41 protein-coding genes are annotated in these 56,498 nt (G+C 39.9%); 30 read left to right on the forward strand and 11 right to left on the reverse strand.

All coding sequences use genetic code 11. The annotated features are described in order from the left end of the window. Nucleotides 1-9: 9 nt before the first annotated feature. Together ADICYQ_RS15570 and galE are read right to left on the reverse strand one after the other, a co-directional pair. Nucleotides 10-2,289 carry a GH92 family glycosyl hydrolase gene (locus tag ADICYQ_RS15570; RefSeq protein WP_040416624.1) on the reverse strand — a complete coding sequence of 760 codons (2,280 nt, stop codon included), beginning with the start codon at nt 2,287-2,289 and terminating at the stop codon, nt 10-12. Between the two features lie 4 nt (nt 2,290-2,293). Further along, entirely contained in the window at nt 2,294-3,316 is a 1,023-nt protein-coding gene (galE, locus tag ADICYQ_RS15575; RefSeq protein WP_040416627.1) for a UDP-glucose 4-epimerase GalE, read from the reverse strand. 365 nt (nt 3,317-3,681) lie between these two features. On the opposite strand from galE, the gene rpsU reads away from it, so the two are divergent. Genes rpsU through ADICYQ_RS15590 form a run of 3 tightly spaced genes read left to right on the forward strand, consistent with a single transcriptional unit; the run spans nt 3,682 to nt 5,153 of the window. Next, nucleotides 3,682-3,876 (forward strand): 30S ribosomal protein S21, encoded by a 195-nt coding sequence (gene rpsU, locus ADICYQ_RS15580; RefSeq protein WP_040416628.1) that lies wholly within the window; start codon nt 3,682-3,684, stop codon nt 3,874-3,876. A 55-nt stretch (nt 3,877-3,931) separates the two neighbouring features. Next, nucleotides 3,932-4,816 (forward strand): tyrosine-type recombinase/integrase, encoded by an 885-nt coding sequence (locus tag ADICYQ_RS15585; RefSeq protein WP_020892963.1) that lies wholly within the window; start codon nt 3,932-3,934, stop codon nt 4,814-4,816. Nucleotides 4,817-4,847: 31 nt separating this feature from the next. Next, nucleotides 4,848-5,153 carry an HPF/RaiA family ribosome-associated protein gene (locus ADICYQ_RS15590; protein ID WP_020892964.1) on the forward strand — a complete coding sequence of 102 codons (306 nt, stop codon included), beginning with the start codon at nt 4,848-4,850 and terminating at the stop codon, nt 5,151-5,153. A 54-nt stretch (nt 5,154-5,207) separates the two neighbouring features. Here ADICYQ_RS15590 and ADICYQ_RS15595 read toward each other — a convergent pair whose 3' ends face one another. Continuing rightward, nucleotides 5,208-6,860: an ArnT family glycosyltransferase gene (locus ADICYQ_RS15595; protein ID WP_020892965.1), complete on the reverse strand. Its 1,653-nt coding sequence runs from the start codon at nt 6,858-6,860 to the stop codon at nt 5,208-5,210. A 171-nt stretch (nt 6,861-7,031) separates the two neighbouring features. Further along, on the reverse strand, nt 7,032-8,126 hold the full coding sequence (locus ADICYQ_RS15600) for a Gfo/Idh/MocA family protein (RefSeq protein ID WP_020892966.1): 1,095 nt from the start codon (nt 8,124-8,126) through the stop codon (nt 7,032-7,034). Between the two features lie 376 nt (nt 8,127-8,502). Between ADICYQ_RS15600 and ADICYQ_RS15605 the strand changes: the two genes are divergently transcribed. The 4 genes from ADICYQ_RS15605 to ADICYQ_RS27785 all read left to right on the forward strand — a co-directional run bounded on the left by ADICYQ_RS15605 (nt 8,503) and on the right by ADICYQ_RS27785 (nt 12,147). Further along, on the forward strand, nt 8,503-9,456 hold the full coding sequence (locus tag ADICYQ_RS15605) for a glycosyltransferase family 2 protein (RefSeq protein ID WP_020892967.1): 954 nt from the start codon (nt 8,503-8,505) through the stop codon (nt 9,454-9,456). Beyond that, a complete protein-coding gene (locus ADICYQ_RS15610) occupies nt 9,437-10,285 on the forward strand; it encodes a lysylphosphatidylglycerol synthase transmembrane domain-containing protein (protein ID WP_020892968.1) in 849 nt (282 codons plus the stop codon). The genes ADICYQ_RS15605 and ADICYQ_RS15610 overlap by 20 nt, the downstream gene beginning before the upstream one ends. Nucleotides 10,286-10,612: 327 nt before the next feature. After that, nucleotides 10,613-11,917 carry a hypothetical protein gene (locus ADICYQ_RS15615; RefSeq protein ID WP_020892969.1) on the forward strand — a complete coding sequence of 435 codons (1,305 nt, stop codon included), beginning with the start codon at nt 10,613-10,615 and terminating at the stop codon, nt 11,915-11,917. Nucleotides 11,918-11,931: 14 nt separating this feature from the next. Continuing rightward, a complete protein-coding gene (locus ADICYQ_RS27785) occupies nt 11,932-12,147 on the forward strand; it encodes a hypothetical protein (RefSeq protein ID WP_020892970.1) in 216 nt (71 codons plus the stop codon). A 117-nt stretch (nt 12,148-12,264) separates the two neighbouring features. Here ADICYQ_RS27785 and tsf read toward each other — a convergent pair whose 3' ends face one another. The 5 genes from tsf to ADICYQ_RS15640 form a co-directional block, all read right to left on the reverse strand. Next, entirely contained in the window at nt 12,265-13,092 is an 828-nt protein-coding gene (gene tsf / locus ADICYQ_RS15620) for a translation elongation factor Ts (RefSeq protein ID WP_020892971.1), read from the reverse strand. A 108-nt stretch (nt 13,093-13,200) separates the two neighbouring features. Beyond that, complete coding sequence (gene rpsB / locus ADICYQ_RS15625; RefSeq protein WP_020892972.1) at nt 13,201-13,962, reverse strand: 30S ribosomal protein S2; 762 nt, start codon at nt 13,960-13,962, stop codon at nt 13,201-13,203. 44 nt (nt 13,963-14,006) lie between these two features. Then, nucleotides 14,007-14,393, reverse strand: a complete 387-nt coding sequence (gene rpsI / locus ADICYQ_RS15630) for a 30S ribosomal protein S9 (protein WP_020892973.1) — start codon at nt 14,391-14,393, stop codon at nt 14,007-14,009. Nucleotides 14,394-14,405: 12 nt separating this feature from the next. Beyond that, nucleotides 14,406-14,849, reverse strand: a complete 444-nt coding sequence (rplM, locus tag ADICYQ_RS15635; protein ID WP_020892974.1) for a 50S ribosomal protein L13 — start codon at nt 14,847-14,849, stop codon at nt 14,406-14,408. A 326-nt stretch (nt 14,850-15,175) separates the two neighbouring features. Then, the gene (locus tag ADICYQ_RS15640; RefSeq protein WP_020892976.1) at nt 15,176-15,574 is read right to left on the reverse strand and encodes a GreA/GreB family elongation factor; all 399 of its coding nucleotides are present in this window, start codon (nt 15,572-15,574) and stop codon (nt 15,176-15,178) included. Between the two features lie 913 nt (nt 15,575-16,487). Here ADICYQ_RS15640 and ADICYQ_RS15645 point away from each other — a divergent pair. The 3 genes from ADICYQ_RS15645 to ADICYQ_RS15655 all read left to right on the forward strand — a co-directional run bounded on the left by ADICYQ_RS15645 (nt 16,488) and on the right by ADICYQ_RS15655 (nt 20,466). Further along, nucleotides 16,488-17,780, forward strand: coding sequence for a dienelactone hydrolase family protein (locus ADICYQ_RS15645; RefSeq protein ID WP_020892978.1), 1,293 nt, complete (start codon nt 16,488-16,490; stop codon nt 17,778-17,780). 69 nt (nt 17,781-17,849) lie between these two features. Further along, nucleotides 17,850-19,091 (forward strand): Nramp family divalent metal transporter, encoded by a 1,242-nt coding sequence (locus ADICYQ_RS15650; RefSeq protein WP_020892979.1) that lies wholly within the window; start codon nt 17,850-17,852, stop codon nt 19,089-19,091. Nucleotides 19,092-19,239: 148 nt separating this feature from the next. Then, nucleotides 19,240-20,466, forward strand: coding sequence for an amidohydrolase family protein (locus tag ADICYQ_RS15655; protein ID WP_020892980.1), 1,227 nt, complete (start codon nt 19,240-19,242; stop codon nt 20,464-20,466). 664 nt (nt 20,467-21,130) lie between these two features. Here the strand turns inward: ADICYQ_RS15655 and ADICYQ_RS15660 are convergent. Further along, on the reverse strand, nt 21,131-21,736 hold the full coding sequence (locus tag ADICYQ_RS15660; protein WP_020892983.1) for a hypothetical protein: 606 nt from the start codon (nt 21,734-21,736) through the stop codon (nt 21,131-21,133). A gap of 627 nt (nt 21,737-22,363) precedes the next feature. Between ADICYQ_RS15660 and ADICYQ_RS15665 the strand changes: the two genes are divergently transcribed. The 7 genes from ADICYQ_RS15665 (at nt 22,364) to ADICYQ_RS15695 (ending at nt 34,727) form a co-directional block, all read left to right on the forward strand. Then, nucleotides 22,364-25,405, forward strand: a complete 3,042-nt coding sequence (locus ADICYQ_RS15665) for a SusC/RagA family TonB-linked outer membrane protein (RefSeq protein WP_020892984.1) — start codon at nt 22,364-22,366, stop codon at nt 25,403-25,405. 30 nt (nt 25,406-25,435) lie between these two features. Continuing rightward, the gene (locus ADICYQ_RS15670; RefSeq protein ID WP_020892985.1) at nt 25,436-27,127 is read left to right on the forward strand and encodes a RagB/SusD family nutrient uptake outer membrane protein; all 1,692 of its coding nucleotides are present in this window, start codon (nt 25,436-25,438) and stop codon (nt 27,125-27,127) included. 91 nt (nt 27,128-27,218) lie between these two features. Next, nucleotides 27,219-28,649: a Gfo/Idh/MocA family oxidoreductase gene (locus ADICYQ_RS15675; RefSeq protein ID WP_020892986.1), complete on the forward strand. Its 1,431-nt coding sequence runs from the start codon at nt 27,219-27,221 to the stop codon at nt 28,647-28,649. Nucleotides 28,650-28,688: 39 nt separating this feature from the next. Continuing rightward, nucleotides 28,689-30,761 carry a dienelactone hydrolase family protein gene (locus ADICYQ_RS15680; RefSeq protein ID WP_020892987.1) on the forward strand — a complete coding sequence of 691 codons (2,073 nt, stop codon included), beginning with the start codon at nt 28,689-28,691 and terminating at the stop codon, nt 30,759-30,761. 42 nt (nt 30,762-30,803) lie between these two features. Continuing rightward, entirely contained in the window at nt 30,804-32,147 is a 1,344-nt protein-coding gene (locus tag ADICYQ_RS15685) for a Gfo/Idh/MocA family protein (RefSeq protein ID WP_020892988.1), read from the forward strand. 72 nt (nt 32,148-32,219) lie between these two features. Further along, nucleotides 32,220-33,560, forward strand: coding sequence for a dipeptidase (locus tag ADICYQ_RS15690; protein ID WP_020892989.1), 1,341 nt, complete (start codon nt 32,220-32,222; stop codon nt 33,558-33,560). 420 nt (nt 33,561-33,980) lie between these two features. After that, nucleotides 33,981-34,727, forward strand: coding sequence for a glucosamine-6-phosphate deaminase (locus ADICYQ_RS15695; protein WP_020892991.1), 747 nt, complete (start codon nt 33,981-33,983; stop codon nt 34,725-34,727). A gap of 143 nt (nt 34,728-34,870) precedes the next feature. Here ADICYQ_RS15695 and ADICYQ_RS15700 read toward each other — a convergent pair whose 3' ends face one another. Next, entirely contained in the window at nt 34,871-35,893 is a 1,023-nt protein-coding gene (locus tag ADICYQ_RS15700; RefSeq protein ID WP_020892992.1) for a LacI family DNA-binding transcriptional regulator, read from the reverse strand. A 937-nt stretch (nt 35,894-36,830) separates the two neighbouring features. Here ADICYQ_RS15700 and ADICYQ_RS15705 point away from each other — a divergent pair. From ADICYQ_RS15705 to ADICYQ_RS15760, 13 genes are all read left to right on the forward strand, one after another. Then, nucleotides 36,831-37,520 carry an RNA polymerase sigma factor gene (locus tag ADICYQ_RS15705; RefSeq protein WP_020892993.1) on the forward strand — a complete coding sequence of 230 codons (690 nt, stop codon included), beginning with the start codon at nt 36,831-36,833 and terminating at the stop codon, nt 37,518-37,520. A gap of 147 nt (nt 37,521-37,667) precedes the next feature. Then, on the forward strand, nt 37,668-38,702 hold the full coding sequence (locus ADICYQ_RS15710; protein WP_020892994.1) for a FecR family protein: 1,035 nt from the start codon (nt 37,668-37,670) through the stop codon (nt 38,700-38,702). 268 nt (nt 38,703-38,970) lie between these two features. Then, nucleotides 38,971-39,720 carry a carboxypeptidase-like regulatory domain-containing protein gene (locus ADICYQ_RS26150; RefSeq protein ID WP_051160243.1) on the forward strand — a complete coding sequence of 250 codons (750 nt, stop codon included), beginning with the start codon at nt 38,971-38,973 and terminating at the stop codon, nt 39,718-39,720. Continuing rightward, nucleotides 39,696-42,404, forward strand: coding sequence for a SusC/RagA family TonB-linked outer membrane protein (locus tag ADICYQ_RS15715; protein WP_235114732.1), 2,709 nt, complete (start codon nt 39,696-39,698; stop codon nt 42,402-42,404). Before ADICYQ_RS26150 ends, ADICYQ_RS15715 begins: the two co-directional genes overlap by 25 nt. Before the next feature lie 50 nt (nt 42,405-42,454). Next, nucleotides 42,455-44,032: a SusD/RagB family nutrient-binding outer membrane lipoprotein gene (locus ADICYQ_RS15720; protein WP_040416645.1), complete on the forward strand. Its 1,578-nt coding sequence runs from the start codon at nt 42,455-42,457 to the stop codon at nt 44,030-44,032. A gap of 154 nt (nt 44,033-44,186) precedes the next feature. Further along, entirely contained in the window at nt 44,187-46,022 is a 1,836-nt protein-coding gene (locus ADICYQ_RS15725) for a CocE/NonD family hydrolase (protein ID WP_051160245.1), read from the forward strand. Between the two features lie 256 nt (nt 46,023-46,278). Beyond that, on the forward strand, nt 46,279-46,830 hold the full coding sequence (locus ADICYQ_RS15730; RefSeq protein ID WP_020892999.1) for a RidA family protein: 552 nt from the start codon (nt 46,279-46,281) through the stop codon (nt 46,828-46,830). A 46-nt stretch (nt 46,831-46,876) separates the two neighbouring features. Then, nucleotides 46,877-48,025 (forward strand): bile acid:sodium symporter family protein, encoded by a 1,149-nt coding sequence (locus ADICYQ_RS15735; RefSeq protein ID WP_020893000.1) that lies wholly within the window; start codon nt 46,877-46,879, stop codon nt 48,023-48,025. 99 nt (nt 48,026-48,124) lie between these two features. Next, nucleotides 48,125-49,918: a gamma-glutamyltransferase gene (gene ggt, locus ADICYQ_RS15740; RefSeq protein ID WP_020893001.1), complete on the forward strand. Its 1,794-nt coding sequence runs from the start codon at nt 48,125-48,127 to the stop codon at nt 49,916-49,918. 248 nt (nt 49,919-50,166) lie between these two features. Further along, nucleotides 50,167-51,528 (forward strand): hypothetical protein, encoded by a 1,362-nt coding sequence (locus tag ADICYQ_RS15745; RefSeq protein ID WP_020893002.1) that lies wholly within the window; start codon nt 50,167-50,169, stop codon nt 51,526-51,528. A 465-nt stretch (nt 51,529-51,993) separates the two neighbouring features. Further along, the gene (locus ADICYQ_RS15750; protein ID WP_020893003.1) at nt 51,994-53,691 is read left to right on the forward strand and encodes a sulfatase family protein; all 1,698 of its coding nucleotides are present in this window, start codon (nt 51,994-51,996) and stop codon (nt 53,689-53,691) included. 370 nt (nt 53,692-54,061) lie between these two features. After that, a complete protein-coding gene (locus ADICYQ_RS15755) occupies nt 54,062-54,442 on the forward strand; it encodes a PH domain-containing protein (protein WP_020893005.1) in 381 nt (126 codons plus the stop codon). A 78-nt stretch (nt 54,443-54,520) separates the two neighbouring features. Further along, nucleotides 54,521-55,972, forward strand: coding sequence for a sulfatase (locus ADICYQ_RS15760; protein ID WP_020893006.1), 1,452 nt, complete (start codon nt 54,521-54,523; stop codon nt 55,970-55,972). The last annotated feature ends 526 nt before the right edge of the window (nt 55,973-56,498 follow it).

Consider the following 56,498-nt stretch of genomic DNA (forward strand, 5'->3'; position numbering starts at 1 on the left):
TTTTTTATTTTAGCTTTTTGAACTCATCTGGAGTTTTAATAAACCTCCTTTGGTCAAGTCCCCATGGCGAATGCCAATGCCCTTTATGGATTTGCCATTAAAGGTTTTTCGGGAGATATAATAATTTTCCGGGCCATTGTTTTGGGCCTGGATAGTTATGGATTTACCAGTATAGTAATCCTGGTTAAGATGGATTGTGGCTTTATCGAAAATTGGACTACCTAATTCGTAGATTGGATTTTCTTCCGTTCCAGCATTCATTTGGAATAGCCCTAGTTTCATTAAAACAGACAATGAGCCCATCAGCCCTTGGTCTTCATCTCCATTAAATCCGCTTTCCGGAGAAAGCCCTGAAAATGCAGCAGCCAATACTTTTCTCGACCAATATTGGGTGAGGTCAGGACGGTCCAGGTAATTGAAGATGTAGGCCGTTTGCATGGAAGGCTGATTGCCATAATTTATAGGAATTCTCCTGTACTCAGGATGTGTTTCAAGTGAATGAGAGGTACCGGAAGTAAATCCAAGTTTCTCCGCTTGTTCAAATTGTTCGTTCAAGCGTTCAGCCGCTTTTTCTTTACCACCCATAAGTGTGGCCAAGCCTGCAATATCATGAGGTACAAACCAGGTGAATTGAGCCCCATTGGCTTCGACATAGCCTTTGGCGTAGTCGTAAGGATCAAAAGGACTGAACCATTCCCCATTCACGTCCTTAGGTCTTATCCAGCCAGTCTGTTGGTCGTATAGATGCTTGTAATTTCCGGATCGGGCCAAGAACTGCGTGGCATCTTCCTTTTTCCCTAAGGCAAGCGCCAACTGTGCCAGTGTCCAATCCTGATAGCTATATTCCAGGGTTTGTCCTGCACCTTGCTCATGCCCGCCGAAGCGACCTCTTGGGTTAGGGTAGGGGACATATCCCATGCTAATATAGTCTTCAACATTGCCACCCTTGGCTGATCTGTGTTCATAGCCTGATCTGCTCATCATTCCTCCGGAAAGGTGGTTTTTCCGAAGGCCCTCATAGGCAAGCCCTATGTCAAATCCACGGATTCCTTTTTGATAAAGCCCAACAAAAAACGGCGTACTGGATGCTCCCGTCATTACATAAGTGTAATTCCCTCCAGAAGGGCCTCGAGGGATCAAACCACCATCTTTGTAATACTGAAGCATACTATTGGCAAATTCTTCTGCAATCTCAGGATAAACCAAGGCCCACAATACACTTATGGTCCACTGTGCACCCCAAAAGGAATCTGAATTGTATTGTTTGAAAAGAGGCTTTCCCTGATCATCAAGTGGTAATTGGCCGATCTTGAAGCTGTCGCCGGTATTGTCAGGGTAGGCACCATTTACATCACTAATGGTCCTTCTTCCTTGCAGGGATTTCCATAAATCGGTATAGAAACGCCTTTGCTGGGTATCGGTATTGCCTTCTACCTCTATTCTGCCAAGAAGTTCGTTCCAGACATCTTCGGTTTCTTTCACCACTTTATCAAAGTCCCAGTGAGGGAGCTCTTCAGCCATATTTTGCGCAGCATTTTCATTCTTTGTATAAGAAAGCGCCACCTTCATGTGCAATGGTTTTCCTTTGCTCTCAGCAAAAGCCACTATCTTATGAGGCGATTGATTGCTGTCAATCAATTTTTCAATAGGTTGATCAAACTCGACCTGAAAATAGACTGTTAAAGTGTTTGGTCTTCTTGAGGTAGGCGAATTGGTAATTTGTCCTTCCAGAATATAGGGAGAGACTTGTTTCAGACCACCGTCTTGCATTTTGCTTGGTCCCAAAACTCCACCAAGGTGGAAAAGGACTGCCTGTTTTTTTCCAGCCGGAAAGTTGTACTTGTGCAATCCTACACGGTGAGTGGCGGTTAATTCTGCTGTTATACCATATCGCTCTAGAAAAACCTTATGATAGCCAGGCTTAATCGATTCTTTATCCCTGTCATAAGTGGAGTAATAGTCTCCCAATAAATTTTCCGGATTCTTGGTATAACTTACAGGCATTACCGAAACGCCGGACATTTGCCAGGCGTGGATATGGCTAAAGCCTTTTACAGTGTCTTCATTGTACCGATAACCACTATTCCATGCACCATCTATGACATGGTCAGGGCTTAGGTTGACCATGCCGAAGGGGCGCGTAGCAGCACTAAAATAAAACCACCTAGAGTTTGCAGCATCCAAAAGTGGATACACCTTGTCTACGGGTTTAGGATCTGGGTTTAATTGGAATCCCATTGCTGGGATTACCAATACGAATGTTAATAAATTGACTACGAGTTTAAGCATATTGTTAGCTATTGTTTTTAGAAAGTGCCAATTGCCAGTTCCAGCTATCTCTTAAGGCTTCTTCTAAATTGAAGCGGGCTTTCCAGTTTAATTCTTGATTGATTTTTGTAGTATCGGCCCAGACTTTCACAACATCACCAGGTCTTCTAGGGCCTACTTTATAATTTAAGGATTTCCCACTTACTTTTTCAAATCCTTTAATGACATCCATTACAGTATTGCCATTGCCAGTTCCGACATTGAAAATGTCATAAAATGGCGCCTCTTTTCCTTTAAGATGAGAGATTGCCTTTACATGCGCTTCAGCCAGGTCCATCACGTGGATGTAATCTCGCACACAAGTACCATCGGGGGTGTCGTAATCGTCACCAAAAACAGTCAATTCTTTTCTAATGCCTACACCAGTTTGAGTGACAAAAGGAACGAGGTTCGAAGGTACACCCAAGGGTAACTCACCGATTTCTGAGGAGGTATGTGCGCCAATGGGGTTAAAGTAACGGAGTGCTATGGCAGATAAAGCCACTTTACTATTTACCTGATCTACCAAGATGTCTTCGCAAATCTTTTTGGTGTTCCCGTATGGGCTTTCTGCTTTTTTCCTGGGAGTAGACTCCTTTACAGGTAATTTATCTGGTTGACCATATACGGTACAAGAAGAAGAGAAAACCAAGTTCTCTACATTGTGTTTGTTCATCGTGGCCAAAAGTACCAACAGAGAGCTGATATTATTGGTGTAATATTTTAATGGAAGCATTGAGCTCTCACCAACAGCTTTAAAGGCTGCAAAATGAATGACTCCTGAAAGCTTGTTTTCCGTGAAAATACGGTCCATTATTTCTGCATCATTACAATCACCTTCATAACAAGGGATGTCTTGACCAGTAATTTTCTTAAGACCTAACAATGCACTTTTTTCGGAATTTGAAAAATCATCGATGATGATGGGCTGGTAGCCGGCTTCCAAAAGAGCCACCGCCGTATGGGAACCGATATATCCGGCCCCACCAGTTATTAAAATTTTTTCCATTGTCAAATATAAAATTTTATCCTATCGTTAGAAAGAAATAAAACGTAATATATACTTGATTTTTTAAAACGCTGAATAAGAGATGTTTCAATAAGGGGCTTGGGCCAAAAAAGAAAAGCATTTGAGAATCAAGGGGTAAGGTTTTGCTTAAGAGTAAGGGTGTTTTTAAACTCCATTAAGGTACTATTGATTCTTTGTGTTTTTCTGGAGAAATCTCAGTGCAAATAGATTGTCTATTTCAGTTCAAACGGCATATAAGATTGATTATTTAGCTTCCATTTCAGATCAGTTCAATAGGGACAGTGTTTATTTTGGGGTTTTCAATAAGATTCTATACCTTTGCGCACTGAAAGGAGGTGTATATTATGATCGTAGTTAACGTAAAAGAGAACGAATCTATCGAGAAAGCGCTAAAGCGTTTCAAGAAGAAGTTTGATAAAACAGGAGTCATCCGTGAATTGAGAAGCAGACAGGCTTTTGAAAAACCTTCTATTTCTAGAAGAACTGAAGTGATTAAAGCAGCTTACAAGCAACGCATGCAAGAAGCGGAAGGTAAATAAGAAAACCTTTCATTTTTGGAAAATATTAAGCATATTGATGTTCTAAAACATCGATATGCTTTTTTCATTTATTAGCTACCTGGAACATGAGAAGAGGGTAAGTCCACATACGGTCTTGGCTTATAAAAAAGACCTTGACCAGTTTATCCTTTTCATAAATACCGCCTTTGGTATGGACAAACCTGAGGAGGCGGACCATGCTGAAATAAGGGCATGGATGGTAGATCTTATTGAAGAGGGGCTAGAGGTAACCACCGTCAATAGAAAAATGGCCACGTTGCGGTCTTTCTATAAATTTTTATTACGCTCCCAAATCATCAGTAAAGACCCAACTTTTAAAATAAAGTCACTAAAAAAGGGGCGAGTCCTTCCTGGGTTCATACAGGAAAAAGAAATTTACAATTTATTAACATCGACTAATTTTGATGTCGATTTTGAAGGGCAGCGAGACCGAATGGTCATGCAAACGCTGTATCTCACAGGAATTAGATTGTCAGAATTGATCGGATTGAAATGGTCTGCGGTGGACCTTAGTCAGTTACAGATAAAAGTGCTGGGTAAAGGTAAAAAATACAGAATAATACCCATTTCAAGTGAACTAAGAATAGGCATACTTCATTACAAAAAAGTTTTTGAAGAATGTTTTTCTATTCAAAACGAAAATGATTTTTTCATCGTTAGACTAAATAGAGAGGTAGCTTACCCTATGATGATTTATCGAATTGTTAAGAAATATTTAAATCTTTTTGTCCGAAACACCAAAAGTAGTCCTCACCTTATGAGACATACCTTTGCAACTCATCTACTAAATAAAGGAGCAGATCTAAACGCTGTCAAAGACCTTCTGGGCCACGCAAGCCTTGCCGCAACCCAGGTATATACTCATAATTCTATTGAGAAACTTAAGGCTGTGTATGAACAGGCACATCCGAAAGCTTAAATTAAAGTTTAACTTTTAAACGTTTATTATTATGAAATTACAAATGCATTCAATTCATTTCGTAGCCGATCAGAAATTGATCAACTTTATTCAGAAAAAATCTGATAAACTTGATACTTATTATGATCAAATCATTGATGGGGAGGTTTTTATGCGGTTGGATAAAAATGATAAAAGTGAAAATAAAATCGTGGAAATCAAACTGAATGTACCAGGTAAACAATTTTTTGCAAAAAGTCAAAATGATTCTTTCGAAGCAGCTGCTGATGATTCTATAGAGGCTCTTCGGAGACAAATTAAAAAGCACAAAGAAAAACTTGTGCTGGCCAAACAATAGTGCTGGTCATTTTTCAAAAAAAGGGTTGCTGATCATCAGCAACCCTTTTTTTTCTTAGTTGGAAGACCTGTCAATCCAATAGTACTTTTTCCCCCATTTCATTTTTTCTTCAGAAGTATTCCCATTGATGATAGCCATTATCATTTCATTTATATACTTCGGGTCCCAATTTAAACTGACAACTTCCATAATTGGAAGTGACCCTTCAAGTGTTTTTTTACTTGGCTCATCACAAATGATGTAGGAATAGCTTTCAGGTATTTCATCTATGGAGGCAAATGTTTTCATGAGATAATCTGGGCCGAGCCCTATCCTTATTTTGCTGGCATAATGAAGGTTGCCAAGAAAAGCGATTTTACTGTTTTCAGGTATATTATGAGTCGAAACATAAGCTTGCACCTGCCTTCCCTGATTCGGTATGGACAAAGGATGGGTAACCAGAGAAATAGAGAAAAATAATAAGAGAATAGAAAGACCCATCACCTGTACTTGATAGCCGTTGAGGCTGATTTTTCTCCAAAGCAATACGCTTAAACCAAAGCCGATGATCCATTGCCCAAATATCCAAATAGAACTCCCCAACCCTACATGGGCAAATAGTGCGACAGACAATACCAGCCAATTGATACCTATTAATATTTTGGTCCATACCTTCATTGTCACGGATGGAACAACATGGGTTTTTAATAGTGCCCCCGCCAGGAAAATGGCAGCAACAGGAGTGACAGGAAGAAGGTAGCGTTCATAAAAGGTGGATACCATCGCAGTCATCCCTATGATAGAAAGTACCCAAACAATTGCAAACCCCATGAAAGCCTTGTTTCGATTAAACGCCGCTTTTATTCCTGGCATGAGAGATTTAACCTTTAAGCCGACCCAAGGGATAAAGAGACCTCCCATTAATAGCACAGCAAAAATAAAATGTTTAGCAATCATCCATAGCCTGCTCCCTACACGCATTCCTACCTGATCTTCTATAAAAGAGTCCAGGTACACAGGTCCAAATTTTAGGTACATGGCCACAAACCAGAACAAAGAAATAAACAAGGCAATAATAATCGCTGGCAAATACAAAAGCTTGATAAGGCTAATGCGTTTCCAGGGATTAAAGAGCATGTAAGCAATCGCTACAAGTCCCAATGCTGCTGCAGGAAGTCCTTTAGCTTCGAAGGCAAGAGCCAATCCCAAATAAAAAAACCATAGGTGTTTTTTAGGACTATCATTGCCATACTTTAATAGACCTGTAACGCCTACGGCTGCCAAAGTCATGAAGAACGCCAGTAAAATATCAGGAATTGCCCGCGTACTACTAAAAATGATAATGGGATGTGTGGCGATAATCCAAGCGGACCATACTGGGAGTTTATTACTTCTCCCTATCAATTTTGCTATATGATAAACCATAGGAATTATTCCTGCGCCAAAGAGAAGAAATAAAATTCGAGAAGAATAGGCTGCTACTCCCAGGGTTTTGAAACCCGCTAGAACGAACCAATATGTCAATATGGGTTTTTTGAATCGTAATTCACCATTCCCTAGATAGGTGGTGAGGTAATCACCGTTCTGCATCATACGGATGGCAGCATCTGTATAATACATCTCATCTGGATAGTGGAGGTGAAAATCTAGCGCAAATGGTCCCACCAGAACCAAAAAGGCTATCATAGGAAAGCCGTAAGAATTAATCCACCCTGAAGTTTTGTTCATGTTTGAAAAGAATAAGGGGTAAAATTAAAAAAATAAAATGCTTGAGTGGTCTTTTCTTTCCAAAAGTACTTTGTTAATATTTTATAATAAGGCCTCCAAAGGACAATGTTTTAATTGTATGCCCCTTGGAGGCTAAGGATCTTAATTGATTTATATCGTTTGTTGATCCGGTTAAATTTTCACCCTTTTACCTTTTTCTGCAGATTTGAGAATGGCTTCTACTATTCTTATGTCGCGAAGCCCTTCTTCACCAGGTACCATAGGTGCTTTGTTTCCTATGATGGCAAGTGCATCGTCATCCATTTGCTTGGCTTGCTGCCAGGGCACCTCATAAGAGTGGTTGATCTTGCCTAAGGGACTTTCTCCTTTGGCTCCCCCATAGCTAGAAAAAGGTTTCAAGGCAATGTTTCCTTTTTCACATTCGATATTCATGAAATTAGTGCTTTCAGCAAATGAAGTTCTGATGTCCGCAAATATGCCACCTGGGAATTCTAGTTTTGCTGTTACTTCATCGGCTAGGCCATTCTTATATATTTCTGGACGGGTAGAAATTGCTTTGGCTGAGTGTACAGCTATGGGCTCCATGTTCGTTCCCAATCTAGCCCCTTGAATGGCATAAACGCCCATGTCATAAATGACACCGCCACCCATTTCTTTTTTCTGTTTCCAATGATCGGTCCTGTTTTCTCTGTAGCCTGCTGCACAGTCTACATAATTAACCTTACCCAATTTATTGTTTTGGACGATAGACCGGTATTCTTGTGTGTTTGGTTCATGGTGTAGCCTGTAGCCAATGGTAAGTTGCACATTGTTCTTTTTACAGGCTTTGATCATGTTTTTACATTCCTTACTGGTAACTGCCATAGGTTTTTCACACCAAACATGTTTACCAGCATTACTGGCCCGTATTACATATTCTTCATGCATTGATGGAGGCAACACCACATAAACCACATCGATATCAGGATTATCAGCTATGGAATCGAAATTGTCGTAATTGTAGATGTTTTTTTCTGGGATTTGGTATTTTTCTTTCCAGGTCACAGCTTTGTCAGGAGTGCCAGTAACTATGCCTGCCAGGTAGCAATGTTCTGTCTGCTGTAAAGCTGGTGCCAATAAATCTGTGCTGTAATAGCCTAGGCCTACGAGGGCCACGCCGATTTTTCGTTTCTTTTTAGCTGCCAATAAGTCATAAGGGCTTACCAAGGCCAAACTACTGCCTAAGGCCAGTGATTTAAGCACATTTCTTCTGGATTGGGTATTCATTGTATAAGGTTTATGGTTAGATAAAATACTAAAAAAAGGTGTCTCAGTTTTATTTTTCAATCAAGACTTGGTAGCAGAAAGCAAGTAAAAACGGTTTGTTTGCTCATTTTCGCAATCTTTATAGGGTTGGTTTAAGTGAAAATGAACATTTGCTTTAAAGGTTGGAAAATAATTCCAGTAGGAAAGGTATATATTTGTACCAGCCCTTTACTGCTCACTTATTGTCTGTTTTGGATTCAATATAAGTAAAATTGCTATCTGGTCAAATAGACTGGAGCGTAGTATTTCCCAAAATGCTGTTCTTTTAACAGTAGGTTTTAGCCCATCAATTTGCCACAGCTTTTAAAAAGCATTAATTTCGTCCAAATTTTGAATCATGACCCAACCAGAAATTTCCGTTGTCATCACCATTTTTAATGAAGAAGGTAATATTGCACCTTTGCTCGAAGCAGTGTACAGTGCCTTGTCGGCAATAGATTATGAGCTGATATTGGTGGACGATGGTTCGACTGATCGCTCGGTGGAAAAAATGAAGCTTTTATCGAATGATAAAACCAGGGTGCTGGTGTTCAATAAAAACTATGGGCAAACCACTGCATTGGCAGGAGGGATCGACCATTCCAATGGAAAGTATATAGTGACCATGGATGGCGACCTTCAAAATGATCCTAGTGATATACCAATGCTTTTGGATATGGTCAGAAATGAGGATTGGGATGTAGTAGCCGGACGAAGGGCCAATAGGCAAGATGGCTTTGTTCTTAGGAAACTACCAAGTAAAATGGCCAATTGGCTGATTAGGCATACCACCAAGGTGTACTTGTCAGACTATGGCTGTAGCTTGAGGATATATAAAGCACATATCGCTCAGAATATGGGCTTATATGGTGAGTTGCATAGGTTTATTCCGGTGTTAGCAAAACAGGAAGGTGCCAGGATGACAGAGGTAGATGTAAAGCATCATCCAAGGATTCATGGCGAATCCAAATATGGCCTTAGCAGAACTTTCAAGGTTATTGCTGACTTGATTTTAATGCTTTTCTTTCAGAAATATTTTCAGCGACCTATTCATATTTTTGGGACTTTGGGGCTTTTTTCCTTTACAGGAGGTGTTTTAATTAACATTTACCTGCTCATTCTGAAAATTATGGGCGAAGATATTTGGGGCCGACCGATACTTTTGGTAGGTTTTATTTTACTCCTTGGAGGGGTGCAATTGATCACCACGGGAATTGTGGCCGAAATAATCGTTAGAACTTACTACGAATCTCAGGATAAAAAGACTTATACAGTGAAAGCAATTTTCCAAGGTGATAAAAAAGAGGCTTAAACTTTTTCTGAAAATCCTTCTTACTGGTCTGGCACTGTATCTGGTTTTTAATAAAATAGATACCAAGACTACCTGGAAAGTTATCCAAGCCTCCAATCCTGGTTGGCTATTTCTGGCTTGGGTGCTTTTTGTGATTTCTAAATTCTTTAGTGCGATAAGATTAAATATTTATTTCAAGGACATAGGACTGCATCTTCCTGAGATGAAAAATGTGAAATTGTATGCCATAGGAATGTTTTACAATTTATTTCTTCCCGGTGGGATAGGAGGAGATGGTTACAAGGTTTACTTACTCAATAAAATTCATAAAATCCCCGTTAAACAATTGCTCAGTGCTGTATTGCTTGACAGAGGTAATGGGCTGGCAGTTTTGCTTTGGTTGATGTTTTGTCTGATGCTAATTCTGAACTTGCCATGGGATTTTCCTGTGTCTATGTTTTGGTTGGGTATTTTGGGATTAGTGGCCATTCCACCAGGTTTTTACTTGGTGATGTCTCTGTTTTTTAAACAATTCATGGGGACCATTCCCTCAAGTACAGGCTATTCTTTTCTTAACCAAGGCCTTCAATTGTGTAGTGCTTATTTTATTTTAATGAGCTTGGGCGTGCAACAACAAGTAATTCCCTATCTTTTTATATTTCTCGTTTCAAGCACCGTCTCTGTATTGCCACTAACGATTGGTGGAGTAGGAGCTAGAGAATTGGTTTTTGTCCTTGCGCATGAGTATGTAGGGATTGACCAAAATGTGGCTGTAGCCTTTAGTCTTTTGTTCTTTCTTATTTCTATGCTTACCTCTCTTTCAGGTGTTTTTGTCAAATACAAAGGGTAAACAATTGTCAATATAAAATTCTATTCCCTCAAATTTTCCCTCCATTCGTGGTGATTATACGAAAGGTTTTTAATGCAATTGCTGCTTTAATTTGCTGCAAAAATCTTGTTTTACAAGCTGGGAGGCGATGATTTTTTTAACCTTTCCCTAGAAGGAATTGGCCAAACCGATCTTTGTTTTCATGCAAACAAGATGGCTAACTTTTGGTTTTTCTCGACATTCAATAAATATTTATTATAGAATTAAATAGTAGATTTAAGTATAAAAGTGCCTGAATATCTAAAAATATATTTTGGTATATTGCCTTTACGCCCAATTGATTAAAACATGAAGGAATTAATATTGGTTTTAGAGCATCCCGAATCGGAACGAATCTTTCTGAAGAATTTATTTTTTTCATTACTATTTACACTTATTTTTTGTTCACCTGCATTGGCCCAATTGAGAGCAGGAGTGGCCAAAATGGATATCACCGACAGAGAAGCAGGAGCCGTCAATGACCCTCTTTTTGCTAAAGCAATGGTCTTGGATGATGGAACCACAAAGATGGTTATTATTACCCTTGATGTGGTAGCAGTGGAGGGGATAGGCCCCATCCCTGAAGGCTACATGGAAACCGTCCGCACCCAAATTCAAAAGAAACTGGGTATTCCTCCCTCCAATGTGCTAGTTAATGCCAGCCATTGTCATGGTATCGTGCGGAAAGATGTAGATCAACTTACCCTGGATGCCGTCTTTGCAGCAAGTGAGAATATGGTGAAAGTAAAAGTTGGGACGGGAACTGGTTTTGAAAACAGGATCATGGAAAATAGAAGGGTGTATCTGAAAAATGGAAATCAGGCAGATATGCGAAGGGCTTACCCGTTTCCCCCAGATGAAGAGATTGATAAAATTGGGCCAATTGATACCGAGATCGGAATTTTAAGGGTGGATAAACTAAATGGCGAAAACTTAGCTGTAGTCTATAACTTCGCCGTTCACCCTATTCAAGGCGTGCCTAACGGGGGCAATACAGCTGATATGATTGGCTTTGCATCTAAGGTGATTGAGGATCACATGGAAGGAACGATGGCGTTTTTCTTACAAGGCTGTGGTGGAGACATCAACCCTGTCTCTTATAAAGGGGTAGAAACACCTCCGGATGCAGAACCATTGGGAAACATGCTTGGCCTCAGCGTACTCAATGCCCTAAAGGATATCCCCAGTAAAAAAGGCAATAAAATTCACCTTATCAATGAAACCATGGAGCTTCCCATGGCTGACTTCCAGAGTCGAATAAAGGCCTTGGAGGAGAAACAAGGTACATTGGTTAACTCCCTCCGCGGGACCAATGTCAATCTAAAAACATATATAGGCTTATTAAATGAACACAATTATTCGGCGGCCAATCCTTCAGCTTATGCATACAGGTACATGCATGAAGAGATGATAGGGGCAGATGGATTGCGGACCTGGGATGAAGTCAATAAGAATGACATGGTTAATTATCAAAACAATATTTACACCATGGAGGAACTCGTTCGGGTAAATACCAACCTGGCATTGGTGAAAATGCACAATGAGTTGGCCCAAGGAGAAACCATGCTTCCTGTTGAAATTTTAGCCGTGAATATAGGGGATTTTATCTGGTAACTTTCCCTGGAGAATTGACCGTTGAGATAGGGTTAAACATCAAAGAAAGATCCAAATATGCTTCCACCTTTGTTGCTGGATATACCAATGGGTACATCTATTATGCCCCGACAGCTGAGCAATTAAAAAACAAAGGGGCTGCACAAGAGGATAGCGATACGTTTTTGGCACCTGAATGGCAAGCCATGTTCGAAAAGAAAGTGGTGGAGATGTTGCAGCAGTTTAATTAGCACTTGACCAATGAAAGTACTTAGGTCTTTCTAAGGAGTTTACTTTACATAATCCAGCATAAAAAAGCCTGACCCAAAATAGGGGCAGGCTTTTCAAAGTTTTGGTTGCTGTTAGGATTAACCTATAGAAACTCTTTTGAAACTTGTTACGGTCAATCCTTTGCTTACGCTGTCAAGGTATTGAGCGATTGTTTTACTTGGATCTTTTACGAAAGCTTGGCTAAGCAAAGTGTTCTCTTTGTAGAACTTGTTTAGTTTACCCAAGGCGATTTTTTCCAACATAGCTTCAGGCTTTCCGTCTTGTCTTGCCTGATCTTTTCCAACTTCAATTTCTCTTTCTACTACAGATGAATCAACGCCATCTTTGTCTAGTGCTACAGGATTCATAGCGGCAATTTGCATGGCCACATCTTTACCAGCATCAGAAGCATCAGAACCAGCAGTGTTAAGTGCTACCAATACGCCTAATTTACCGTTAGAATGTATATAAGGCTCTACAATTTCGCCTGTTACTTTTTCGAAGTGAGACACTTCAATTTTTTCACCGATTTTACCGGTCATTTCAGTGATTTTCTCACCGATTGTGATGCCTTCAAATGGCAGCGCCATAACAGTATCGATACTGTCAGCATTTGCTTTTACGGCTTCAGTAAGTATTGCGTTTGCAAATGTGGAGAATTCCTCATTTTTGGCAACAAAGTCAGTTTCGCATGTAAGCGACATCAAAATACCAGTTTTTCCGTCTTCACTAAGGCTAGTAACAACTACACCTTCTTTTGTTTCACGGTCTGCTCTTGAAGCTGAAACTTTTTGTCCTTTTTTCCTTAGGATATCAATAGCTTTTTCAAAATCTCCTTCAGCTTCGGTAAGGGCTTTTTTACAATCCATCATACCGGCCCCGGTTTTTTGTCTCAATTTATTTACCTCTTGTGCAGTAATAGCCATTGGTTTATATTTTTTGTTTAATTAAATATAGGTGATGACAATAAAACAAAAATTGAACAGCAGGCTAGTGCCAGTGTCCAATTTTTGTAAATAAAATGTCAAAGTGGATTATTCTTTAGTTTCAGCGTCTGCTGCTTTTTTTGCTTCTTCCTCTTCAGAAAGTTTAGCATCGTCCTTGTCTTTCTTACGTTCAGACAAACCTTCTTCAATAGCAGCACCGAAAGCTTTTACTAATAGTGAAATGGATTTAAAAGCATCATCATTTGCAGGTATTGGGAAATCCACCAAGTTAGGGTTGGAGTTCGTATCTACCAATGCAAAAACAGGAATACCAAGCTTTTTAGCTTCTGCCAGAGCAATGTGCTCCCGCTTAATATCTACAATAAAGAGTGCTGCAGGAAGTCGAGTTAGGTCAGATATACCGCCCAATACATTTTCCAGTTTTTCTCTTTGACGGCTGATCATCAGCCTTTCTTTTTTCGCCAGGTTGGTGTAAGCGTCATCTTTAGACATTTTGTCTATAGTTGACATCTTCTTCAAAGATTTACGTATGGTGGCAAAGTTTGTCATCATACCACCAAGCCATCTTTCAGTGATGAATGGCATCTTAAGCCTTCTGGCTTCTTCTGCCACCAAATCTTTGGCTTGTTTCTTTGTCGCTACAAACATAACTTTTTTGCCTGAGCGTACGATCTGCTTGATTGCGTTGGATGCTTCTTCAAGGCAAACGAGCGTTTTGTTTAGATCTATAATATGGATACCATTCTTCTCCATGAAGATGTAAGGCGCCATTTTAGGATCCCACTTTCTTGTTAAGTGTCCGAAGTGAACACCAGCATCCAGTAAGTCTTTATATTCGATATTGGCCATTTATAAATATGTGTTTTATAGTATTTAGGAAATAATATTCCCAATTATCTTTTAGAGAACTGGAATCTTCTCCTTGCTTTTCTACGTCCAGGTTTTTTACGTTCTACCATTCTAGAGTCACGCGTCAAGAATCCTTCTTTCTTCAACGGACTTCTATGGTCTTCGTTGATTTCACAAAGTGCTCTTGATATCGCCATTCTAATGGCTTCAGCCTGACCACTTATTCCACCACCATCAACATTAATATTAATGTCAAAGGCACCGTCTTCGTTGACCAATACCAAAGGTTGCTTCACCACAATCTGGTGCAGCTCAAAAGGGAAATACTTATCAAGTGCCCTTTTGTTTACCACGATAGTACCGTTTCCGGGTTTAACGTAAATCCTGGCTACGGATTCTTTTCTTCTTCCAATTTTGTTAATTACTTCCATTGACGGGTAGCATTAAAGTTTTACTTCTTTAGGTTTCTGTGCGCTGTGTGGATGTTCTGATCCAGCATATACGTACAGGTTTGTGTACATTTTTCTGCCAAGTCTGTTTTTTGGAAGCATACCTTTTACTGCTTTCTCTACCAGAGTTCGAGGAGATTTTTCCAAAAGGATCTTAGGAGTAGCTACACGTTGCCCTCCGGGAAATCCCGTGTGACGAACATATACCTTCTCAGTCCACTTCCTTCCGGTAAGTCTAACTTTCTCGGCATTGATAACAATAACATTGTCTCCGCAATCTACGTGAGGGGTAAAGTTTGGCTTGTGCTTCCCTCTCAACATTTTTGCCACTTCACTTGAAAATCTACCTAGTATCTGGGATTGGGCATCCACTACTACCCACTCCTTGTCCACCGTGGCGTCATTCGCTGATATGGTCTTATAGCTTAAAGTATTCACTGTGTAAATGTTTAATAATTAGCTTGTTAAATACATTTCACCCTCAAAAAGGGACACAAAGATAGAAGTTAATTCCTTCAATTGCAATAGAAACCAAAGTTTACTGCCTTATTTTCACAAGAATAGCTGTGTGCTTGGTGCCAATTGTTGCCTTTATTTCCCCCTTCTGGGACTGAAACCCTTAAAAGCCCTTCTGAAAAATTTAGAATGACTGGACGAATGTAGTCAATCCTATGGTTTTTAATAGCTTTCAATAGTTAAATAACAGAAGTTGAATAAGTTTGAACGATCTTCTCTTTGTGATTTATTGGATTGTCATTGGGAAATTATTTGACTGCAACTTCCTTTTTGACTTGATTTTCTACTTTCAAAATCTTTAATTTTCTTAACCCTCCAGGTAAAACCCAATCTATTGTAGCGCCTTCTTTGAAACCAATCAAGGCAACCGATAGGGGAGAGAATAGAGATATCTTGTTTTGGGCCAGGTCAGCATTTTTAGGAATGACCATTGTCATTTTGATGGTTTGAGCTGGTTGCCCAACTTCTACCTCAAAATAGGAGTTCAATTGAATAATTCCCTTAGGTATTTTATTGTCTGGTACTTTTTTGGCCAACTCAAGTTCATTCATCAATTGCCCTACTTCTTTGGTCTTTTGAGCAGGAGTAAGGTTATTAATAATATTCTTAATAGTACTGTAATCGGATTCTTTAACTATAGGTTTCATAGTTTTTTATATTTTAAAATAGGTAGAGACCCAATAGGAATTACCCTTAACGGACTCTTGGTGTTCATAATAAATAGAAATAATAAATTGCCTAAATAACTAAGATAAGTCCCCCTACCTTAAAAATCTATAGGGTAGAGGGTGATTTGATAAAGGCTTTATTGTGAGTGAGTACAATCAAAGTCACCTTCAATACCACTTGAAGTGTATTGTTTGAATAGGCGATATGGTTGTAAGGTTGAATCATGAGATTATTCTTAATCAAGATATAAAAAAATATTGAAATTGTCTAATTATAAGTTTTTATGTAAATAAAATAAAATTATCTCTAGCGATCACACTCAGTTGCTAATACGGATGTTATTGAAATAAGGTTATTTTAATTGAATATTAACCTAAAATTAGGCGTTTAATTAAATGTTGATCCTTAAATATAGGCGATTTTCATTCTCTAATACAATTTCCCTATTCAGAATAAACATTTCTGTTTTGGCATTTGCTCATGTGTTTCAGGTTCTCCAATTCATGAATTTATACTGTTTTTCTACCATCAATATCTCTAAGTGCTGATTTTCAGATTGTAAAGCCATTTATTATTTGCAAATTCGAGAACGTTTCCGTAATTATTTTCTGATAGTTACTTTTATTTAAAATTTAGATTGGATAAATAGTCTATTGATTGATTTTGAGCCATTGGCTCCTTACAATTTTGCTTGATGAATTAGATCAATTATTTGAACCAATTCAGTGGGGAAATATGGGATACAACGAGATTGCCCTATTGTATATTTGGACCTAGTGAATATCCCTCTAGAGCCTATCCAATTAATGTTTTTGATTTATTGGAACAATATAAACGATCAAATAGCTTAATTAAAACGATATAGCCTGTTCCCTTTTAAATACACAATAAATGAAAAATACCAGAAGGTTATTTTTAAAATTAACAGGGATCCTAAGCCTGGGTTTAGTGAATCGATTCAAGGCATTTGGCCATACCGAGAGTAGTCCTGTTTTGGGTGAATTCGGGGCCAAATATGATTCACAGGTTTCGGGTTTTAGCGAAACAGGAAAGAGCATTATTGGTAATTATGGGAAATGGGCCAATGGTTTATTAGAAGGTAAGTTACCCAGTCACTCCTATAGAAGGGACAAATGGAAAGATATTGAGGATTGGAAAAATAAAGCATTAAAGATCACCAAAGATAAGCTAGCAGCCCCTGATCTAGGTGGCACGCCAAAGTTTACGATAGACAAGCAATACGCTTATGATGGGCTTTTAATAGAAGAAATAAGCTGGAAACTTCCAACGGGGGGTAGGTCTGAAGGCATTGTGTTGAAGCCTGCCAATGCAAAGGGTAAGTTGCCCGGGGTAATTGCTTTTCACGACCACGGAGGCTGGAAATATTTTGGCAAAAGAAAAATCACCCGAACGAGTGATGAGAGACACCCTATGATGGTGGATCACCAAAAGATGTACTACGAAGAATTGGCCTGGGCCAATGAGGTGGCCAAGAGAGGTTATGTAGTGCTTGTGCCTGATGCGTTTACATTTGCCAGTAGGAGGGTTTTGCTCAAGGATGTCCCTGAAAATCTTAGGCAGGGATTGAATGATGATAATCCTGATTTGCCGGAGAATGCAAAAGCTTATAACGATTGGGCAAAAGGACAAGAAGATACAATGGCCAAGTCGCTTTTTAGTGCTGGGACAAGTTGGCCAGGGGTTTTTCTTGCTGAGGACCAAAAGGCATTGGATATTTTATGTAACAGGGAGGACGTACAGGCTGATAATATTGGCTGTGGTGGGCTTTCCGGTGGAGGGATGCGAACCGTCTTTGCAGGAGGTCTTGATCCGCGGATAAAATGTGCCGTATGTGTGGGCTTTATGACCACATGGAAAGATTTAGTCCTTCATAAATCTTTTACACATACATGGATGACATTTGCTCCAGGCTTGCCTCCAGCACTTGATTTTCCTGAAATTCTAGGATTGAGAGTTCCATTACCTACCATGGTACTCAACTCCATTGAAGATGGATTGTACTCACTCGATGAGATGCAAGAAGCAGATAAAATACTTTCAGCCGTTTTTGACAAAGCTGGAGCTGGGGATAAATACAACTGTACCTTTTACCCTGGAGGACATCAATTCAATAAAAAAATGCAGGAAGATGCATTTGATTGGTTTGATAAGTGGCTAAAGTAGCCATGCTTTTTTTATTATCTTAAGGTTTTTAAAATTAAATTAACAAAACACCCTACTATTAATTCATTTATGAAAGACAACGTTTTCTTTAAGAAGATTATTTTTGCCATCAGCCTAATAGGTCCTGGGTTATTCCTGATTGGTTATAATATTGGAACAGGTAGTATTACCACAATGGCCAAAGTAGGTGCCGAATACGGTATGATGCTGACCTGGGCTTTGGTGCTATCCTGCATATTTACTTATGTACTGATGGTGGCTTACGGTAAAACGACATTGGTTACCGGGAACACGGCCTTGTTCAATATTAAGCACAAGTTAAAATACGGCACTGCGCTGGCTGTCTATATTATTATTGCCTTGGTTATTGGGGAGATTATGGCCTTGATGGGTATTTTTGGAATCATCGCTGATCTTATTCAAGAAGGATCCAGGTTGCTATTTGGAGGGGAAGGCTTTAGTACTTTATGGATCACATCAGTGTTGGTGGTTGCCTTGTATTTGCTCTTCTGGTTTGGTAATTACCTGATTTTCGAGAAAGTATTGGTCTTTTTTGTGGCCTTGATGGTGATCTCATTTGTGGTGGTCTTCATCATGTTGAAACCTGATTTTTCGACCATTATCTCAGGGATGGCTCCTTCTATTCCTAATGAACCTGGCGTTTTGAGATTGATTGCGGCCATAGCAGGTACCACCTGTTCTGCAGCTGTATTTATTATTAGAAGTACGGTTGTAGCCGAAAAGGGATGGGGGATTAAAGACCTCAAAAATGAAAAAAAGGACTCAATGGTGTCTGCTACAATGATGTTTGTACTAAGTGTTATCATTATGGCTGTAGCTGCCGGAACCTTGCATGTTATGGGGCTGAAGCTAGAAAATACCGTAGAAATGATCAAGTTGTTTGAGCCAATTGGTGGTGAGTTAGCGGCCTTTATTTTGATTCTGGGAATTGTTGGAGCAGGTATATCAACTGTTTTTCCTATTATCTTGATTGCACCATGGTTAATAAGTGATTTTACAGGGAAACCTAGAAACATCAAATCTCCTATGTACAGGTGGTTGGCATTTATAGGTATTTTGTTTGGGTTTGGAATGCAATTTCTGGACGCCAGACCGCCTATGATCATGGTTTTTTCCCAGGCATTTCAGGCTTTCATTCTCCCAGCAGTAGCTATTCCTGTTTTTCTATTGATCAATAATAAGACAGTAATGAAAACACATGTCGCTGGCTTGAAAGAAAATATTGGATTGATAGCAGTTATTCTATTTAGTTTGCTGACCGCCTATTTTGCAGTTGCCGAATTTATTTAAAACGAACATTGTCAGGTCTGTTGAAAGACTTGCCACAGATAAAGTTTTTAATTGGATTTAAAGTTTATAGTTTCCTTTTTACCCGTATTTTAATTAATATAGAAGGGTAAGTCGCAGGTATTAAGATGTATTCTAAAAGATTAATAAAATGAAAAATAACAGAAGAGGTTTTTTAAAAAAGGCAAGTTTATTAGGTCTTGGTGCCTCCGGAATGAGTTATGTTCAGGGTTGTGGGCCAAAGAAACAAGAAGTTATAGAAACACCTCTGTCTAAAGAATGGACCTCTGATCCTGAATGGCTAAAAGTGAAGTATGGAGCGTGGAGTGGGCCAGGAGTGCCAGTAGGTCCAGGCCCTATGGATGGAGTTTTGGTAAAGGATTATGCGCCAAAATCCACCATAATTGCTGATGAAACCTTTATCCCTAAAGCCAAATTCTCCGCAATTGATGCACACGTTCACCATTATACCGAAATTGAAGCAGGGGGAAATCCCAAGCAGGTTATAAAGGATTGGGTGAAGACAATGGATGAAGTAGGGATTGAAAAATCAGTTGTACTTACTGTGGCTACCGGGAAAGAATTTGACAAGATGGTTGATTATTATTTGACCGATTATGCAGATAGGTTCCAGCTTTTTTGTGGCATTGAAATGGAAGGGATTGATAAGCCGGATTATCCTGAAAGAGCAGTAAAGGAGTTGGAACGTTGTTATAAATTAGGTGCTAGAGGAGTAGGAGAAGTGACAGACAAAGGTTTTGGTGTCTCTCGTGACCAGTCTTTGAAGCCTGAAGAAAGAATGCACATCGATGATGATAGATTGGATCCATTCTGGGCGAAATGTGGAGAATTGAATATACCTGTTAACGTACACCAGTCAGATCACCCTTCGGCCTGGACACCACCTGATGTTTACCAGGAAAGGACGCCTATATTTCAACAGTTCAATAAATATGGTACAGATGGTTTGACCTACGACCAATTGGTAACTTACCTTCCTAAGTTATTGGTTAAGCATCCTGAAACCACCTTTATCGCTTGTCACTTGGCAAATTTGGGCAATGACTTAAAGCGACTAGGAGCCATGTTAGATGATTTTGATAATTTTTACCTGGACATCTCAGCGAGAGATTACGAAATCGGAAGGCAACCAAGAGCATCCGCAAAATTTATAACCAAATACAGTGACAGGATATTGTTTGGTACCGATATGGGATTGGACAAGGAGATGTATCAGGCATGGTGGCGTTTGTTGGAAAGTGGGGATGAACACATGCCAGGTAGAGTATGGTGGAGGTATTATGGCTTAGAGCTTCCAGACGATGTATTGAAAAAATTGTACCGCACCAATGCTGAGAAGGTACTTAACTGGAGCTAATTCCCTTGTGGTTTTTCTACATTTTTGCAAAATATAAGGTGCTCTATTACCTTACCAAATAAGATAAATTAAGAAGTTTACCGCCTATCCAGTATTTGAAAGGATAGACGGTGAACTTTTTTGTATTCTTCCTAATCTGGTCCAGATCTGGTCTAAGTTTAGCAAAGCGTAACTTAGACCCAAAATGCCGAAAGTTTTCAACTTTCATGAAACAGACCAAAGTTGCAGACATTGCTTAAATAGGTTTAGAGCATCTTGGGACCAAGGTTTGGCTAAAGCCATAGATGGTGTAAACCGCTGAGATCCCCCAGCTAAAGCTAGGGGCTATTGAAAACTGGACTCAGAATATCTTTACCCGAATTAGCCTGGCTTAATTGATCAAAGAAAACAATTCAATAGGAATGGGCTTCAGCCCATTTATAAGGTGAAATCGTAGGATCCGGCTTTAGCCAAAATCTAGAGAATAAAAGGGTTTTATTAAATAGCCCATTGCCAAATAAAAACATCTCTTCAAATTTTACTCCATGCTTTCGGGGTACGTCAGGTTACTGAGCTTGTCGAAGTGGCCCCATTCCCATTTCAACTTACAAAAATCACTAATTACATACATTCAATTCCTCTGCATTAATTTGAAAGAATTGAATTATTTCATTTTGCTTATTGGTTAATACGGACCAATAAAATGCTGGTTTGTAAAAATCGATTTTCTTATTTCTAGTTGCTTGGCAAATATGGCTACCCCTGTTTTTAGATTGGCCTCCGGGATCAGGATATTTTGTTTTCCCGGGTCGAGTGGAACATCCTCGTAACGTGTTTCATCTCCATAACTGAGTTGCAGTAAGCCTTCGCTAAATACATTCAGTGGAGCTGGTTCCTGGTAGCGGGTGTTAGGGTTGAAATTTGATTCAAACTTGGCCATTGATGCAATAAGCAAAGTCCACAAGGCGACTTTTTCGTTCTCAGAAGCATTGTAGTAGGAGGGGCAAAGCCTTACTAAATCCTGCTTGTAAATCGAGTCATTGTCTATGAAAACCTCTTTGTGGCGAATAATTTCACTAGAGATAAATTTGTTCCATTCATACTTCCATGGATAGCTTCCTGTTGTTTTTTCCACTTTTGAAAAAACAATCGTATCGATTACTGGATGGAGATTTGCTGGAGCTGATATAGAAATAGTTAGTTCTTTAATGTTCTCGTTGTCTCTGCTGTTAAAGTCGAAAAAAGCAGCTACAAATAGGCTCAAAGTGATAATGGTAATCAGTTGCCTCATGTTGAAAAATTTCAATTATAATGGAAAAAGTTCTTTAAGTAGTAAATAGCAAATTAACACTAAAACTTCCAAAACAATTATCAGGGATATTCCCCTTTGGTTCCGGAATGGTTCTCATCTAGTCTAAGTTTAGCAAAGCGTAACTTAGACCTAAAATGCCGAAAGTTTTCAACTTTCGTTTGGGCCAAATCGCTCCATCTCATAAATAGGTTGAGAGTTCCCCGTTTCACTTCGACTCTGCTGGCTTCGACAGGCTCAGTCACCGGTGATAATGCCGAAGAAAACGGTAGGTACTCAATTATCACCAACTAAAAGTAGGAGGATATTGAGAAATAGTCTTCATCCTTACTTTTGTCTCAATAAGTAGCAGGCCTTTTAAACGCAATCATTGTTCTATACTTGTTTTTCTGCGTAACAAACGCCTGTTTCTCAGGTATTCCAAATTCACTTATTTACGTGTTTTTATTTACACATTAGCTGTATTTCTTTTTGTATAAGTTGATTATTTGTGTTTTCGATAACGTTATCGCTATTAAATTTCACTATTTCAATTTGAGTAGTTTGTTTATTGGTTAAATTGAACTTAAAGTTTGTGTAAAATAAGGTTTAACTCAATGCTGTCGCTCTATGAAAAAATCTACTCGTTATTTAATACTCCTTCTTGTTCTGCTGGGAGGGATGAATTTTGGAAATGCTTTTGCCCAAGGGGCTAGGGTCTTAAACGGTACGGTGTCCGGTCAAAATGGCCAGTCAATTCCCGGAGCCACCATTCTGGTGAAGGGAACTACAAATGGTACTGTCACGGATATGGATGGAAAATATAGCCTCAGTGTAGGCACAGATGCACAGGTGTTAATCGTTTCCTTTGTGGGGATGTTGACCAGCGAAGTAACCATTGGAAACAGAAGCCAGATAAACGTTACTTTGGAAGAAGAAACGGCAGACTTGGATGAGTTTGTTGTCATTGGGTATGGAACTCAAAAGAAAGCGACACTCACAGGCTCTGTTACCAGTGTTGAAAGTGAGCAGGTAATCAGTAACCCTTCTGTAAATTTGACCAACTCCTTGTCAGGCCTTTTACCTGGTTTGGTTGCCATGAACAGATCTGGAGAACCTGGAGCTGATAACTCCACGATATTGATCCGAGGTAGCAATACCACAGGAGACAACAGTCCCTTTGTAGTCGTAGATGGGGTTCAAAACCCTCCAGGCTGGCAAAGAATCAACCCTAATGACATAGAATCCATTTCTGTTTTGAAGGATGCTTCTGCAGCCATTTATGGTGCCAGAGCTGCCAATGGTGTTATTCTCATTACCACCAAAAGAGGTACCGCAGGTAAACCAACATTGAGTTATACTTTTAATCAGGGCATAAGCCAACCAACACGACTTCCTGAATTGGCGGGCTCTCCGTTATTTGCAGGTTATGTCAATGAGATGATGGTCAAAGACGGGCAGGATCCGCGCTACTCAGATGCTGAGATTGAATTGTTCCGAAATGGAACCGATCCGAATTACTCCAACACCAACTGGTACGATGAGGTGCTGAAGGATTATTCGCTCCAAAGCATGCACAATTTAAGTTTAAGAGGTGGTTCCGAATCTGTGCGCTATTCCATGTCAGGCTCTTATTCCCACCAAAACAGTATTTTTAAAGAAGGGGTTCACGATTTTAAGGGCTATACAATCAGGTCAAACATTGATGCAGATGTCAATGAATACATCACTGTAAATCTTGATTTAAACTTGGGCATGGATGACCGCTCACAACCAGGAACAGAAAATCCATGGGGTTGGTTAAATGCCATCCCAATGATGCCTGTTTATTATCAAAATGGTTACCCATCAGCTGGTATTGAGCAGGGCCTTAATCCTGCTGTGATGACCACCTCTGCTTCAGGAGATCACAATACAAAAACCAAAAGAGCTATTTCTAAAGTAGGGTTTAATGTCAAGGCTCCATGGGTAGAAGGATTGGGTATGGATGGTTATTTTGTCTATAGCAATGAAGACATAATGGACAAAAATTGGAGAACTCCCTGGACCGTTTATAACTATGACATGGCCAATGATGCTTACATTCCTCTTCGGGGTGGAAGGATCACTGCACCAGAATTAACACAATCTACACAAAGTGTTAGCAGTACTTTTCTGAATTTCAGAATTAAGTACGAAAGACAATATGGCGATCATTATATCAACTCCTTTATTGGAGCTGAACAGACCAAAGGTGGGGATGCGTATTATGAAGCATTTAGGAGAAATTACCTTTCTCCAACCTTGTCAGAATTGTTTGCAGGAGATCCTGCTACCCAGCAAAATGATGGGGTGTCTTCAGAATCCTCCCGCCAGAGTATTTTAGGTAGACTAAGTTATAACTACCAGGAAAAATACATTATCGATTTTAATGCCAGGTACGATGGCTCTTATGTATTCCCTGAAGGAAAGCGATTTGGTTTCTTCCCTGGTGTATCCGCTGCATGGGTATTGTCTGAAGAGTTTCTAAAAGATGTATCCGGTATCAATGATTTGAAATTAAGGACCTCTGTTGGTAAAATGGGGAATGACAGAATTAGTCCTTTTCAATTTATGCCAGCCTATAGCCTAGGTTTGAATGGGTATCATTTTGGATTGCCGACCACCTCTCAACTAGGAGTAGTTCCAGGTGTTACGCCAAACCCAAATGTAACGTGGGAAGTAGCCACTACCTACAATATTGGATTGGATGGGATGTTTTGGAATGGAGGACTTAGCTTTACGTTGGAGGCTTTCAAACAAAGACGTACCAATATTTTGACAAAGAGAGACCTTGAGGTTCCTTTTTATACAGGATTGCAACTGCCTGATGAGAACATAGGAATCGTTGAAAACAAAGGACTTGAGTTGGCTTTAAGCCATCGTGGTAAAGCATCTTCTCCTGGAGGTTTTTCTTATACCGTAGGTGGAAACATCGCTTTTAACAAAAATAAAATAATTGATATTTCGGAAGCGCAGGATGTGCCTGACTACCAAAAAGCTGAAGGAAGTATCCTGGGTGCAGGACTCTATTATGAAGCACTAGGTATTTTTAGAACTCAGGAAGAGGTAGACTCCAACCCTGTTTACCCAGGTACCCTTGTAGGGCATTTGCAATACACAGATGTAAACAATGATGGAATTATCAGTTCTCAGGACATGGTAAGGATGGACAAATCCAATATTCCTCAGATCACTTTTGGTATTAACGGAACTCTAAATTATGGGCAGTTTTCTTTGTTTGCCAATTTTTCCGGACAAGGTGGGGCATGGCAATATTATCACCAAAATGCGAGAATAGCGGTGAATGGTTTGGCTGAATTAATCGAAAACAGGTATACCGCTGGAAGCATGGACTCCAAATACCCTATTCTACCAGATTTAGAAACAAGAACACAGCCAAGTGGACTACAGAGTACATTTTGGTTGCAAAATGCCAGTTTCCTAAGGTTCAAAACGCTTCAGGTAGGCTATAATCTTCCGGAGACGATACTCAAGAAACTAGGGGTGTCTACAGCAAGGGTTTACCTAAATGGAAATAACCTTTTGACCATTTCGGAAATCAAATGGTTTGATCCTGAAGGAGACAATGAAAGAGGTTCATTCTACCCTCAAAGTCGAATTTTTAATTTGGGTGTAGACTTGTCCTTTTAATTAATTGGTGAAAATTTAATATTCCATATTATGAAAACGATCTATAAATACTTGTATATAAATAAAATAGTCGGAATCTTCGCCCTGCTATTGGTTGTGGTTTCACTGAATACAGCATGCGATGATGAGGTTTTAGATGTGACACCGGCAGACAGGTTTACTGACGAGGCAGTGTGGGCAGATCAATCTTTGATTGAGGCTTTCATTGGCAATGCCTACCGTACTATACCAAGTGGTTTGCGCTATAGTTTGTATGGACTTTCTGTTGTTACGGACGAAATCAATGCGAGGAGTAATTCCTGGGCCTGGGGTGTATGGGAAGGTAACCTTAATCCTGATGACCTGAGAGAGGTGGATTATTGGACTGGGGCAAATGATAGAAATTTGAATTATTGGCAACCAATCAATCGTACGAATATATTCTTTGAGAACATTGATAGGGAACGAGCGGTGCCTATAGATGAGGTCACCAAAAATAGGATGATAGGTGAAATGAAAGCCATCAGGGCCTACAGTTATTTCAAATTGGCCAGCTTATTTGGTGGGGTTCCTTTGTTTACCAAAACCTTTACCTTAGAGGATGATTTTAAAGTAGAGCGAAATACTTACCAGGAAGTGATGGATTTTGTTTTTGCAGAATTAGATGAAGCCATTGCTTTACTTCCTCCAACTTATGACAATGCCAACCAGGGAAGGGTAACCAAAGGAGCAGCCATGGCAATCAAATCACGTGCAGCATTGTACTATGCCAGTGAGTTGAACAATCCAACAATGGATCCTACTAAATGGCAAGAAGCTTCCGATGCAGCCAAAGCTATCATTGACATGGGGCAATATTCCCTCTTTGATGATTATAGAACCATGTTTTTGGAAGAAAATATTTACAATCCAGAAATGATTTGGCAACGTCCTTACAACCAGTTTGTCAGTAGCGAACGGGTGTATGTTGAGCTAAGCCTTTATCCAAATGGCTACAACGGTTTTGGACAAGTACACCCACTTCATAATCTGGTGGATGATTTCGAAACAGCCAATGGTCTTCAACCTGAAGATGATCCAGATTATAACCCAAGTGATCCGTATGCCAACAGAGATCCAAGGTTTTATGCAACCATCTTACATGATGGAGCACCTTTTCAAGGCAGGGAAGTAGAAACTTTTTTTCCAGGTGGATTGGACTCAAATGAAGGCCCGGTTTCAGCATGGAATGCTACCCAAACAGGTTATTACCAGTTGAAGTTTGCCAATGAAAGGATTGTTAACCCTAGTGGTAATAACATGTCTCAAACACCATGGGCATTTGCCAGGTATGGAGAGATCTTGCTGAATTATGCTGAGGCCAATTATTTCCTAGGCAACGAAGACATCGCTAGAGAATACCTCAATATGGTAAGAAAAAGGCCTAGCGTTGACATGCCAGATATTACGGAAAGTGGAGAAGCGCTTTTTGAAAGAATTGTAAATGAGAGACGCATTGAGTTGGTCTTTGAAGAACATCGCTGGTTTGATATTCGCCGTTGGAAAATTCTTCCAGAGGTGGCAGACAAAGACCGCACGCGAATGATCATCAGAAAACAAGCCGATGGGACAAAAGAGTATGAAGTTGCCTTTTGGAAAACAGGAAATTTCAACCCTGCCAATTATTTGCTTCCTATTCCACAATCAGAAATCAACAAGAATAGTTTGCTTGAACAAAATCCTGGCTATAATGTAGCCCCTTAAACGTGTTAATTTCAAAAAAAATGATGTACGTGTTAATTTTTAGGGTACGTACATCATTTTTTCATATATTGAGTGTTAAATATTTCGTCGTATGAAAAATAATCGTAGAGACTTTCTAAAATTATCCGGGATTTCAGGTTTAGGAATGGCTGGATCGGCCTTGTTTCCAGGGACATCCTTTGGTGCTGATGAAACTATAGGTTACGAAAAAATAAAAATGCTGGCGAATAAAAAGCACAAACAGGTATTTAATATGTCTGGGTATGCTGCGCCAAAAATTGATACCGTAAGAATTGGAGTTGTAGGGTTAGGAAGTAGAGGATCGGCTGCTGTACGCAGGCTAAGCAAAATTGAGGGAGTAGACATAAAGGCTTTGTGTGATTTAAGACCAGAAAAAGCCGTGCAAGCCAGAGAAAAGCTTGCCAAAACATCCCATACGCCGGAGTTGTATTCTGGAGATGCCCAAATATGGAAAAAACTGGTAGCGCGTAAGGACTTGGATTTAATTTACGTCACTACGCCATGGGAGCTTCATACGCCGATAGCACTTCATGCAATGGAAAGTGATAAACATGCAGCAGTGGAAGTTCCAGCAGCAATTTCTATGGAAGAATGCTGGGCGCTTGTAGAGACATCAGAGAGAACAAAGAAGCATTGTATGATGCTTGAAAATACCTGTTATGATTTCTTTGAATTGATGACCTTAAACATGGCCCGCCAAGGATTTTTTGGTGATATTATTCATTGTGAAGGGGCTTATATTCATGATTTTATCCCTAGTATTTTCAGCAAAGAAAAATGGAATATGTGGCGTTTCCGTCATAATGCCAGTAGAAATGGGAATCTATACCCTACACATGGTTTTGGCCCCATTTGCCAAGCCATGAATGTAAATAGAGGTGATCAAATTGATTTTCTTGTTTCAGTTTCAAGTAAGGATTTTGTCCTGGGAGAGATGACGGAAAAACTGGCCAAAGAAGATGATGTTTACAAAGAATTTGTGGGGAAACCATTCAGAGGAAACATGAATGTGACCACCATGAAAACCAAGAATGGAAGTACCATTATGCTTCAACACGATGTCTCCTCACCAAGGGTTTATTCAAGGATCCATCTTGTCAGTGGCACCAAAGGAGTTGCAATGAAATACCCATTGCCAGGGCGTATCGCTACAAGTCATGAAGGTTGGCTTCCTGAAGAAGAAATGAAAGCCCTGGAGCAAAAATACCAACCGGAAATTGTAAAGAGAATTGGAGAATTAGCCAAGCAAGTGGGCGGACATGGAGGGATGGATTTCTTGATGGATTGGCGGTTAATTGATTGCTTAAGAAATGGCTTGCCATTGGAGCAGGATGTATATGATGCGGCACTTTGGAGTTCCGTATTCCCATTAAGTGAATGGTCTGTAGCCAATCGCTCTAGTGCCATTGATGTACCTGACTTTACAGGAGGCTCATGGCAACACAATGCCCCAGTGGACATTAACTTGACACATGGTGGAAACACAGGGATTAATTTATAATTTAAAAATACAGCAGATGACATGTAATTTGACCAGTCCATGAAAAATTTTCTATTAGTAAGTCTTTTTATTGTAGTTCAGTTTTTAAGCCCTCATTCCGCTGTATCTAAAGAAGGAATGGTTTTAAATACAAGCCCTCAGGACAGTTTGCCTTCTGTTTTATCTGCTCAAAGTGCAGATATTTTGGGGGGTCGAATGAAACAACAAGCCCAAATAAAATATGCAACTCACCTGTTGCCTGATAATTTGAAGGATTGGGAAAAGAGAAAAACCGAAATAAATCGGGAAGTGATTCTCAACAGTGGTATTAAAGTGGATCATGACCTGGCCTTGGACATGAAGGTGACTGGCACGGTTCAAATGGATGGTTATTCCATAAAAAATATTTATTTCCAAACACAACCGGGGGTATATGCAACTGCAAACTTATTTATCCCTGAGGGCGAAGGCCCTTTTCCTGCAGTGATCAACATGCATGGGCATTGGAGTGAAGGCAAAGCAGCAGAAAATATCCAATCAGTAGCGCATAGCCTGGCAAAAAGCGGGTATGTATGCCTGAGCATGGATGCTTTTGGTGCTGGTGAAAGATCGACAGAACACATGGATTTTGAATACCATGGATCCAATTTAGGCGCTTCATTGATGAATGTGGGTGAAACCCTTTTGGGTGTTCAGGTGATAGACAATATGCGTGCAGTGGACCTTTTATTAACATTGCCTTATGTAGATGCTGAAAACATTGGCGCTACAGGAGCAAGTGGTGGAGGCAATCAGACCATGTGGTTTGCTGCCATAGATGAAAGGGTAAAAGCAGCCATGCCAGTAGTGAGTGTAGGTACTTTTGAATCAGCGGTAATGGGTTCCAACTGTGTTTGTGAATTGATTCCCAATGGGCTCTCCTTTACTGAGTCTTCCGGGATTTTGGCACTGTATGCACCAAGGGCCTTGAAAATGTGTAATCACAACAAGGACAGCAACGCTACTTTTTTTCCAGAAGAAATGTTGAGAAGTTACCACAATGCGAAACCAATTTTCCAACAATACGGAGTAGAAGAAAACATTGATTATGAATTATTTGACCTTGTTCATGGCTATTGGCCAGAAGACAGGGAAGCCATGTTGGGCTGGTTTGATCTCCACTTGAGAGGAATTGGAGATGGTAGCTCTCGAAAAGAAATTGCTTTTGAAGTGCTTCCTGTTGAAAAACTGATGGTCTTTCCAAAAGGCCAACGTGATCCTAAAGTGATTGGCGTAGCAGAATATTGCCGGAGGAAAGGGCAGGAGCTGAGAAAAGATTATTTGAGTCAGACTTCTATTGATAATCAACAAGCGACTGAGGACCTACAGGAGCTTCTTAAAATCAAAAGTTTTCCGGAAATTAACCAGGTGAATAACTTTTCTCCAGTTGACGGTTGGGAAAGGATTGCCTTAGAAACATCAGATAATTTGCTAACACCACTTCTTGTCAAAAAACCTGGCAAGGCAGCTTTGGGCTATGTCCTTCTCGCAACATCAAACGGGAAACATGAAATTCCTCTAGCAAGAATTGATGATTTAATAAATAAGGGCCATGGTGTTGTAATTGTAGAACTGAGTGGTACCGGTGAAGCCGCCTCCAAGGAGGATCAATTGGTTGCCTACCTAACGCCTTTTCACACTTTAGCAAGAGCAAAATTATGGCTCGGAGAAACCATGCTCGGGCAATGGGTTGGTGAATTAGACATGGTCTCTGGTTTTATTAAAGAAAACTATGCCCCGAAAATGTTAGCTTTTGACGGAGACAAGGAAGCTGGCTTGGCAGGATTGTATTTAGCAGCACTTGAAGAGGAAACATTTAGCTCGCTTACCCTAAGAAATACGCCTGTAAGTTATCTTTTTGATAATCGGGAAGGGGTAGATTATTATAGTCTGGCCATTCATCTTCCAAAATTCCTTCAATGGGGAGATGTATCTCTGGCAGCGGGATTGTCGGGTCGACAAATCACTTTTGATCATCCGGTAACCATGTCTGGAGAATCATTATTGCCTTCTCAGGAAAAAGAATTGCAAAGTGAATTTACTGCAATAAGGTCTTCTTTAAAAGGAAAAGGAAGCGTTAAATTTCAATTTTAATACCCACCAAAAAATAATATAGAAGCTTAATACAATTAAATTATGGGAACGATAAACAGAAGAAAATTTATCCAAAATACAGGGTTACTTGCAGCAACTGGCCTTTTGGCACCTTCAATTGGTTATGGTTTTAAGCGCCAAAAAAGCCGTGTAGTGTTGGTAGGGACCGGAGGCAGAGGAATAGGTATGTGGGGTCAACCAGTTCAGGAAGAATACAATGATATTTTGGAATTCGTTGGACTTTGTGATGTCAATCCTGGAAGGGTGGCTTATGCCAAGGAAAAAATGAAAGTCAACTGTCCAGTTTACACGGATTTTGATAAGATGATGAAGGAAACGAAGCCTGATACGTTGATTGTTACTACCACAGATGCAACCCATCATGAGTACATCATCAAAGGCTTGGAAGCTGGTTTGAGAGTGATTTCAGAAAAACCAATGACTACTGATGAGTTCAAATGCCAGGAAATCTTTGATGCTGAAAAAAGAACGGGAAATAAGGTTATTGTTACCTTTAACATGCGCTACTCGGCTTATGTACAACAAATTTGGGAATTGCTGAGGAACAATGAAATAGGAGATATTAAATCAGTAGATCTGAACTGGTACCTGGATACCAGTCATGGAGCAAGTTATTTCAGACGTTGGCATGGTGAAAAAGAGCATGGAGGTACCTTGCTTGTTCATAAAGCTACCCATCATTTTGATGCCTTGAATTATTGGATGGATTCTGAGCCAGAGGAAGTATTTGCTTACGGTTCTTTGGATTATTACGGACAAAAAAACAGTAAAATACATAGCACGAATTGCCGGCCTTGCCCACATAAATCCAATTGTAATTTTTATTGGGACATTACCCAAAGCCAAAGTGCAATGGATCTATATGTAGCCAATGAAAAACACGATGGCTACCTACGTGACGGTTGTATTTATCGTAAAGAAGTGGATATTTATGATACCATGGCTGTCCAATACAAGTATGCGAATGGTGTGAAAGTAAGTTATTCTTTGACTGCTAGCTCACCTTACGAAGGATATAGATTGGCCATTAATGGTAGTAAAGGTAGATTGGATGCATGGATAAAATCTTCTATGCCTACAGGTGTACCTCCTTATCAGGAGATTACGATTAGGAATCTTTTTGGTAACGTGAAAAACATTAAGGTAATTCCAGAGACCGGAGGACATGGTGGGTCAGATCCAAGGTTAAAAGATAAAATATTCAGGTACCCTGATACGCCAGATCTTTACAAACAATCAGCGGGTTCAAGAGATGGGGCCATGTCAGCATTGATAGGTATCGCTGCACGTAACAGTATTGAAACGGGTAAAATAGTCAAAATTTCAGACCTCACTTCCCTTGTTCCAGTAGCAAAAAAGGCTTGATTTAGAACAATAAATGTTCAGTGAATTTAGCGCTCACCATTAAATTATCGATTTAAGCCTAATTGTAGTCACATGAATCATCAAAGAAGGAAATTCCTGAAGGTTTCTGGAATGGCCGTCACCGGTTTAGGGATTTTGGAAGGATTTGCGGCAGGGCAACCGGGGAGTTTTCCCGCTAGCCCTATGCAGGATCCTTCCCGTTTTCAAATCACACCAGCAATGAAAGAGGCCTATCAGGTAGCACTGAAGGCTTTAAATCCCACTAAAAGCCAATTGGAACGTGGGCTTGAACTTCATCGCAACTCTGTAGTTGTAGATTGTTATGGTTTCATGCCGAGGGCAGCTGTAGACGGGGAAAGAATGAAAGCAGCGGTGGAGGACAGTGCTTCTCCATTGGAGCTTCAGGACATGCAGGAAGACATGACCATGACGGGGTTTGTAGAAGTACAACGCGAAACGGAAGAGTTTATCAATGCATGGAAGGCTTCGGGAGTTACTTGTGTTATTCAGAATTCAGGAGAAGAGGGAAGTGCTATAGAAAGGCTACTCAAAAGATTGTCCAGGTTTACCTATGCTACTGACTGGATGAAGGATACTTTAATAAAAGCCGTTACTCCTGAGGATATTTTGCTTGCCAAGCAGCAAAACAAACATTCCCTTTATTTTACAGGAAATGGAGTTCCTCTCCCTCAGGATTGGATTTCTACAGCGGATGAGCTTCGTTATATTAGGGTGTTTTACCAATTGGGTATTCGCATGATGCACCTCACCTATAACCGTCGAAATATGATTGGTGATGGTTGTGGTGAGCAAATAGATGGCGGTTTAAGTGATTTTGGAAGGTCAGTGGTAGAAGAGATGAATCGAGTAGGAGTGATCGTAGATATTGCTCACTCGGGGTGGCAAACAAGTCTGGATGCTGCCAAGCATTCCACAAAACCAATGGTGGCCAGCCACAGTACGGTGAATTCATTGTATGAACATTACCGTGCCAAACCAGACAATGTGATCAAAGCCATAGCAGACACAGACGGATACATGGGGATATGTTGTATTCCTTGGTTTTTAGGTGGTTCAGGAGATATAGCCTCCATGATGAAGCACATTGATTATATGGTCAAAAAATTTGGCAGTGATCGGGTGGCTATTGGCACGGATGTGGCTCATAATTCACAATATGCTCCTGAAGAAAATAAGAAGGTGCCTGCTTATAGAAAACGAAGGAACAGATGGGAAGCATTGTGGCCAGAGCCTAAAGAAGCCTTTACCACTACCAAGGAGATGACGCAAAGTATGGCTTGGACCAATTGGCCTTTGTTTACTGTGGGTATGGTTCAGATGGGCTACAGCGACGTAGATATCCAGAAAATTTTGAGTGGAAATGTACTGCGCGTGGCAAGGGCTGCTTTATAACTTCGAATGGGGCTATTTCCATTGAGTTTGTGTAATTTCGCAGGCGTTTTATTTTGAAGTTTGAACGAAAATAAGAAAGGCCTATTTGCAAGAAAGGATAGAAAGCTATTCTTTTTTAACAACCGTTTGGAGTAGATCGTACTTAAAACGCTTAGGTTCAAATGAATATTTAAGAGGGATGATGACCTGTTTAGCAGGTGTCAATTTAATATCGGAAAACATTGATGAGCGGTAATAAATTGAAACATAAATCAATTCTCGTGAATAGGCTATTAATTGTATAATTACTTAAACGTCCGGTGTGGTTCCAAATTGTCAGGGTACGGTACCGGATTTATACACACTTTATAAACTATTGCTAAGGCATTAATTTTCTAGCAATTATTTAGATGTCTTTTATTTAACCTTAATATCAGTATTATGAGAATATTTCAATCAACCAATCCAAAGGGGCTTGGTAAATTAGCAGGAGAGGCCGCAGCACCACTAATTCGTGAGGCGATTAAGAGCAAAGGAAAAGCCAATTTAATTTTAGCAACGGGCACTAGTCAGTTCGAAACTATTTCCCAGCTTTTAGATGAAGCTATCGATTGGAGTAAAGTGACTGTTTTTCATTTGGATGAATACATTGGGATTCCAATCACCCATCCTGCAAGCTTTCGAAAATACCTTAAGGAAAGGTTTGTGGATAAAGTAGAAAAATTGGGCGCAATACATTATATCAATGGAGAAAATGATCCGGAAAAAGAATGTGAAAGGCTAAAGGCTTTGATTTCAGGTCAGGACATTGATGTGGCTTTTGTAGGGATTGGCGAAAATGGTCACCTTGCCTTCAATGACCCGCCTGCCGATTTTGATACCAAAGAACCTTACTTGGTTGTGGATTTGGATGTGCCATGTAGAGAACAACAAATGAATGAAGGTTGGTTTGCAACCCTAGAGGATGTTCCCCGTCAGGCCATCAGTATGTCTATCCAACAAATCATGAAGTCCGAACATATCATTTGTTCTGTTCCGGATGATCGAAAAGCCAACGCGGTAAAGAATTGCTTAGAAGGCGAAGTGAGCAACATGAATCCTTCAAGTATTTTGCAAGAGCACGCTTCTTGTAGTATTTATCTGGATGATGCATCTGCTTCCTTGCTAACCAAGGCATTAGAGAAATAAACCACTAAGCCAAAAGCCTGTGTCCCAAGATGGTTAAGCTATCTTGGGATACGGCTTTTTTTATTTCATGACACCTGGAAAAGATATTTTTTTAAAACCCCTAACGCATTGTGTTTTCAGTGTTTTTTTTACTTAAAGGGGGACTATTGCAAATCCCCGGTGGATCGAATACTGGATTCTCGAATGATTAATTCGCCGGGAAGAATCTCCTCCGTTGAAGGCAGGTTGTCTTTTTGAATGTGCTTCAGCAATAACTCGCATGCGATCCTGCCGATATCAAAAGCAGACTCCGAGACGGTGGTAAGTGTGGGGGTAATAAGGGTGCAAATAGGGTCATTCGTAAAGCCTACTACTCCAAAATCCCTGCCTATCTGAATGTTCAGTTTTTTAAGTTGAACCATAGCGCCAATGGCTTTTCTATCATTTACAGCAAATATGGCGTCAGGTTTATTCGTTTCCTCCATTAGATTTTTGAGATCATCAGCGCCACATTCCTGAGAAAATCCGTTGTGGATAATCAATTCTTTTCTTATCGGGATTCGGTGATGTTCCAATGCATTAAGGTAACCATTTAGTCGATTTTGGGTAAACATCTGGTCTTTTGGCCCCGTGATGTGCGCGATGTTCATAAAGCCTTGTGAGATAAGATGAGCAGTGGCCTCAAAAGCGCCATTGTAATCGTCTTGCACCACTTTGGAAGCATCTAAATTATTGGTTCTGTCAAAGAACACCACAGGGATTCCTTTGTCTATTACCTCATGAATATGGTCGTAATTACTGGCACAGGTGGAAATAAGGATTCCATCAAGTCCCGAAAGGGTGAGGTTACTCATGATAAGACTTTCCCTTTCCTCTGAATCATTGGTCAGGTAAAGAATAATATTATAATTGAATTCATAGGCAATTTTCTGAATTCCAGTAATAACGGTTGAAAAATAATAATTGGTAATAAAGGGTAAAATTATGCCAATATTATTTGTCCTTCCCTGAGACAAGCCTCTTGCATTAAAATTGGGTTTGTATTTTAGTTCTTTGGCTTTTTCAAGCACCAGGTGTTTAGTCTCTGGGCTCACATCAAATGTGTCGCGCAAAGCCCTTGAAACCGTAGAGACTGATATGTTCAATTCCCTGGCAATATCTTTTATGGTTATAGTCTGACGTAACATTTAACTTTTTATAAAACTGTCCCATAATATGCTGTTTTTTTAATAAATATGAAATGTGAAATGTACAGAACGGTAGAATATATTTAAGAAAATCGTCAGATTAGGGAGGGGGTTACATGAAGGTTTGATTAAATATTAGCGCATAACAATGAGAAATTTACAGGATAAAATACAATTCTGTAGTTTTGTTTGTTTCTTGATTTTAGGCTTAAATAATAACGATTATTTAGGTAATGGCTGTAATTGTGTAAATTTAAGTTATTTTTTATGCATACTTTATCACTAGTTACGTAATTTCTATTTGTTTCAATTAAGTTTTAAGGCATTTATGGTGCAGGTTACATTTTGTTATTAGGCTTTTCCACCCAGCCCCTTATTCAGTCCAATTATCCTTAGAATACGAAAATATCAGCCGCAAAATTTTTATTTGACAGAATAAGGCACTAAATTTTAATATGCTTGTAAGTTGGGCAAATTTAAGGCGGAAATAGCGGGCTCCTAACGTAGCGAAGTTGCTGAATAATGTCTTAGATTTCCTTTTGTTTGATTGCTTAGAAAACAGGATGAGAGTGGAGGGTGGAATTATTGCGCTTCAGTTTATTTAAGAAGTTTCTGGTGAACAAATTAAATGTGTTTTCAACTTGAAATTGATTAGATGTCGCCTATTTCTAGTTCAGTTTTCAATGCCCAAATTCAATCGAACTAAAAATAATTAAACCCGGAAAATGCATTAGTCTTTGCAAAAGGGTGATGAAATTACACAATAAATCAGGGGCATTTGATATAGGGGTAGAACGGTGCTATTGAAATGTCCAAAATAACAAGGGTGGACTGATCTTATAGTGGGTTTAGAATAAAATGGAATGGACAGTGCAAAATTCGATTTAAAACTATAAACGCCATTCTATTTCTGTAAAGTGATTGAGTTATAATTATTATGGGGCTATCCAGTGAAAAAAAAAGAGACCTTCAATTTACACTTAGCCGTGGAGGAAAAACCGTGGAAGCAGGAAAGAATTCTTCTAAGAATGTCCAAAATGGCAATGATGATACAGTGCTCTGGAAGCAATTCAAGGCTGGGAATGAAGTGGCTTTTTCAGCTATTTATAAACGCTACATTGTTGCCTTATTTAACTATGGCGAAATAATTACTTCTGACAAGGAGTTAATTGAAGACAGTATCCATGATCTCTTTGTTGAATTATGGAAAAAAAGAGAATCAATAGCACAAGCCGAATCTGTTAAATACTATTTGTTCAAAGGTCTTAAAAGGAAAATAATCAAAAATCTTGAGAAAAAGAGAAAGCTACCCCTTAAAGAAGCATTTGAAGACCATGATTTTGAAATAGTATTGTCCCATGAATTTGGTTTAATAGCAGGAGAAACATCTGCATTACAAAAAGAAAGTATCCTAAAGGCCATTAATCAGCTTTCGCGGAGACAAAAAGAAGTGATCGTGTTGAGGTTTTATGATGGAATGGCATTTAGTGAGATTGCAAAATTGCTAGAAATAAGCCAAAAATCTACCTATACACTTGTCTATCGGGCTCTCGCTGTCATGAAAGACAACTTAGAAAATATACTATTGTTGTTGATTACAATGCACCTATATTATATAAGTGATTAAATTTAATTAGTTAATTTTTAAGCGATTAAATATTTTTTTAAAATTTCCTGAAATTTTTGAGGTAATTTTCAACCTACCCACCCCTTAATAAATATACACCGGAATAGTGAAGGGATTTCCCATCCTTTTTTCCATAAATTAATGTAAATGAAATCGGATATTCATTCTGTTTATAATTTATTGTCAAATGTTTCTTTCCTGGATTGGATAAAAAACCCTACTGAAGAAACGGACAGGTTTTGGGAAGGATGGCAAGAGGAGGATCCAAAAAGAAAGCAACAGGTAAAGCAAGCAAAAGCTTTGGCCTCGTCTATAGATTTTAAAAAAACAAGTCCCGAAGATATTCGAAAAGAATTGATTTTTAAGCGAATTCAGAATTCGATCAATGAAGAAAAAGAAGAACCTGCCCCGAATAGTTTTAGGGCACACAACACTCAAGTAAAGTCTGATTCTTCAAGAATATGGATGAAATGGGCCGCTGTGTTTATTGGGCTAATAGTAATGAGTGGTATTTATTATTTCGCTTTTAATAACAATACCATTACCCATACCACTGCTTTTGGAGAAACCAGAAATGTCACCCTTCCTGATGGTTCAGAGGTAAAGCTTAATGGCAATTCTTCTTTGATTCATTCCAAGGCTTGGGAAAGTGGAGAAGTTCGTGACGTATGGTTAGAAGGGGAAGCTTACTTTACAGTAAAACACCTGGGAGCGCAGCAGAAATTCGTAGTTCATGCGACTTCTGATTTTAATGTGGAAGTGATAGGGACCGAATTCAATGTCCTTAACCGAGAAGGTAAAACCAAGGTGGTGCTTTCCTCAGGGAAAGTGATACTCAATCTGCAAAATGAAACCAAAGAAGAACGCTTGCAAATGGCACCTGGAGAAATGGTAGAGTATATCCATGATGACCAGGTTTTGACTAAAAAGGAAGTTGATCCGATGGTCTATACTTCTTGGAGAAATAACCGCCTAATCTTTGATGATACGTCGCTTCTTGAAATCAAATCCATTTTAGAGTCCACTTACGGGCTTACAGTAAAGATTGAAGATAAAAGTTTACTGGAAAAACGAGTGTACGGATCTGCCCCCAGTAATGATATCTCATTATTACTTAAAGGGCTGGAAAGAAGTCTCGGAAATCAAATTTTAATTGAAGGAAAAATAGTAACCATAAAATAGAATAGGGAGTGTTTTCAGTGAATTACTGATACACTAAAGTAGGATTGTGAAGGACAGTAATTGGTCGATATAATATTGAATTTATCTAACCACTAAAAAGGCATATAACCACGTGACCTCTTCCGCCACCACTAAAGGTACTAATCATATAAGTGCTGATGGAATTGTAAATTAGCTTTAACCAAAAATGGTCATAATCAGGCGATTGTTTTAACTGATTACTTGAATATGGCTTATATCTATAACTAACAACCTAACAACTCCTAGTATGAAAAAACTTAACAAAATTAAATTTTCATTACTCCTCTTTATGATTGGAATAATGAATATTCAAGCCCAGGAACTTGCGCTGGGCGATGACCGACAGACCGGGTATGTCAAGAAAAAAGTCGAAATTAATAATTTGAAGACTTTGATAAAAAAACTGGAACCTATGTATGAGGTTTCTATAGTTTGTAACAGTGATTTGGTACATACAAAAATTGCTTATGAGGTTTCTGATAGGACAAAATCCGTAGAAGAACACCTTACTAAGTTGACATCCAAAAGTAACCTGAGCTATCACAAGTTAGACAAAGGTTTCTATGTGATCACTGATAAGGAAGAGAAAAGAGCCGCCAATAGTGATGCTGTTCCAATAGCTATTCCTTACACCAAATCACATCAAGTGGGGAAGAAAGAAGCTTCTAAAGTAGCGAAAGTCGAAGAGGAGAGAATCACAGGAACCGTTTCTTCAAAAAATGGAGAAACCTTACCAGGGGTAAACGTACTTCTCAAAGGAACCAATATCGGAACGGTTACTGATATGGATGGAAAATTTGTGATCACTGCTCCAAATACTAACGGAACACTAATTTTCTCATTTATTGGTTTTACTTCCCAAGAAATACCTATTGCAGGTCGGAGTATAATAGATGTGACCATGGTAGATGAATCACAAGCACTTGGAGAAGTCGTGGTTACTGCATTTGGATTGGAAAGGAAAAAGAATCGCTGGTTTATTCAGTTACAGAAGTAAAAGGTGAAGAGTTTACCAAATCCAGAGAAACAAACTTAGCAAACTCTTTAACAGGAAAGATAGCTGGAGTTAATGCTACGAGTATGGCGAGTGGTCCGGGTAGTTCCAGCCGTGTTGTCATAAGGGGTAATGGCTCTTTGAATGGTAACAATCAACCGTTATATGTAATCAATGGTATGCCTATTTCAAACAGGCCTTCTACTGTTCTTGATCAGGCCAATGGTGCTACTACTGATTTGGGAGATGGTATTTCAAGTATTAATCCTGATGATATCGAATCTATAAGTGTACTAAAAGGTGGTGCTGCAGCAGCATTGTACGGAAGTCAGGCTGCAAATGGTGTAATCCTGATAACAACCAAAAAAGGTTCAAGACAACAAAAGGGTATTGGTATTGAGCTTAATTCCAATTTTACTTTAGGTACCATTAATATTTTCCCAGAGTATCAATACGAATACGGTCAGGGTAGTCAGGGAGTTCGTCCTCAAAGTCAGGGTGAAGCGATCAGTACAGGACGTTTGTCTTATGGCGAACCTATGGATGGCCAGCCTTCTATTCAGTTTGACGGTGTAGAACGTCCTTATTCAGGGGTTTCAATCAAAGATAACATCAAAGCCTTTTACAGAAACAGTACCAACATTGTCAATACAGTTTCTTTTTCAGGTGGAAATGAGTCTGTACTCTATAGGGTGTCAGCTTCAGATTTGCAGTCTGGTGCAATCGTAGATGGATCTACTTATGACAGACAAACAGCAAATGTTAACTTGAAAGCTTTCATGAGTGATAAGTTGAGTTTTGATACACAAATTCAATACAACTATGAAATAGGGAATAATCGTCCAGGCGTAGGATACGTTGGAACGAATTCTGCATGGGGCGTTTATTTGCTTGCCAATACAGTGGACATTACTGACCTGGCTCCGGGATACAATCCTGAAACTGGTCAGGAAGTAGAATGGCAACATGTTAATCAGGCCACAAACCCTTACTTTGCCAGAGACAGAATGGGCAACCAGGATGTTAAAGATAGGGTAATCGCTCAAGGAAGTTTAACTTATGACCTTTTGCCTAATTTATTTATCAAGGCAGATTTTATGCGTGATTTCAGTAGCTGGAGAGAAGAAGATTACTATCCTGTAGGTACTGCATTCAGGCCTCTAGGTACTTATCGTTCTCAAGAAGAACTTCGCACTCGATCTAATGGACGTCTTATTGCCAATTACAATACCACCTTTGGTAATGGTATTAACCTAACAGCAATGGTTGGTGGTAATTTAGAGAGAGATATTCTAGATGTCTCTAACCTTATAGGTTCGGAATACATTATTCCTGAGTGGATCAGCCCTGTTAACTTAAATATCCTGGCGCCGTCTAAAGGTTTCTATAGAACAGGTACTAATTCAGTATTTAGTTCTCTGGATTTTAACTTTAAAGAAACTTATTATTTAAGCGTTACAGCTAGACAGGATCAGTTTTCTACTTTGAATCCTGGTAATAATAAAATCTTTTATCCATCAATTGGTGGTAGTATGATATTATCCAATGCCTTTGATCTTCCTGATGTAATTAGCTTTGCCAAGTTGAGAGGGTCCTGGGCTCAGGTAGGTTCTGCCACTGTGGATGCCTATGCGATTAATCAGTTGTATGGCTTCCGTCTTGGAGGACATTTGGGAGTGCCAGTTCAAACATCCAGTTCAGCTATTTCTAATCCTGAATTGAGACCTTTGACTTCTACCACTACTGAAATTGGCTTTGATGCTCAGTTCTTTGACAATAGGTTTGGTATAGACTTCACTCTTTATAGCAAGATCAACCAGGATGACATTGTTTCTACTTCTATTGCACCTTCTTCAGGAGCGACATCTACCTTGTTGAACGTAGGCGAAATAAGTAATAAAGGTATAGAGTTACTTTTAACAGGTAATCCGATAAGAACATCTGTTTTCTCTTGGAATGTTAGTTATAACTTTGCCTACAATAAAAACAGGGTACTTACGCTAGCCCCAGGTCAGGCTACCGGAAACAGTAGTTTGTTAGGTAAAGATTCTAGTACACGTTTCGGAAGAAGTTATGAGTATTCTGAGGATGGGATTAGGGTATATAACAGTTTAAGTGGGTATGCGATGCTAGGACCAACCATGCCACTTGGAATAGGTGTTCCTCCTTATACTATGGGATTTGAAAATACCTTTACTTACAAGAACTTTTCACTTAATGCACTTATTGATGCCAAATTTGGCAATCAATTCTTCTCCCAGGCCAAGCAATACATGTGGAGATTTGGTTTGCTAAAGGAAACTTTACCAGGCAGAGACAACGGATTGACGGTTGAAGGAGTAGATGAAAATGGAGATGCCTTTAGCAAGGATTGGCCTTCTAGCTTTATGTCTACTTATTATAACAATGATGGACAGTATGCTACAAACTTCATGATCGATGGTAGTTTTGTGAAATTAAGAAGTGTTGTGCTTAATTATAATATTCCTGTAGAAAAGTTGAATTTCGTTAATTTAACGACAGCACAAATATCTTTGGTTGCTAGAAACCTTGCCATCCTTTACAGAAACTCTGATCATTTCGACCCAGAGCAAGCATCTGATCCTAATAGCAATTCCCAGAATTTTTCAGGGGTAATGCTTCCAAGGACTAGAGAGATAGGTTTTAATTTAAGGATAGGATTTTAATGAGGAAAATCCTGAATCTTACCAATTTATTTCTTAACCAATATGATATTATGAAAAAGTATTCAAATATATATAAAATAGGTCTAGCCATGGCAGTGGTGGTCATGACCTCCTGTAATGATTTTACAGATAGTCTGAGTGACTTGAATAAAAATCCCAATGCTTATGAAGAGGTGATTCCAGAATTTCTCTTCTCCAATTCAATGCTAGATGGTGTGGCATTTAACTTCACCAATGGGGCTGATGGACAACATTTCATCTTTGCTCAGGCAATGCAACAATTTTCTACCCACTCAGAAGTTAGAGGAACGGGCGATAAATATTTCAATGAAAGTGCGGCAAGAAGCCACTGGGCCGTTTACAATACTGCCCTAGCTGACAATGAGCGAGTGATCAATGTTGTAAAGGATGATCCCAATTCTATCAATATGCTTTCCGCTGCAAGAATTTGGAAAGTCTACATGTTTCATATCGTTACAGATGTTCATGGAGATGTGCCTTACTTTGAGGCCTTGAAAAGTTCAGAGGGTAATTTACAGCCTAAGTATGATACTCAGGAGGCAATTTATGAAGACATGCTGAATGAACTGGAACAAGCTGCAGCTGCATTCAACCCCTCACTACCTACATTTGGTCCTTCAGATTTATTTTATGGAGGGGATACAGAAAAATGGAAAAAGTTAGCCAATTCGCTTATGCTACGATTGAGCATGCGCTTGACTGAAGTTCGTCCTGATGTGGCAGAAGCCTGGGCAAAAAAAGCAATTGCAGGTGGTGTAATCATAAACGATGAAGACATAGCCAAGGTGAACTATTTGGATGGACAAATTGCAGATAGTAGAAACCCTAAAGCAGCCAATCTTTTGGTTCAAGATTACCAAAATCCTCAAGCTGGCGTTAGTAACACGCAAGGCGGTAAATATGCTGAGACCTTTATCGAACATTTAAAAATGACTGGAGACCCTAGGTTGAATGTTATTTCAGTAGTTTGGATAGACAATCCTGATGGAGACGGTTATGTATATGATACGGCTACAAACATTCAGAGAGGAATGAAAAATGGTGCTTTATTCGGTGAGCCTGAAGATTTCCATACCTATTCTGAGCCACATCCAAACACAGTTTTGAGTTATGCCAGCCCAGTATTGACGATGACAAATGCTGAAACCAACTTATTGCTTGCTGAAGCTGCAATAAGAGGATGGTACACTGGAAGTGCAAAAGCAGCCTATGAAGATGCAGTTAGAGCTGGAATGAGACAATGGGCGCTATTTGGAGATGAGGGAATCATTTCAACTGAGAAAATTGAGGCTTATATTGCAAGAAATCCATTTATGGTAGAGGGTTCGTTTGAGGAAAAACTTGAGCAAATTAGCACTCAAAAGTGGGTGTCTTTATTTCTTGACAATTATGAGATCTTTGCCAACTGGAGAAGAACAGATTATCCAACTTTAACACCTACGAACTATCCTGGAAATATTACGGGTGGAACCATCCCTAGAAGGCTTATTATTCCTGATACTGAATTGAACCTTAATGAGGATAATTTCATGGAGGCGTATAACCGACAGGGAGTTGGCAACCTATTGACAAGTACCGTTTGGTGGGATCCTAAATTCCCAAGATAAATTAGCTTGTCTCGTTTAGAATATGGTATATAACCTGAGTTCGACTGTTTTTTAGTCGAACTTAGGCTTATATTTTAACATAAATGCAAGAAATAGTCCGGACATTTCTTAAATTCGGGTTGAATATCAATAAAATAATCCGATCAAATCAAGCATGAAGAAAACAGAACTAACAATTAGCATGAATATTTTTATTAGTAAGCTTTTCGGGAAATCCCAGTGGCTTATGATCTTCTTATGGATAGTATCCATAGGGATGGTAAAAGGAAATTCTGAACCTGATCCAATACTTAACGAGATCAGGATTGAAAGACATCAACCAGTAAAAATGAGGGATGGAGTGATCCTCTATGCCGACATATACCGCCCTGCGAAGGATGGTAAATATCCTGTTATTTTGACACGTACACCTTATGGTGTGCAGCGAGACGGTGTGCATCATGAGCGCATGATCAAATTTGCACAAAGAGGGTATGTAGGCATTGTACAGGATGTTAGAGGGAGATATGAAAGTGAAGGGGTTTGGGATCCATTTAGAGATGAAGCAAATGACGGTTTTGACACCATAGAGTGGGCAGCAAAATTGGAATGCTCCAATGGACAAGTGGCCACGCAAGGTGGTAGCTATTTGGGACATAACCAATGGGCAGCAGCCAGTCAAACACCACCAAGCTTGAAAGCGATTTTCCCTTCTGTAGCGTCTACAAATGTATATGCCAACTGGATTACCATGGGAGGAGCTTTTAGACTAAGCTTTAACTATGGTTGGGGAGTTGTTAGAATGCCAAACAAAATCATGTTGCCTCAAAATTGGCATACCGCTGCTTATACTCCTGAGGAGCTAAAATATGAAAACATATTGTATCATTTGCCTCTTATGGATGGTGATTTGGTAAGCGCAGGTAAGGCAGTACCCTTTTATAGGGATTGGGTGACCCACGAGTCATATGACGAGTATTGGAAATCTGTAAGTGATGAAGAGCGTTTTAGTAAGATCACCGTTCCTGCTTACAATACAGGAGGATGGTTTGATATCTTCGTTATGGGTACCATCAACGGATATGTTGGCATGAAAAATCACGGAGGAACTGCTGAGGCCAGAAAAGGCACCAAATTACTTATAGGTCCCTGGGGTCATGGTCCATCTACCTCTTTTGGGGACATGAAATTCACTGAGGATGCTTATGTAGATCTATTTGAGAATGAATTGAGGTATTATGACTTTTACCTAAAAGGAATTCAAAATGGTTTGGACAAAGAAAAGCCAGTTCAAATATACTATATGGGCGAAAACAAATGGCGTCATGAAGATGATTGGCCTATTCCTGGAACAGTTTACAAAGAATTGTACCTTGGTGGCGATGCGCCAGCCAATTCAGTAAGAGGTGGCGGGAAATTGAGTTTTGAAAAACCAGGCAAAGCTGCCGAAGACAATTATATTTATGATCCAGAAGTTCCTGTTCCAACTTATGGAGGAAACAATTGCTGTGGTACACCCACTCAATCTGGACCTAAAGACCAGAGAACCCTTGAGAGAAGAAACGATATATTGGTTTATACTTCTGAGTTTTTAACAGCACCTGTAAGCATTGCAGGACCAGTTTCCATGAAATTGTTTGCAGCGACAGATGGACTTGATACGGATTGGATGATAAAACTGGTAGATGTTTATCCTGATGGAAGTGCTTACCCAATATCTGAAGGGATATTGAGAGCTAAATTCAGAAATGGAACCGATAAATTAGAGCTTTTGAAACCCAACAAGGTTTATGAATATGAAATCACCCTTACAGGAACAGCCAACGTATTTCTTCCGGGTCACCGAATAAGAGTGGACATTACCTCAAGTAATTTCCCGCAATTTGATCGGAATCCTAATACAGGAGCGCCACTGGGTACTAGTGCTGAGACAAGGATTGCGCAACAAACGATCCATCATGGGGGGCCAAAGCCAAGCCATATTTTATTACCAATCGTTCCAGGTTTTTAATGCAATGAATAAGCACACAACGATTTACGAATAACCACTAATTTGCTAATCCATTCTCTGAAGTCAATTCGGGGAATGGATTATTTACTAAAATACCAGTGCAGGGGCTTTGGGTTCTCAAATACCCTGATTTATGTTAGAATTGTACCATTCATCAAAAATGGCCAGTCAAAATCAACAATAAGTGCCCAATTAAAATTTAGATTCGCATATTTGAAGGTCTTTTATTACCATATATTTTAAATTTACATAGGTTATGACAATTAAAATTCACCAAATACTATTGCTGACGACATTTTTGTTGTTAGGCCAGCTACAATTCACTTTTGCACAAAATTCAGGTAACGATCCCGAAGCCAAATTAAAAGAAATGGGAATCGTCCTTAAAACCCCTGGTGAGCCAACAGCCAATTTTGTACTGGCAGTTCAGGTCGGAAACCTTGTTTTCCTTTCCGGACATGGTCCAATGCAGGAAAATGGCGAATACATGAAAGGCAAAGTTGGTTCAGAGCTGACTGTAGAAGAGGGGGCAGCCGCTGCCAGGTTGACGGGTATTTCACTTTTGACATCCCTTAAACACACAATTGGTTCCCTTAATCGAGTAAAAAGAATCGTAAAAGTGCTTGGAATGGTGAATTGTGTGCCTACTTTTGAGCAGCAGCCAATAGTTATGCATGGATTCTCTGATTTTATGGTTGAAGTATTCGGCGAGAGTGGTAAACATGCGCGTTCCGCTGTAGGTATGGGTTCTTTACCTTTTGGCATCCCTGTGGAAATTGAAATGATAGTAGAATTGAAAGAAGAATAAAAAATAAGATTTAATATATCACCTAACATTTATAATACCATTTGCTTTGAAAATACATGGGATTTATAAAATCATAATAGCAAGTGCCATATTGCTTTTAATTGCAGTATTGGTGTTGCTATTTACGCAGAATACAAGCTACCTAGGCCCGGTTCTGATGGCGTTTTTTTTGACTTCAGCCATTGGGGTTAGGGCCTTTCAAGCAACAAAAGGCCTGTCGTTTACATTAATTATACTGTCGGTAGTAACCACTGCTTTAAATTTCCCTGATTATTTTCTTGAATTTCAGGGGTATGAATTGGCAGGATTGATCACTCCGTTGATCCAAATAATCATGTTTGGGATGGGGACTTCTATGGGGGTTAAAGATTTTATTGCCTTAGGAAAATCTCCCAAATCAGTGATTGTAGGCGTAGTTGCCCAGTTTTTATTGATGCCATTGATAGCCTTTGGGCTGGCTTCTGTAAGTGGTTTTTCTCCGGAAATATCAGCTGGTCTTATATTATTGGGTTGTGCCCCCGTCTCTGTGGCTTCTCCCGTTATGGCCTACCTTGCCAAAGCAAATGTAGCGCTTTGTATTACGATTGTGTCGGTAACGACCCTTTTGGCGCCATTGTTTATCCCTGTATTGATGAAATTTTATGCTGGAGGGTTTATTCCTATAGATGTATTGGGCATGATGTGGGGAATTGTGAAAATGGTGCTTATACCTATCGGGGCAGGCCTTATTTTTAATAAATTCCTGCATGGGAAGGCCAAGTGGCTAGATGCTTCCATGCCAATTGTCTCTATGGTAGGCATTGCTTTAATAGTGGCCATCATTATGGCAGCTGGAAGAGAAAGCTTGCTGAATATGGGCATGATGTTGGTATTGATGGTGTTGGTGTTAAATCTTGCAGGGTATTATTCCGCTTATTGGATGGCAAGATTATTCAAATTGGAAGAGCAACATTGTAGAACCATCTCCCTTACAACAGGCATGCAAAACGCTGGGCTGGTTTCAGGGATTGCTAAAGAAATGGGCAAAATTGCTACTGTTGGTTTGGCTTCCGCTGTGTGTGGTCCATTGATGGGATTTACTTCTTCGGTTTTGGCTTCCTATTGGAATGGGGAAAAGCCAACAGGATCAACTTCGGAAATCCCATCAGAACCTATTCTAGACAAATCTAATGTCAATAACAACGTGTCAAATTAATCTTGATAGGGCATGTTATTTTAAATAAAGCTTTGGTTTTCAGTTGTCTATTATCGGACTTGAACATTCAGAGCCATTAAAAAAGTAAATGAATAAAGTATGAAAACCAACTATAAAAAACACTTCGCTTTTAAGTGTGCATTGGTAGGAGTGATAATGATCACCACTATCGCAAACACTTTCGCTCAGGTAGCCAAAGACAATCTTCGTCCAGCTGCAATCGGGAAACAAGGGATGGTTGCTTCAGCCAACCCATTGGCCAGTCTTGCTGGGCAAAAAATGCTAGCTAATGGAGGCAATGCAATTGATGCCATAGTGGCAGCAGCAGCTTCTTTAAATGCAGTAGAACCTTATATGTCTGGTACAGCCGGTGTAGGGTACATGCTTTTTTATTCTGCCAAAGATGACAAGGTAAGATCCCTTGTCTTTGGAGGTTGGGTTCCCAAATCTTTTAAATCTCAATCTTTAAAGGGTGAAGCCAAAGCTGCAGATGGTGCAGGCCATGGTGCCATAGAAACGGTAGGACCTAGAATTGTTGCCATTCCTGGTAACCTTGCTGGTTGGAACAGGGCATTGGAGGATTATGGGACCATGTCTCTCAAGGAAGTATTTGCGCCCACCATTGAGTATTTAGAAAATGGAATACCCATCACTGAGTTTGATGAGGCCATGTGGAAAGGAACGGTAGAAAGGGTAAAGCCTCACAAGGAGTCAGTGGCCATTTTGTTTAAGGACGGAGAAAATCCTTACGAAATAGGTGATATTTTCACCAATAAGCCATTGGCAAGAACCATGAATCGAATCGCTGATGAAGGAATTGAAGTGTTTTACCAAGGAGACATTGCACAGCAAATTGCAGCAGCCTTTAAAAAAGATGGCGGTTTTATTACCGTAGAAGATTTGGCAATGGTGCCAGGCCGAGTTCAATGGACTGAGCCTATTTCAATTGACTATAGAGGATACAAAGTTTACAATAATCCTCCTCCAGGAATGGGGATTCAGCAGTTACAAACACTGAAAATCATGGAAGGTTTTGATGTGAATGCTATGGGGCACAATAGCACTGAATACCTTGCCCATTTAATGGAAGCCATTTATTTTAGTAGAATAGATACCGACAAGTATATCGGTGATCCAGACTATGTAGATGTACCAGTGGACATGTTGCTTTCAGACAGTTACCTTGATGGTCAACGCAAGAAAGTGGTAGAAAGGGTGAAAAACCGTAAAATTGCACATAAAAGTGATTTCACAGAGGCTGAACTAGAGTTGTTGGGTAATTTGAAAGATAAAATGGATCCAAAATACCAGTATGCGACTACCAGTCTTTCAGCAATGGATCAGTGGGGAAATGCAGTGGTGATCATTCAAACTCACGGTGGAGGTTTTGGTTCAGGTTATGTTGCTGGAAAAACCGGATTGATTTTCAATAGTGCCATTGATTGGATGGAGAAAACACCTGGATTGGCCAACAGTGTTGAACCATGGAAAGCCGTAGGTTGGTGTGTTGGAGGTATGATGCAATTTCACAAAGATGGCAAACCTGAAATGGTCGTAGGCTCACCAGGTAGTTTTGGAATTTTGCAGTCTGTACCTCAGGTGGCCATGAATTATGTTGATTTTGGCATGAACATTCAAGATGCCATTAGTGCACCTAGGTTCCGTTGGAAAGACGAACTGGGATCTGTTCCAGCCAAAGAAATTATAATAGAAACGCGAGTAGACAATGAGGTACTCAAAAGTTTAAGGCAAATGGGCTATCTATTGGATACAAGTCTTGGCGATTGGTCCATGACAGTAGGAGGAGCACAAGGTGTTTCCGTGGATAGAAAAACAGGCTGGATCATGGGCGGTGCTGACCCAAGAAGAAATGGCTATGCAGTTGGCTGGTAAAATACAGGCTTGAAAATGACTTGCTTTACTTGTAAGCGCAATGCCATTTTATTACTTAGCTAAAAACATAAAAAGGATAGGATGAATCAGTTCGGGTTTCCCAGGAAATTTGAAGCCCAACTGTCCCCACCTTGAAAAATACATTAACTCTTTAACCCGAATGCTTCAATAGGATTCATTGTGCGTGTTTTTACTGCATAAAGAGTAGCTGTCGGAGCATTTGGGTACAACCACTATTGGCAATAATCATGAATAACGAGAAAAAAAATCCACGGAGAAGTTTTATCAAAAAGTCAGCTTTGGCAGCTACGGCAATTAATTTGTCGGGCATGTTCTGGGAGTCAGAGGCAAAAGCAATGGCAAAAGTCATAAACCTCAACAGTGACAAACCTGCTTCTGCTCAAAAGACCGTCGCGCTAATTGCTAACACGTACCGAAACAGTGCACATGCAGATGTAATTGCCACCAAGCTTTTTGTAGGAATACCTACAGATGATGGCATGGTAGCTCCTCAGGTAAAGATTGTGTCGGTTTGGATTGACCAAATTGGCGACAATGATACCGGTGTACAAATTGCCGGCATGAATGGTGCAACAATGTACGACACAATAGCTGGAGCATTGACGCTTGGTGGAGACAAGCTGGCCGTGGATGCCGTAATTTATGTAGGGGAACATGGGGACTATGATAAAAGTCGCTATGGCATAAAAATGTACCCGAGAATGAATTACCTGGAACAAATTTTCAGAGTATTTGATGCTTCTAACAAATCGGTTCCTTTGTTCAGTGACAAGCATTTGTCTTACAGTTGGTTGGATAGTAAATGGGTATATGACAGGTCTAAGGAACTGAATGCGCCAATGATGGCAGGGTCTTCTCTGCCTTTTTGCTGGAGGGATAAGCCTTTGGAGCATCCTTTAGGAGTTAAGATTTCTGAAGCAGTCGGGATAGGATACGCATCTCTGGATGCATATGGTTTCCATGTGGCAGAGATTCTGCAATGCATGGTGGAAAGAAGAGAAGGAGGGGAAACTGGTGTCTCTAGTGTGCTAGGACTCAGTGGAGCCGATGTATGGAAAGCAATGGATGATGGTCGCATCAACCTGGAATTGGTGGAAGCTGCTTGCAGTAAAATTCAAGGCAGAAAAGAAGGGAATATGCGGGATTTGGTGAAAGATCCAAATGCCATTATCGTTGAATATACAGATGGTACCAAAGGAGCGATTGTGATGCTCACAGGTTATGTCAATCAGGGTTGGGCCTATGCTGCCAACACCGCTCAGGGCCAGGTGGCTACGGAATTTGTGCTGGACCATAGCATGAGCTATTCTCATTTTAGTTACCTGACACTTAATATTCAGAAGTTCATTGTCACAGGCAAGCCTACAGCTCCAGTGGAGCGAACATTGCTTACCAGTGGTATTTCAGACATGGGTATCAGGTCTTTGGTAGATGGTAAAAAAATTGAAACACCTTTCTTGAATATTAAATATTCAGCAGCGGGTTTTGAACCTATACGACCTACGGCCCCTCGTCCTGAAGGACAAAGCATTGGACCATGGCCTCCTAAAGGTTATGAATTCATCATTCCGGAAAGATTTAAAAAATAATAATTGGAGCAGCCTAAAGGCTTTTCCAACAGAATCAAGCGTCATCTACGAGGAATTTTATTCCCTTGTAGATGACGCTTTTTAATTTCATTCGTCCAGTATTTGAAAGGTAGAATTTATTTTAAAGCCTGTTGATCCGGATAAATTATAATAAGGCTTAAATGGGGGATAAGTAGGATTACGAATTTTATGCTGATTAGATGTTTATGAAATGGACAAACTAGATGCAAAATCAGGTTCGGAATCGTTAATCCTGCAATTACGAACTCCCCCTTTCTCTTAAAGGGGGATTTTGTTACGTTTAGATTTAGCGGATGCGGTATACTTACTAATTTTATCCCCCTTACGGAAATCAATAAAATGGACTATCCAAAATGACATAATCAGGGTTAATTTGAGAAAATATTTTTAATTATTACCCCAAAGCCCTAATTTTCCCGATCATAACAATAAAACACATACTTAATGGAAAAATATACTTCTATAATAGCAGGGTTGCTTTTGTTTCTCGGCCTAACAGGCTGTGGTCAAACGTCGGAAGAGCAAAGCACCTCTGATCGACCAAACATAGTATTTATCATGTCAGATGATCATGCCTATCAGGCCATTTCTGCCTATGACAACACTTTGCTCGAAACCCCTAATATCGATAGAATTGCGAAAATGGGCATGCTTTTCACCAATGCCTCGGTGACAAACTCAATCTGTGCCCCTTCTAGAGCTACAATTTTAACAGGAAAGCACAGTCATATCAATGGAAAGGTAGATAACCATTTTCCTTTTGACACCACCAATGTGACTTTCCCGCAGATTTTTCAAGAGGAAGGCTACCAGACGGCCATGTTTGGCAAGCTGCATTTTGGAAATAACCCCAAAGGTTTTGACCAGTTTAAAATCTTACCCGGACAGGGTAAATACTACAACCCGGATTTTATCACCAAGGATGAAGGGAAAATTCAAGTTGAAGGCTATGTCACAGATATTATCACAGACATGACCCTGAATTGGTTGGAAAATGAGCGAAATAAAGAAGATCCATTCCTACTTTTCTACCTGCACAAAGCCCCTCACAGAGAATGGCTTCCTGCTGGCAGACACGTAGAAGAGTTTACGAAAAGGTCCTTCCCAGAGCCTCCAACGCTGTTTGATGATTATTCAGGTAGAGGTCGTGCGGCCCATGAAGCCGAAATGAATTTACTTTCGGACATGCATTGGGGTGGAGATTCCAAAATTCCACCAGCAGTGATGGATGAATTGGGCATAGCACCCAATTCCAGCTGGGACAAGTCTGCCTTTGATGGAGAAGTAGGACGAATGAATGCTGAGCAGCGTGCTGTCTGGGATGCTTCTTACAATCCGATGATCGAAGATTTTAAAAAGGCCTATCCCAACATGACTGACAAAGATAAGATGAAATGGAGGTACCAGCGCTACATGCAGGATTATTTGGGTACCATCAAAGCGGTCGATGAAAACGTAGGCCGTGTGTTGGACTATTTGGAAGCCAATGAGCTGATGGAAAACACCATTATCGTTTATACTTCTGACCAGGGTTTTTATCTTGGTGAGCATGGCTGGTTTGACAAGCGTTTTATCTATGATGAATCTTTCAAAACACCTTTATTAGTCGCCTGGCCTGGAAAGATAGCTCCTGGATCTAAATCCGATGAGATGGTTCAAAACCTGGATTATGCCCAGACTTTTCTGGCAGCAGCAGGGATAGAAGCTCCTGGAGACATGCAAGGAGAGAGTCTCTTACCACTATTGACAGGAGAAGGGGAATGGACCCGTGATGCAGTGTATTATCACTATTACGAATACCCGTCTGTGCACATGGTGAAGCGTCACTACGCCATAGTGACCAAAGAATACAAACTGGTGCATTACTATTTTGATGCGGATGAGTGGGAGCTGATCGATAGAATCAATGACCCGATGGAATTGAAAAACGTCTATGATGATCCTGCCTACGCAGAAATTCAAGCAGAATTGCATGAGAAATTGGATGGCTTAAGAGAGAAATATGGTGACAACTCAGAGATCTCTCAAAAATACCTGAATGAGTATTTGGATTTTCTTCAGGAAAACGATTCCTACGCAGGAGGGAAAAACACCGAGCTATTGGATAAGATATTTGATGGACGAGAGCTTTCAGATAAATAAATATAAGGAATGAACTGGCTTTAAGTTTCAATACTTTTATCCCTCCGCCACCACGGAGGGATTTTTTTTGTAATCTATTCTAGATATCAATTTGTTGTAACCGTTAATCCTAGCGTAACGAAATCCGCCTTTAAAGGGGGACAAAGGGGGATTTTTTTCAGAAACCTTCTAAAAATCAAGTTGAGATAGGGGCAAGAAAATGGAGCAAGGTTGTTGGAGGCATTCAGAGAGGTAATCGCCACTGCCAATCCTGCTGCCTTATCCAGTACCGTTCAGAGATAATCTTTTCGATAAAACCTTATTCTCCACAATATTTAGTAAATTTAATCCGCTAAATACAAGCAAACCAAACACTCAATTAGACAATTGTATGGGGATATTCAATTCATTATTAGGCAATGCAGGAGTAGTAGACAAAGAAACCCTGCTAAAGGACTTTGGGAAAATATTGATTCCTGACGAACAAATCGAAACGGGCTTTAAACTGATTCGCGACACCTTTATTTTTACCAGCAAGCGATTGATCCTGGTAGACAAACAAGGAATTACCGGAAGGAAATCAGAGTACCTTTCCTTGCCTTACAAAAGCATTTCAAGGTTCAGTATTGAGACCGCAGGCACCTTTGATTTGGATGCAGAACTGAAAATCTGGATTTCCAGCGACCATCAACCCGCCGTAAGTAAGAAATTCAATAAGTCAGTGGATGTATATGAAGTACAGAAGCTACTGGCGAGCTTTGTAATGGGCTAATACAATGGCTTATCATTAATCAATCCTTATCCTTATTTATAGCTACTTTTCTTAATTACCGCCCCATAAACCCGACCCATGAATAACCTTTTGAAACCCATTCTGTCCTTGTGTTTTGTGATTTTATCCTTTTCCCTATCCGCCCAGGACCGACCCAATATTGTGTTGATTATGGCAGATGATCTTGGAGGAAGGGATTTGCCAGCCTATGGCAATCAATTTAATGAGACCCCCAATATAGACAAATTGGTCAGCCAGGGAATGTTGTTTAACAATGCCTATGCTGCACCTGTTTGTTCTCCTACCCGGGCCAGCATACAAGCAGGTCAATACCCCGCAAGAGTAGGCATCTTCGATTTTATTTCCGGACATTGGCGCCCTTACGAAGAGGTGACTGTTCCCCACCATCAGGTACAGCACCTGCCCAATAAAATAGCAACCATTGGAAACGCCATGCAGGATGCAGGTTACAAAACCGGTTATTTTGGAAAATGGCATTTGGGAAACAATCCCGAACACCTGCCCAATAGCAGGGGATATGACCAGGCTTATATGTATGCAGGTGGAGGTTTTTATCACCCGAAGTTTGTCCCAGAGTATAAAGGGAAGCAAGAGGACCGCCTAAGCGAAACCCTTACCAGCATGGGCATTGATTTCATTGAAGAAAATAAAGCCGAGCCATTTTTTCTATTTGTCTCCCATTATGATGTGCACGTACAGTTGGATGCAGACAGAGATTTGATCGACAAATACCTCAACAAGCCCAAAGATCCGGACTATCCAAGCAATGCCGTTTATGCCGCCATGATTTCCCATGTTGACGAAAGTGTAGGCGCCATAATGGCGGCTGTGGAGGAAAAGGGCTTGATGGACAATACCGTATTTATCTTCTTTTCAGACAATGGGGGAGTGGACAACCGTTTTGACAATGTCCCCTTGTTAGGTGGTGAAAGTCAGGATGTCTATCCTGAGGATCATCCTTTGCGCTATATTGCCACCTCCAATGCGCCCTTTAGGGCAGGAAAAGGTACGCTATATGAAGGAGGGGTTCGGGTGCCTTTAATCGTACGCTGGCCGGAAAAGGTAAAAGCAGGCAGTACTTCCGAAGCCATCGTCTCCAGCGTAGATTTTTACCCTACCTTTTTGGATTTGGGCAAAGGAAAGCGGCCCCAAAATCAGGTTTTGGACGGGATTTCAATGCTTTCGCCTTTAACAGAAAACACCTTTGACCCGGAAAGGGAAGTGTTTACCCATTACCCTGTTTACCACCATGAGGTACCCATGTCTGCTTTGAGAAAAGGAGATTGGAAAATTATCGAAAACCTGGTGTCTGGAGAATTTGACCTTTACAACCTGAAATATGACATCATAGAAATGACCGATCTGAAATTCAGTTATCCTGATAAGTTGGCCGAAATGAAGCAGGCCTTGAAAAAATGGCAAGTAGCGACCAATGCCCAAAACCCCGTACCCAACCCTGATTTCGATCCGGCAAAAAGATACGAATGGGGCACCAATCCTTTCAGGTAGGAGTAAGTGGTTTAGGTCTTTAATGGATGATTTTAGTTTAATACATTGGCAACAATTAAGCGAGTAGGAGAACCACTTCGTTCCTTCTTTTGCCAGCCCTGGAAGGGCGAAATACATTAGCCAAGGGTGTGAGCCCTTGGTAAATCAATAGGAATGACCTGATTTTGGCGGTATTGTTGCTTTTTTTCGCAACAATACTGACAAAATCACAACGATACTGCTATATTAGGTAGTGGGATAAACGTCTATCGATTTTGATTTGGGTTATTGTAATGATTCAATATCGAGAAAATAATGTTCACGATTTTATCAAGATTGTAAAGTCCATTTTAAAGAACCCAAAGAAGCCTGGAGGGCTTCAATAATAATAACCGTGTGGTGTCAACCCACGGAAAACGGAATAAAACATCAATCGATTTTGGCGGTATTATTGCCTTTTTTTCGCAACAATACTGACAAAATCACAACGATACTGCTATATTAGGTAGTGGGATAAACGCCTATCGATTTTGGTTTGGATTATTGT

The organism is Cyclobacterium qasimii M12-11B, assembly GCF_000427295.1.
GTDB classification, from domain to species: Bacteria; Bacteroidota; Bacteroidia; order Cytophagales; family Cyclobacteriaceae; genus Cyclobacterium; species Cyclobacterium qasimii.

What these genes read in the sequence shown, in the direction of transcription:
- ADICYQ_RS15570 (WP_040416624.1), bottom strand. Translation starts at nt 2,289, where the DNA reads ATGCTTAAACTCGTAGTCAATTTATTAACATTCGTATTGGTAATCCCA.
- galE (WP_040416627.1), bottom strand. Translation starts at nt 3,316, where the DNA reads ATGGAAAAAATTTTAATAACTGGTGGGGCCGGATATATCGGTTCCCAT.
- rpsU (WP_040416628.1), top strand. Translation starts at nt 3,682, where the DNA reads ATGATCGTAGTTAACGTAAAAGAGAACGAATCTATCGAGAAAGCGCTA.
- ADICYQ_RS15585 (WP_020892963.1), top strand. Translation starts at nt 3,932, where the DNA reads ATGCTTTTTTCATTTATTAGCTACCTGGAACATGAGAAGAGGGTAAGT.
- ADICYQ_RS15590 (WP_020892964.1), top strand. Translation starts at nt 4,848, where the DNA reads ATGAAATTACAAATGCATTCAATTCATTTCGTAGCCGATCAGAAATTG.
- ADICYQ_RS15595 (WP_020892965.1), bottom strand. Translation starts at nt 6,860, where the DNA reads ATGAACAAAACTTCAGGGTGGATTAATTCTTACGGCTTTCCTATGATA.
- ADICYQ_RS15600 (WP_020892966.1), bottom strand. Translation starts at nt 8,126, where the DNA reads ATGAATACCCAATCCAGAAGAAATGTGCTTAAATCACTGGCCTTAGGC.
- ADICYQ_RS15605 (WP_020892967.1), top strand. Translation starts at nt 8,503, where the DNA reads ATGACCCAACCAGAAATTTCCGTTGTCATCACCATTTTTAATGAAGAA.
- ADICYQ_RS15615 (WP_020892969.1), top strand. Translation starts at nt 10,613, where the DNA reads ATGAAGGAATTAATATTGGTTTTAGAGCATCCCGAATCGGAACGAATC.
- tsf (WP_020892971.1), bottom strand. Translation starts at nt 13,092, where the DNA reads ATGGCTATTACTGCACAAGAGGTAAATAAATTGAGACAAAAAACCGGG.
- rpsB (WP_020892972.1), bottom strand. Translation starts at nt 13,962, where the DNA reads ATGGCCAATATCGAATATAAAGACTTACTGGATGCTGGTGTTCACTTC.
- rpsI (WP_020892973.1), bottom strand. Translation starts at nt 14,393, where the DNA reads ATGGAAGTAATTAACAAAATTGGAAGAAGAAAAGAATCCGTAGCCAGG.
- ADICYQ_RS15640 (WP_020892976.1), bottom strand. Translation starts at nt 15,574, where the DNA reads ATGAAACCTATAGTTAAAGAATCCGATTACAGTACTATTAAGAATATT.
- ADICYQ_RS15645 (WP_020892978.1), top strand. Translation starts at nt 16,488, where the DNA reads ATGAAAAATACCAGAAGGTTATTTTTAAAATTAACAGGGATCCTAAGC.
- ADICYQ_RS15650 (WP_020892979.1), top strand. Translation starts at nt 17,850, where the DNA reads ATGAAAGACAACGTTTTCTTTAAGAAGATTATTTTTGCCATCAGCCTA.
- ADICYQ_RS15655 (WP_020892980.1), top strand. Translation starts at nt 19,240, where the DNA reads ATGAAAAATAACAGAAGAGGTTTTTTAAAAAAGGCAAGTTTATTAGGT.
- ADICYQ_RS15660 (WP_020892983.1), bottom strand. Translation starts at nt 21,736, where the DNA reads ATGAGGCAACTGATTACCATTATCACTTTGAGCCTATTTGTAGCTGCT.
- ADICYQ_RS15665 (WP_020892984.1), top strand. Translation starts at nt 22,364, where the DNA reads ATGAAAAAATCTACTCGTTATTTAATACTCCTTCTTGTTCTGCTGGGA.
- ADICYQ_RS15670 (WP_020892985.1), top strand. Translation starts at nt 25,436, where the DNA reads ATGAAAACGATCTATAAATACTTGTATATAAATAAAATAGTCGGAATC.
- ADICYQ_RS15675 (WP_020892986.1), top strand. Translation starts at nt 27,219, where the DNA reads ATGAAAAATAATCGTAGAGACTTTCTAAAATTATCCGGGATTTCAGGT.
- ADICYQ_RS15680 (WP_020892987.1), top strand. Translation starts at nt 28,689, where the DNA reads ATGAAAAATTTTCTATTAGTAAGTCTTTTTATTGTAGTTCAGTTTTTA.
- ADICYQ_RS15685 (WP_020892988.1), top strand. Translation starts at nt 30,804, where the DNA reads ATGGGAACGATAAACAGAAGAAAATTTATCCAAAATACAGGGTTACTT.
- ADICYQ_RS15690 (WP_020892989.1), top strand. Translation starts at nt 32,220, where the DNA reads ATGAATCATCAAAGAAGGAAATTCCTGAAGGTTTCTGGAATGGCCGTC.
- ADICYQ_RS15695 (WP_020892991.1), top strand. Translation starts at nt 33,981, where the DNA reads ATGAGAATATTTCAATCAACCAATCCAAAGGGGCTTGGTAAATTAGCA.
- ADICYQ_RS15700 (WP_020892992.1), bottom strand. Translation starts at nt 35,893, where the DNA reads ATGTTACGTCAGACTATAACCATAAAAGATATTGCCAGGGAATTGAAC.
- ADICYQ_RS15705 (WP_020892993.1), top strand. Translation starts at nt 36,831, where the DNA reads ATGGGGCTATCCAGTGAAAAAAAAAGAGACCTTCAATTTACACTTAGC.
- ADICYQ_RS15710 (WP_020892994.1), top strand. Translation starts at nt 37,668, where the DNA reads ATGAAATCGGATATTCATTCTGTTTATAATTTATTGTCAAATGTTTCT.
- ADICYQ_RS26150 (WP_051160243.1), top strand. Translation starts at nt 38,971, where the DNA reads ATGAAAAAACTTAACAAAATTAAATTTTCATTACTCCTCTTTATGATT.
- ADICYQ_RS15720 (WP_040416645.1), top strand. Translation starts at nt 42,455, where the DNA reads ATGAAAAAGTATTCAAATATATATAAAATAGGTCTAGCCATGGCAGTG.
- ADICYQ_RS15725 (WP_051160245.1), top strand. Translation starts at nt 44,187, where the DNA reads ATGAAGAAAACAGAACTAACAATTAGCATGAATATTTTTATTAGTAAG.
- ADICYQ_RS15730 (WP_020892999.1), top strand. Translation starts at nt 46,279, where the DNA reads ATGACAATTAAAATTCACCAAATACTATTGCTGACGACATTTTTGTTG.
- ggt (WP_020893001.1), top strand. Translation starts at nt 48,125, where the DNA reads ATGAAAACCAACTATAAAAAACACTTCGCTTTTAAGTGTGCATTGGTA.
- ADICYQ_RS15745 (WP_020893002.1), top strand. Translation starts at nt 50,167, where the DNA reads ATGAATAACGAGAAAAAAAATCCACGGAGAAGTTTTATCAAAAAGTCA.
- ADICYQ_RS15750 (WP_020893003.1), top strand. Translation starts at nt 51,994, where the DNA reads ATGGAAAAATATACTTCTATAATAGCAGGGTTGCTTTTGTTTCTCGGC.
- ADICYQ_RS15755 (WP_020893005.1), top strand. Translation starts at nt 54,062, where the DNA reads ATGGGGATATTCAATTCATTATTAGGCAATGCAGGAGTAGTAGACAAA.
- ADICYQ_RS15760 (WP_020893006.1), top strand. Translation starts at nt 54,521, where the DNA reads ATGAATAACCTTTTGAAACCCATTCTGTCCTTGTGTTTTGTGATTTTA.